We start from the raw sequence: 53874 nt of genomic DNA, 5'->3' as shown, positions 1-53874 counted from the left end.
CTCCATTTTACCAAAGGATGGTTTCTTTGTTTTTTACAACTTTTAAAACAATGAAGGGGCTGCCCCTAAGTCTTTATGACTTTTGGGACAGCCCCATTTTTTTATAGAGTAATTATATGCCGACAATATTTCTTAAGCAATCGCAAACATCAGACCAAAGTAGCCGAACACAGCGGTCAATATACCCATGATAAAGGCTGGGATCAGACGGTTGGAGCGGTACATCCACAGCAAGCCTCCAGCCATTAGCAGCGCCGCAGCAAGCATTAGCACACTCTCCATATGTAAGGTGAATTGCAGAGTTATATCCGGGCTGAAGTCACCCTTATACAAGGATGTGAAAAGCGGTGACGGAGACACGGTTTGCAGCGTTTCCTGGACCGTATGCGGAGGCGTTTGCTGACCAAGCGCTCCGGTTGCAGCGAGCACCAGAAGGGCGATCACGCTCTCAGCTTGCAGCCACCGCTTCGGATTAAAGGATGGGTTATTCAGCACGGCCTTTTTATAGCCAAATCCGTTCGAGTAGGCAAATAGCAGCAGCGGGACAATTAGTAAATGCTTTATAACCAGCATTTGTCCGTATGGCAGCATCCATGCATTCACATACTCAGGCGTCGTAAAAGTCATAAGCACAAATCCTGCTAGCAGCGTAACGGAGACCGAGCTGATGGCGACTGGCGAAAACCAGCGGAGAAAGGCAGGCCAGTGGGCATTATCCTTTGCAAACCAGCTTATGATGAACAAAATGCCAATCCATACACTTACCGCAAGAAAGTGAGCGGAATGTGTGAGCATCCCTTTAAAACCATTCAAGGATGAAGCGTGGCCTGCATATCCAAGCCATATGACGAGCAGAAACGTTACAAACAAGGCTACCTTTGGCATATGCTTGTCATTGCGGAACGATTTAAGTCCAAGCAGAAAAGCGAGCCCTGCTGAACCAATCATTGTCCACAGCCATGCTTTACCGGTGTTGATATCGAGCAATATGCTTTTGAGAATCGTGCCGTATGTCATGTCGAAATCTTTGGCAAATACAAGAGCTAACTTATGAATAGGTACGTAAGACAAGATCGGTATCGCTATTGCGCATGCGAGGAGGAAGCCGTTCGGTACATGTACGGCAGGCCTTCTATCCTCCGGCACGAGCCGAAGCAATAAGGCTCCCGACAAAATAGCGAAGCAAACGTACAGAAGGCCTTCACTGACATATATCATTATTTACGCCTCCGTAAGAATAGTACGAGAGCAGCAGCCGCAATAATAGCGCCGATTATAAATGCGGGAGTATAGTTAGCATCTTCCTTATCAACGGCTACGGTTGTATTTTTCCCATTTTCATTAGTTGAATCATTCACATCGGCATCGGCACCCGCTTCCGGTGAATGAGAAGGAGAAGGGGAAGGGGAATCAGTCGGCGCCGGCGCATTAACTGTAAACGTGTAATTGCCTTCGACGGAGTGGCCATCCGCACCGATGATCGTCCACTTTACCGTATATATACCATTCGGCAGTACAGAAGCGATAGCACCGCTCATAGTCTCGCCGTTAACTTCCGCCCTTTCCGTATCCATCACTTCTCCTGCTGCGTTTAGTACTTTGAAATTGCTCAGCTTCTCGATTTTGGTATTAAACGTCAGCTCTATACGCTCGGGCGAGGCGGCGATCGACACATCCTGCGAAGGTACCGCACTTTCTAATTTGGAGTGGGCCATAGCAATACCTGGTACGAGCCATAGAGCAGCGAGGCAGATCAGCAATATCCGTTTCATATGTAATCCTCCTGAAATTTCGTAAGCTGATTGAATTATAACAGATTACGTAAAGCGTTAGCTTAAATGAAGTGAGTAAATCGTAGCGGCTTTATGAACATTTATTGAATATCGCGAACCTGAACAGAACAAAAACTCGAATAAAACGCCAGTAAACCGCGTATAAAGGTTAACCTATGGCGAATACACATAACTACAGTCTTGAAAACGGCCAATCTAGCGACCGGACCGTTTTGACGCGGCGGCTTAGCTTCAAGGAGTGTCAACACACAATACACAAAGATCGCCGTATCTTTGTTCCAAAAGGAGGTGCACCTGCCATCGTTACCGGGCCCTTCAAATACGATTGGCAGGATATCGTTGAGTGACCCTTTACCGTTAGGCTTGTCATTGCCGCTTATTTTGTTTTTAGTGTTAATGAATGGCTTTTTTGTTGCCGCCGAGTTTGCCATGGTAAAAGTCCGGGGCAGCCGCATCGATACGCTTGCTTCTGAAGGACATTCACGGGCAAAACTCGCTTCACTTTTAACGGGCAACTTGGACGCTTATTTGTCGGCATGCCAGCTTGGCATTACGATTGCATCGCTCGGTCTTGGTTGGATCGGTGAACCGGCAGTCGCACGAGTGATCGAGCCATTGTTTATTATCTTCGGTTTTCATAACGAGGTGGTCATTCATACGGTTTCCTTCATCCTCGCATTCACCTTTATAACGGTGCTTCATATCGTTCTGGGAGAATTAGCGCCCAAAACAATTGCGATTCGCAAAGCGGAGACGATAACGCTGTTAACGGCTACGCCTCTCATATACTTTTACAAATTAATGTATCCATTCATTAGGGTGCTTAACGGTACGGCAAATCAGCTTCTCAAAATGACCGGCATTGAGCCGGCGTCCGAGAAGGACTCGGCACACACAGAGGACGAGATTCGGATTTTGATGAAGGAAAGCCACAAAAACGGACTAATAGATAATACGGAGCTCACGCTTGTAGATAATATTTTCGACTTTGCCGAAACGAATGCGCGCGAAATAATGATTCCCCGCACAGAAATGATTTGTTTAAATACAAACTTCTCGCTTGCGGATAACAAAAAAATTGCGTTGGAGCAAATGCTCACCCGCTATCCGGTATGCGAGAACGACAAGGATAATATTATTGGGTTCGTTCACATCAAAGATTTGCTCAAAGATACGAACCACAGCCTGAATGATATTAGACAGATTACGCGGCCAATTACGACAGTGCCCGAATCGATGCAAATCAGCACACTGCTTAAGCTGATGCAAAAGCGTAAATCACAAATCTCTATATTGATCGATGAATACGGAGGAACATCGGGTTTAGTGACGCTGGAGGACATCATGGAGGAGATCGTCGGTGAAATTCAAGATGAATTTGACGAGGAAAGGGAGCAGCTGGAAAAAAGGGACGATAACTCCTATTCGATTAGCGGGCTGATGCTCATCGAAGAAGTAAACAGCTTCTTCGGTTTCAATATTGAGACAGATGATTACGATACGATTGGCGGCTGGCTCTATTCAAGAATTGAAATTCCGCCAACCAATAATCAGCGTGTCAATTATCCCGGCGGATATGAGTTCGTTATTGAGGAAACGGATCATTTGCGCATTTCACGCATTATCGTTCGAAGAGTTGGTGATTCAGCAAAGAGGGAGGAAGATAAGTATATTGGCTAACGAGCAAGTTTGCTGTAAGAAATAAGGCTGTGCCAACTCGTCTTATTGACGCGTTAGCACAGCCTTATTAATTCTTATTAGGGTTGATGGGCCAAGAAAGCTTCCGCATCAATTTTTTGGACGGTTTCGATCGTTCCGCCGCCGAGACATACTTCGCCGTCGTAAAGGACGACCGCTTGTCCCGGAGTTATCGCCTTCTGGGGCTTATCAAATACGATAAGCGCAGTTCCATCTTCCTGCATCGTTACGGTAACGCCTTGATCCGGCTGGCGGTAACGGAATTTAGCCGTGCAGCGGAGCGGGTCAGAATAGGCAGCAGGCACAATCCAGTTCATGCCGCTGGCTGTTAAGCTCACTGAGTAAAGGCTCGGGTGCTGCTCGCCTTGTACAACATACAATATGTTGCGCTCTAAATCCTTGTCGGCAACGAACCATGGTTCTCCTGAGCCGGAGCCGCCAATTCCGAGACCTTGCCGCTGACCTAGCGTGTAATACATTAACCCGTCATGACGGCCTTTCTTCTCACCATTGCGGATATCGACCATATCGCCGGATTGAGCAGGCAAGTAGCCGCTTAGGAACGTCTTGAAATCCCGTTCCCCGATAAAGCAGACTCCGGTGCTGTCTTTCTTCTTAGCCGTATATAAATCGGCTTCCTCGGCTATCCGGCGTACTTCCGGCTTCGGCAAATGACCGATCGGGAACATCGCCTTCGCAAGCTGCCGCTGATTAAGGGCGCTTAAGAAATAGGTTTGGTCCTTGTTCGAATCGACGCCTCGAAGCAGCTTCGTCACGCCGTCCGCCGTGCGTTCAACGCGCGCGTAGTGACCGGTTGCCAAATAATCGGCTCCAAGCTCCGTCGCCCGCTGCAGGAAATCGCCAAACTTAATTTCGCGGTTGCACATGACGTCCGGGTTAGGCGTCCGCCCGCGTTTGTATTCATCCAGAAAATAGGTGAATACCTTGTCAAAATATTGCCGTTCAAAATTAACGGTATAATAGGGAATACCGATTTGTTCGCATACGCGGCGTACATCTTCAGAATCCTCTTCCGCCGTGCAGTGGCCGAATTCATCGGTATCGTCCCAGTTTTTCATAAAAATGCCGACGACGTCATATCCTTGCTGCTTCAGCAGCAGCGCGGTGACTGAAGAATCAACGCCGCCTGACATGCCGACGACGACTCTTGTCGAAGCTTTCGGTTTTTCCATTCTAAACACCACCTTGTTCAATCAAACACCTACATTGTAACATAGGCAGAAAACTTTTTCATGAAGATGTCAACCTTTTTGCACACGATGCATATTGGATATGTTAACATATAAGTGTTATGGGAATACAGTGATTTATAGAGCTATTTGGAACGGCAATATGACAACAACTAAATCCAAAAACAGTTAAAGAGGTGCCAGTTTGAAGATATCGACTAAAGGCCGTTACGGCTTAACGATAATGATGGAGCTTGCGGCTAAATTTGGTGAAGGCCCGACTTCGCTCAAGAGTATTGCTGAACGAAATCAGCTTTCCGAGCACTATTTGGAGCAATTAGTAGCACCGCTGCGTAATGCAGGCCTAGTGAAAAGTATTCGAGGCGCTTACGGCGGATACATTTTGTCCAAGGATCCCGAGGGTATTACTTCGGGAGACATTATCCGTATTCTTGAAGGGCCGATCTCCCCTGTTGACTTTACGGAGGAAGATGATCCGGCTAAACGTCAATTGTGGCTCAGAATTCGCGATAGCATCGCAGAGGTGCTCGATTCAACAACGCTCGCGGATTTGATCGCTTTTGAAGATGAAGGCAAACCAGACAGCTATATGTTCTATATTTAAAGGAAGCTGACCTATGAGAACATATTATTTTGATCATGCCGCAACTACGCCTATGCATCCTTCCGTCGCTCAAACGATGCTCGAACTGATGCAGGGGCCTGGCGGCAATTCATCCAGCATGCATGCTTTCGGGAGAGCTGCGAAGCAGCAGCTTAACCGGTCGCGTGACCGTATTGCGGCTGCCCTGGGCTGTAAGCCTGCGGAGCTGCTATTTACCTCCGGCGGAACAGAAAGCGATAACGCAGCATTGATCGGCGCAGCAAGAGCGCAGCGTAAACGCGGCAAAACGCATATTATAACTTCAGCGGGCGAGCATCACGCCGTTCTCCATACATGCGAATGGTTAAGCAAGGAAGAAGGCTTTACTTTAACCATGCTGCCTATAGACAGCACCGGAACCACAGCTCCCGAGCATATCGAGGCGGCGATAACTCCGGAAACAGCGCTTGTCAGCATTATGCACGGAAACAATGAGGTTGGCACGCTGCAGCCTATTGAAGCGATTGGACAAATCACGAAAAGAAACGGCGTGCTGTTTCATGTCGATGCGGTACAGACGCTGGGCTGGATGGACTATCGGCTGAACGAGCTGCCGGTTGATTTGATGAGCTTTTCTGCGCATAAAATAAATGGTCCTCAAGGCGTTGGCGCTCTATATGTGGCAAACGGCACGCCATTCGAAGCAATCCAGCACGGAGGCTTGCAGGAAAGAAAGCGGCGCGCGGGAACGGAAAACGTAGCAGGCATAACCGGTTTTGCAGCAGCTGTTGACATTTGTGTGAACGAACGAGAAAAGAAGCAACTTTTTATGGACAAGCTTCGTAAGAGATGGATAGAGCTGCTGCACTCAAATGTAGAGGTGCCGATTATGATCAACGGCAATGAACAGCACCATTTGCCCCATATCGTTAACGTCAGCTTTATCGGTGTTGATACGGAGACGATGCTTATGAATCTTGATATGGATGGGATTGCGGCTGCAAGCGGATCGGCCTGTACTTCAGGCGCATTAGAAAGATCGCATGTCCTGCGCGCAATGCATTTACCTGAAGAGCAAATACAATCGGCTGTAAGATTTAGCTTTGGTTTGGGGAATACTTTGGAGGAATTAGAAGAAGCCGCACATAAAGTTGGAACGATCGTGAGGCGTATTCGTAATAACTACTAGGAGGCCGCCGCCTAAGCGTGATTAAACTTCAACAGCTTATTGGACTTCCCGTAATCGTTATCCACTCCGGCAAGCTGGTCGGAACCGTAAAGGATGCTTGGTTTGATGAGCATTGGCAGCTGAAGGGTCTAATCCTCGACAGCGCCAAATGGTTCGCGTCATCTGTGAAAATAGTGGCGTGGGAGAATGTATTAACCTGCGGAGAGGATACCGTCATCATATCCAGCGAAGACGTTATAATCCGGATGAAGCCGAAGCAATTGCTTCGTTCTTTTTACACAGGTGTTGTAAAATTAAAAGATTTGCCTGTAATGACTGTCCAGGGTTTACAACTGGGAAGGGTATCGGATGTTTATTTTTACCCATTTCAGGGTACACAAATAGTAGGCTACGAGCTTACGGACGGTTTTGTTTCGGATCTGATGGAAGGGCGCAAATGGCTGAAGGCGCCGAGTGATCCGGATACCGTGTTACTCGGGGAAGACGCGATTATTGTTCCTGCTGTCAGTGAAGCGGAATTGGAGCCTGTCGCAGCTTCCAATTCAAAGGATAGGGAGAAATGAAAGATGATGAGATGTCCGAACTGTAATTCGAAAGATATCGGAAAAATAGGTTCCCATCAGTTTTATTGCTGGGGCTGCTTCATTGAACTGACGGTTAACGGCGACAAAATGTCGGTTTACCAAGTGGAAGAGGACGGCACGTTAAGCTCGCTCGACGACTTGTTCTTTGAAGATGAAATACCGCAAGTACACGTCAACTGATGTGTTTTTGAGCACGAATATGGAAAGACGGTCTTTGACCGTCTTTTTTTTGTTGTCTAAGGATGATTCGCTCTGCTTGTACATATACTGAATCAGATTCGGTTATACCGGTCGGAATGAAGGGAAACAATAGTACGGGGGTGAGGACGGTGGAGCGATTTACTAAGAACCGTCTGTTTGTTTGGTTGGTTTACATCATATTAGGACTGCTGGCCATTTATCTTATGCTGCTTCTAAAGCCGCTAATCTTAAATGTATATGTCTTCTTGAGGGCCGTGCTCGCACCCTTTATTATCGCGATGATTATTTCATATGTTCTTAATCCGGTTGTAACTTTGCTGCATGAACGAAAGGTGCCCAGAACGATTGCGGTGCTGCTGATCTATGCCGTTTTTTGCACTGCCATTACAGTTCTGCTGGTGAATCTTATTCCGATGTTCATTAATCAGGTGCAGGAGCTGAACCGGCATGTTCCGGAGCTTTCCATGCGTGCTGCAGATATTGTCACCGATATTAACAACACATCTTTTTTACCGGAAAGCATTCGAACCGGCTTAAACAAATCGCTGGTTCATATGGAGAAAAAGCTTTCTGAAACCTTATTCAACTTTGTGAATAATATCGGATCCATGCTCAATGCTGTGTTTATCGCGTTCATTATTCCGTTTCTTTCCTTTTATATATTAAAGGATTTCGACGTCTTTGAACGTACGGTCATTACCTATGTGCCTAAATCGCATCGTAAAAATACAGTAAGGCTGATGAAGGATATCGATACGGCGCTCGGCAGCTACATTCGCGGTCAGTTTCTTGTTTGCTTCATTGTTGGCCTATTAGCATATTGCGGTTATTTTTTTATTGGAATGCCATATGCGCTTCTGCTTGCCGGTATTGTCGCGATAACGAACGTTATTCCATATTTAGGACCGTTTTTCGGAGCTGCGCCGGCACTTCTGATGGCATCTACTATATCGGTTAAAATGGTCATTCTCGTAGCTATCATTAATACCGCATGTCAAATTCTCGAGGGAAACGTCATTTCTCCGCAGGTCGTCGGACGAACGCTGCACCTGCATCCTTTGTCCATCATTTTCGCTTTGCTGGTAGGCGGTGAAATTGCGGGTATCGTCGGCATGATTTTGGCGGTGCCGATATTTGCCGCATGTAAAGTTATTGTCCAGCATATGTTCGCCTATTACGTGCGGCGAAAGATTATTTGACAGGTGTAATAGCTGTAGCTATAATTTATAAAAAATGGTTAAAACGTTGACGAATTGAAGTAAGCCATTGCCCGTTAGCCAGAGAGAAAGCTTCTTCGCTCCTGCTCCTTACGAAAGCAGCAAGCGTCGGTTGAGAAAGCTTTCATGACGAAGGGTGGCCGAAAGCTCTTTTCGGAGTGTGAACAAACTTCACCGGCTGGACCCGTTATCGTCCAATGAAGGCGATTGCGCATGCTCATACAAGGGCGCAATAACCAGGGTGGTACCGCGAATTGATTCGTCCCTGTCTATGACAGGGGCGTTTTTGTGTTTATTGGACTTACGATACTTCGTAAAACTTTTTAGGAGGCTCATACAAATGAAGGCTAGTGAAATTCGTGCGAAATGGCTTGCTTTTTTTGAAAGCAAAGGCCATAAAATTGAACCAAGCGCATCGCTCGTACCGCATAACGATCCGTCCTTGCTGTGGATTAACGCGGGAATGGCACCTCTGAAGGCTTATTTCGACGGCCGTGTTATTCCGGACAACCCGCGCATTACGAACTCGCAAAAATGTATTCGAACGAACGATATCGAGAACGTCGGCAAGACGCGCCGGCACCATACGTTTTTTGAGATGCTCGGCAACTTCTCGATTGGTGATTACTTTAAAGAAGAAGCCATTACGTGGGCATGGGAGTTTTTGACCGGGCCGCAATGGATCGGCTTCGATCCTAACCGCCTGTCGGTGACGGTATATCCGGAAGATGAGGAAGCCTTCAGCTTCTGGAATAATAAAATCGGTATTCCCGCAGAGCGAATTTATAAGCTGGATGAAAACTTCTGGGATATCGGTGAAGGACCTTGCGGACCTTGTACGGAGATTTTCTACGACCGTGGCGACAAGTATGGCGATTTGTCCGATCCCGAGTGCTGGCCTGGAGGAGAAAACGAGCGTTTCCTCGAAGTTTGGAACCTCGTGTTCTCGCAATTCAACCATAACAAAGACGGCAGCTACACGCCGCTTCCTAACAAAAACATCGATACGGGCGCAGGACTTGAGCGGTTTGCATCGATTTTGCAGGATGTAGATTCTAACTTTGATACAGACTTGTTCCGACCGATAATTGACCGTACTTGTGCGATTGCGAAAGTCAGCTACAAAACAAACGAAGAGCATGACATTGCCCTTAAAGTCATCGCTGACCATATTCGTACAGTCGCATTTGCAGTTGGCGATGGCGTAATGCCGTCCAATGAAGGCCGCGGCTATATTATTCGCAGACTTTTGCGCCGGGCGGTCCGTTACGGGAAAACGATCGGTATCGACCGTCCATTCCTGCATGAACTGACGGCTGTTGTAGGTGAGGTTATGGGCGTCTATTACCCTGAGGTCGTAGATAAACGTGAATTTATTGAGCGAGTTATCCGTACAGAGGAAGAGCGGTTCCATGAGACGCTGTCCGATGGCCTAACCATGTTATCCGAGCTTGTAGCGGCTGCCGGCAAAGCGGGCAATAAGGAAATTAGCGGCGATGACGCATTCCGTTTATATGATACTTACGGATTCCCGTTTGACTTGACGGAGGACTTTGCTTCGGAGAATGGAATGACAGTAGACCGCTCCGGCTTTGATGCCGCTATGGAAGCGCAGCGGGAACGTGCGCGGGCAGCGCGCCAGGATACGGGCAGCATGAAGGTACAGGGCGGTCCGCTCGCTGAATTTACGATTAAAAGTGATTTTGTTGGCTATAATAATTTGGTAACACAATCCAAAATCACTGCTCTCTTGCAAAACGATTCATTGGTCGATTCGGCTGGCGAAGGCAGCAAGGTAGCGGTGTTGCTTGATATTACTCCCTTCTACGCCGAGAGCGGCGGTCAGATTGGGGACCGCGGTACCATTACAGGCAATGGGTTTGCCTTACAGGTCGAAGACGTCACCAAGGCTCCGCATGGACAAAGCGTTCATTATGCTACCGTAATTTCAGGTACCGTTCGAGCGGGCGAGGTTGCTAAAGCATCTGTAGCAAGACCGGTTCGTGATGATATCATAAAAAATCATACGGCCACGCATTTGCTTCATAAAGCGCTTAAGGAAGTGCTTGGCGAACATGTTAACCAAGCAGGCTCTCTTGTCGAAGCAGAACGCTTAAGGTTTGACTTCTCCCATTTTGGCAGCATTACGGCCGAAGAACTCGTCGAAATCGAACGTCGCGTTAATGAACAAATCTGGATTGGTACACCGGTAACGATCGATAATAAGACATTAACCGAGGCGAAAGAAATGGGGGCTATGGCTTTATTCGGCGAGAAATATGGCGATGTGGTACGCGTTGTACAGGTTGGAAACTACAGCTTGGAGCTGTGCGGAGGCTGTCATGTCGGCAACACATCGCAAATCGGTCTGTTTAAGCTGCTGAGCGAAAGCGGAATCGGATCCGGCGTGCGAAGAATTGAAGCCGTAACTGGTAAACATGCATACAGCTATATGGAAAGCCAGCTTGACCTGCTTAAGCTGTCGGCATCCCTGTTGAAATCAAATACGGCTGACGTGCCTAGAAGAATCGAAGCTTTGTTTGGCCAAGTCAAAGAACTTTCGCGCGATAACGAGTCTCTTCAAGCGAAGCTGAGCAGGATTGAAGCAGGCTCACTTGAATCAAATGCGAAAACAGTTGGTGACATTACAGTACTCTGCGCTAAAGTAAATGCGCCTTCAATGGATGCGCTACGCGGAATAGTAGATGAATTAAAGCTGAAGCTGGAATCAAGCGTTATCGTGCTGGGCGCGATTCAGGACGATAAGGTCAATTTGGCTGCGGCTGTTTCGGCGGATTTGGTTAAAAAGGGCTTCCATGCAGGGAAAATTGTCAAAGAAGCGGCAGTACATTGCGGCGGAAGCGGCGGCGGACGACCAGATATGGCACAAGCAGGCGGTAAAGATATCTCCAAGCTTGATGAAGCTTTGAAACTTGCGGAAGAACTAGTTCTTAACCAAACAAATGTGATATGATAGGAATGAAAAGCGGATTTGAAAGCGAGGTGCTGGCGATGAGTTCCATGGACCAAACAATGAAGTTTAACGTGAAGGCGGAAGGGGTGGAATCTTCTCAAGACATTCTGCTGACTGTGCATGAAGCGCTTCTAGAGAAAGATTATAACCCGATTAACCAGATCGTTGGGTATTTGCTGTCCGGAGATCCCGCGTATATACCGCGGCATAACAACGCCAGAAGTTTAATTCGCAAGAAGGAACGAGACGAATTAATCGAAGAGCTTGTCCGGTTCTATTTAAACCACAAGAAACAATAACAAACGGGCAGGAGCCGGACAAGAGATGAGATTAATGGGATTGGATTACGGCGACCGTAATATTGGAGTCGCCGTCAGCGATGCGTTTCGCTGGACCGCGCAAGGAACCGGAGTCATTGAACGCAGACGTGACGGCAGTGAATTTGATCGTATTGCCGAGCTGGCCAAAGAGCATGAGGTCAGTGAAATTGTCGTCGGTCTGCCGAAAAACATGAATGGAACGATTGGTCCGCGTGGCGAAATTTGTATTGAATTTGCAGAACAAATTAAGCAGAAACTAAACATACCTGTTCACCTTTGGGATGAAAGGCTGACGACGGTAGCTGCCGAACGCACTCTTATTGAAGCGGACGTCAGCCGAAAGAAGCGAAAGCTAGTCGTAGACAAAATGGCGGCAACACTCATTTTGCAAAATTATCTCGATTCTATAGCGAAAAGGTGATGGTAAAGATGACTAATGAAGATCTGGAGTTTGAAGAGCCGGAAATTATTTATATTCCGGATGAAGAAGGCAACGAAGAGGAATTCGAGGTCATCATGAAGTTTGAAGTTGACGGTTCTGATCAGAAATATATGATGGTTGTTCCGCTCGCCAGCGAAAATGACGAGGAAGATGAAGTATATGCTTTCCGTTATGAAGAAGAAGGCGATGATTTGAAGCTGTACACGATTGAAGATGAAGAAGAATGGAACATGGTCGAGGAGACATTCAATACGCTTCTCGGCGAGCTGGAGGAGCAAAACTAATGTCGGGCACTGAGCATGCATCGCCTAAGACGCTGAACAGCTTAAAAAATGCGTTCGGCAACGACATTGAGCTGGTTGCAGATGACGGCGGTGTTGAAGTTTACTTCATAAAAGCCGAGTTTCAGCTTGGCGACCGCGTGTATGCTGCTCTTCAATCGGAAGCGATGCGAAGCGAGGATGAAGTAGAGCTGTTCCGCGTTATTCAAGCCGACGGCGAGCCGCAGCTGGAAACGATTGAAGATGATGAAGAATGGGAAGCGGCGTCTGAAGCATACGACGATTTGTTATTTGCGGATGATGAAAGGCCGTAAGAGGCTACAAAAGCATACGCAATAGACAAAAGAGCGGTTTCTAAACCGCTCTTTTGTTCGAATATAAGAAAGTTGCAGCTTCAGAAATGTAAATAAGGGGGTTTAAGGTTGGACAAATCATTACAGCAGCTGGAGCATCGGGACCATCAATCGACCTCTGGACCGAAGCGAAGCCGCATAACGATGTGGGTTATACTGAGTTTGCTCGGCATCATGATTATAGGGGCAGGGAGCATAGCTCTATATGTGTGGAGCAGCTTGCAGCCAACCGCGGCAGGCGATGCACAAAAGATTGAAATTCCGAAAGGTACGTCCGCAAACGAGGTAGCCGATATTTTGGAGAAGCAAGGGATAATTAAGAACTCATTTATTTTTAAATATTATTTGAAATTGAATGGTCAAGGTGCGCGCTTCCAAGCGGGCTTGTATGAGCTTAATCCCGGAATGGATAACGATGCGATCATCGCTAAGCTGAACGCTGGAGAAACGGTGGCAGCTGAAACGATTCGCTTTACGATACCAGAAGGCTTTACCGTACTGCAAATTGCCGATAAGCTAGCGGCTGAGAAGCTGATTGACAAAGCAAAGTTTGTTGAATTGATTGCATCACAAGCAGCTTGGGGCGATGCCGAAGCTGTTCGCTCGATACCTGAGAACGACGATTTACATCAAAGGCTGGAAGGTTATCTTTTCCCGGAAACGTATGAAATGGAAAAGAAAAGCACGGAAGAGGATATTATTAAACGAATGGTCTCTGAACTGGACCGTAAGCTGGCTGAGCTCCCGGAGGATTGGCAGGATGTGTTAGAGCAAAAGAAAATGACGGTTCATGACCTGCTTACTATAGCTTCGCTTGTTGAACGAGAGGTTGTCGTTGATGAGGAAAGGGCGCTCGTAGCAGGTGTCATTTATAATCGCATTGCCGATAACATGATGCTGCAAATTGACGCTACCGTTCAATATTCACTCGATAAGCCAAAGGAAAGACTATATGAGAAGGATTTGCTTATCGATAGTCCCTACAATACCTATAAAGTAAACGGCTTGCCGCCGGGACCGATTGCAAGCCCTAGTCTTGCTTCGATAAAAGCAGCTTTATATCCGGAGGAAACCGATTATTTCTTTTATGTAACTAAAAAAGATGGAACACAGTCGCATTTATTCGCGAAAACTTATAAAGAACATTTAAGAAACATCGAAAAGAGCAACCAGACAGCAGGGTAAGCTTATGCTTACGAAGTAAGTTTTACTTCGTAAAACTTTTTAGGAGGATAAACCTATGGCGTACAAGCCGGAATTGTTAGCTACCGCCGCTTCAATGGAAGAGCTGGAGCGGCTCATTGCAGCGGGGGCAGATGCTTTTGTTATCGGCGAAGCACGTTATGGCATGCGGTTAGCAGGGGAATTTAGCATAGAGATGATTAAGGAGGCCGTCAAGCTTTCAAAGCCTCATGGCGTTCGGGTTTATGCGGCTCTAAACAACTTAATGGACAACGAAACCGTTGAAACGCTGCCTTCCTATGTAGCTTCGCTTGCTGCAGCTGGTGTAGATGCGGTTGTATTCGGCGACCCTGCTGTTCTTATGGCTGCGCGGTTGCATGCACCAGGAATGCCATTACACTGGAATGCAGAGATGACATCAACAAATTATGTAACTGCTGCCTATTGGGGTCGTCGGGGTGCGACTCGATTCGTACTTGCTCGTGAGCTGAATATGGAGCAGGTTGTTGAAATTATGGCGAACACTGAGCTTGAGGTTCAGGTACAGGTGCACGGCATGACGAATATTTATCATTCCAAGCGGTCGTTAGTGGACAGTTATATGGAGCATCAGTCGGAAGCGGAACGTTTGCCTGAAAAAGATAAGGACCGAGGGCTTTATGTTATGGAAGCGGAACGGCAGGATGAGCGGTATCCAGTCTATGAGGATGCCAACGGTACACATATTATGAGCTCGGATGATATTTGCATGGTTGAGAACCTGCATGAATTAATGGACGCCAAAGTAAACAGCCTGAAGGTTGAAGGCATTATGAAGTCCATTGCTTATAACGAAATTGTCGTTCGAGCATATCGTCAGGCGATTGACGCATACCTGGAAAATCCCGAAGGCTATGCGTTTAACGAGGAATGGCTCGAATCGATTCAAGCGGTGCAGGATCCGAATCGTGAGCTAAGCTTTGGTTTCTTTTTTAAAGAGCAAGTGTACTGATAAGCAGGAGGTGTGACTTTAAATGACGACGACAGTGAAGACAACCCCGCGATACCAAGGAAAACGGCACCGGCTTGACAAACCGGAGCTGCTTGCTCCTGCAGGCAATCTGGAAAAGCTGAAATTTGCGATACATTACGGTGCCGACGCGGTCTATATCGGAGGCCAGAAATACGGCTTGCGTTCCAATGCGGATAACTTTAGCTTCGAGGAAATGAAGGAAGGTGTTGAATTCGCCAACCGTTACGGTGCTAAGGTGTTTGTTGCTACAAACATTTATGCACATAACGAGGATGTGGACGGCCTTGAGGATTATTTGCGCGGACTGGAAGAAGCGGGCATCGCTGCTATTATTGCGGCTGACCCGGCTATTATCGAGACGGCGCAGCGTGTGGCTCCTAAGCTGGAGGTGCATTTGAGCACGCAGCAATCGACGCTCAATTGGCAGGCGGTTCAATTTTGGAAGGAAGAGGGCTTGCCGCGCGTTGTGCTTGCCCGTGAAACGAGCTTTAAAGACATTGCTGAAATAAAACAGCATGTTGATATTGAAATCGAAGCATTCATTCACGGTGCAATGTGCTCCTCATTCTCGGGCCGCTGCGTGCTGTCGAACCATTTTACAGATAGAGATTCTAATCGCGGCGGCTGCTCGCAGTCATGCCGGTGGAAGTATGATCTGTTTGTTGATGATATGCCGCTGTACCCTGAGGATGAAGATAAGTTTACAATGGGCTCCAAGGATTTGTGCATGATTGAATATTTGCCCGAGCTGATCGAAGTCGGAGTAGACAGCTTCAAAATTGAAGGCAGAATGAAGAGCATTCACTACGTTGCTACTGTCGTCAATGTCTATCGCCAGGCGATTGACGCGTATTTTGCCGATCCGGAGCATTTTGAGCTGAAGCGCGAGTGGGTAGAGGAAATTAATAAGGCAGCTAATCGGCCGCTTAATACCGGCTTTTTCCTAGATACGCCGGGAGCAGAGGATCATATCTACGAGCCGGAAGAAAAAGCGGCGCCATACGATTTTGCCGGAGTCGTCCTTGCCTATGATGATAAAACGGGATTTGCTACTGTACAACAGCGCAACCACTTTAAGCTGGGTCAGGAGGTCGAGTTTGTTGGACCGAAAGGCACATTCTTCAAGCAAACCGTAACGGAAATTACGGATGCGGAAGGCCAAAAGCTCGATTCAGCCCGGCATCCGCTTCAGCATATCCGGATTCGCACTTTAAAACCGGTAAAACCGATGGATATGATGCGCAAAAAGGTAGGAAAAAAGTGATTCCAATTTAATCATGCTTGAGTCTTATTTTTCCAAAAAAATAAGGCTCTTTTTTTTGGATTCTATTAAAAATTTACATATACGTGCCGATATTAAATAATAGACGGTACATACATATTTCGGTAAGATTCGCTAGAAGCTTTCGAACTACTTTAGACTCACAATTTTAAAGGCGGTGTCTTTCCTTATGAAAAATCCAGAGGATCAGCAAGTACTAAAATCGAAAAAGCAAAAGAAGCAAAGCCAGCAGGATGGGGCAAACAGCGGTAAATCAGAACTGTCTTTGAAAGCGCAAACAGGACTAAAGGTACTGTCCAAAGCAGCGAGAACGGCGACGGAATCCATGAAGGAAACGAAGCTGTCAAACCCCGTAAAATCGGTCGGCATGAAGCTGTTTACAATCATTTTTTGCAGTATCATTGCATGCGTGTTAACGGTAGGACTCATGTCTTATTCGAAAGCAAAATCCATTATTGAAAATAAGGTTTCAAATGCAAGCTTTCAAACGGTTAATCAAGTAGCTAATAACATGGACGTTATTTATAAGACCTATGAGGATTTATCGCTGCAAATATTAATCGATAAAGATTTTCACGGTATCGTTCGTACCATGTTAGACAGCAACGACGATTACGCTAAATTTGAAGCATCGCGCAAATTAAGCGATAAAATGCAAAATTACGTGATGGGAAATAATACGATAAGCGGAATGATATTGCTGCCCATCAATCCGAAGCTGGCTGTGGTTACTTCAGGTGCAGCTTCAGCGAGCAGCGCGGAAAAATTAATGAAAACTGATTGGTTTAAGCAAACGGTCGAGCTGGCAGGCAAAACGAACTGGATTCCGCCGCAACCGGAAGGGTTGGCCGGTTCAGCTGACATTTCAACGATTGGTTTAAGCCGTGTTATCAAGGACAGCACATCTAATGAATCTTCCTATGTGCTATTGATGGAAATTCAACTAAAAACGCTTTCGGAGAGATACAGCGATGTTGTGCTTGGAGAGGACAGCGAAATATCGATTATTGATCCGAGCGGGAATTATATTGCCTCCGCTGATCCTGCAAAGATCGGTAAACCGGCTAACCTTGCTTTGCCTGCGGATGGAGATAAAGCGCTACAGGGTTCCGTTAAGGTAACGAATGCTAACGGAAAAGAGGTACTTGTGGCTTACAAAACCTTTGCAACGATGAATTGGAAGATGGTTGGCAAAGTACCGGTGAAAGAGCTCGTTAAAGATGCAAAGGCTATTCAAAATATGACATGGATTATGGTGTTCATAGCAGCGTTACTTGCGGTTTCGATCGGCATACTCGTTATACAGACGATAGCTAAACCGCTCGTTAAACTGCGGAATTTGATGAATGAGGGCGCAAGCGGCAATTTGACCGTACGTTCCGTGATGAAGAAGCGTCAGGATGAAATCGGTGAGCTGGGCGTTAGCTTCAACCAAATGATGACGCAAATTTCGGCGTTGGCCGTACAAACGACCCGTTCCGCCGAGGATGTACTTGCTACAGCAACGGATTTGAGTGAGGCATCGAAGAAAACAGCCCTCTCTGCTAAAGAGATCGCGGTTGCTACCGAAGAGATTGCAGGCGGGGCAACCAGCCTTGCGGTTGAAGCAGAGAGAGGCGCCGATTTAACAGGAAATATTGATGTGATGATGAAAAAAGTGATTGAAGCCAATCAACAAATGGTACGGTCCGCAACAGAGGTCGAGAAGGCAAGTGAGCAGGGAACAACGTATATGGGTGTTTTAATTCAGAAGACGGGCATGACCGAAGAAATGACGCGTTCCATGGTAGAAAAAGTGGATGCTCTGAAGGAAAGCACGGGCTCGATCGTTAAGATTTTGGATGTGCTTAACAACTTGACGAAGCAAACGAACATTCTCTCCTTGAACGCGACAATCGAAGCTGCACGAGCTGGCGCTGCGGGCAAAGGCTTTATGGTTGTAGCGGATGAAATTCGTAAGCTAGCCGATCAATCTCGTCAATCTATTGATGTAGTTGGACAAATTACAGAAAAAATAAGACGTGAGATTGATGAAACCGTACGCGTCTTATCGGATGCCTACCCATTATTCCAAGAGCAGATCGGTTTGGTTAAAGAAGCGAATCAAATTTTCTTGACGGTTCAAGGTCAAATGGGACAATTTGCTGAGACGCTTGATCTCGTAACGGACTCTATCGGTCAGCTTGATCAATCGCAAGCTGTACTGGCAGAAGCGATGACGAATGTCAGTGCTGTTGCAGAGGAATCGTCCGCAACGTCGGAGGAAGTAGCGTCGCTCAGCTCCGAGCAGCTTAGCATAAGCGATGGCATGGTGCGGTTATCCGAGAAGCTGGATACCGTATCGCGCGAGTTGAAAAATTCATTGTCGCAGTTCAAGATTGATTAGTGGTGAAATAATAATATATAGAGAGCCGTTCAGCCATTGTGCTGAACGGCTCTTTTTCTGTACGGATTAAGAGGCACGTTTGAACAGCAGGCCGTACAGGAAATAATAAAGATAAAAATAATCGTTAAGCACGGTGCAAAGAGCAGGCGAGCGTATTAAAGGAGAACGGTCATCATGGTGAAATCGTATGTTTAGACGTATTTGGATTGCCGCGTTGCTTATTAGTTTAGTAATGATGCTTTATATAGGACGTCTCGCTTGGCTGCAGCTAATGCCCGGCAGCTCTTCAGCAGCTGTTTATTCAAGCCAAACTAACCGCGGAGGCTGGCAGCGTCTAGCGGTTGTGCAGCGTCAACGTAATTTGGTGCTGGATACGGGCCGAGGCGACTTTTACGATCGAAATGGACTGGCCATTACGGGTGAAACCTATTCAGGAGTTGCTCTTTTTCCGGTACGGAAGGATTCTCGCGGCTCGGAAGAAGCATTGGCTGAGCTTGGTGAGCTGCTGGGCGTGACAACAGATCACCTCATTAAAAAATGGGACGAGGTGCGTGAGCCGGTCTTTTGGAAGACTGAAGGGGAAGAGCAGCCGATGCGGTTAACCGACGAGCAGGCAATGCGAATTGAGAAGCTTAGGTTAAACGGAATTCGGGTTCTGCCTTATCGTAACCGCTATCTGCCGCAGTTTGAGCCAAAGCATGTCATTGGTTTTACGAGCCAGCATCCAGAATGGCTGCAAGCTGTTCATCCGGCTGAGCTTGCGAGCGGAAAGCGGAAGCTAACGGAGCAGGTCGGCGGCGCGGGACTCGAGAAGTCTCTGGATAAGCTGCTCCGCGGCGTGGGTACGACGTCAGTTTCTTATTTTATCGATGGGCGTAATGCGCCGCTTCACGGGCTTGATCTTCGCATTACACAACCGGGAAACCGGTATTATCCTTTGAAGGCGATAACGACGCTGGATTTGAAGCTGCAAAATGAAATAGAAGCGTACGCGGATGCGCAAGGTCTGAAAGAAGGGGCAATCGTCGTTCTCGATGCGGATAATGCGGATATTATCGCTATGGTGTCCCGACCGAAGCTGAAGCCTGGGCAGTTCCTTTCCGCTGACGGGACGGAATGGGCTAATCATGCTATTAAAGCTGTAGCTCCAGGCTCGGTGTTCAAGCTCGTCACGGAGGCTGCGGCATTGGAAGCGGGAGTCGTTCATATGCGCGAGAAGTTTTTTTGCAACGGGGAATACGGGAAATATGGCTTGTCCTGCTGGAAGGAGGGCGGTCACGGCTTGCTTACGCTGCAGGAGGGTCTGGCGCAGTCGTGTAATATTGCGTTTGCAACGATAGCCGAGCGACTAAAGGCGGCGGAGCTTCAGCGCACCGCAGACGCATTAGGCATAGGGCGAAAGGCGGGCTGGCACCGGGAAAGTTCCTTCGGCCCATTCGCAGCACCGCTGCGCCTGCTGGAGGAAGAGGAGGCTGGACAGCTGTTCGCATCTGTTAACACAGCTGAGAACGGAGCGAGAGGCAAGCGTGGAGAGAAGACTGTGGTCGATGGCGGGGTGCTCGCGCAGAGCGGCATTGGGCAGCGTGATGTAAGGATGACGCCGCTTCAGGCGGCAAATTTGATTGTCACGCTGCTGAATGAGGGGCGCGTAATGGAGCCGCGCCTGGTCAGTGAGATCCGCTATGCCGGAGGCCAGCGGATGGTGAAGCTGCCCGCGCAGCGCGCGCAAAGAGGCAGTGGCCGGATCAAGCCGGCCACTGCTCATGCGCTGCTGCGCGGCATGCAGGCGGTCGTCGACCATGGTACCGGTCGATCGATCCGCCAAGGGCTGTGGGCGGTGGCCGGGAAATCCGGCACCGCTGAAACGAAGCGGGCCGGAATCGCCCGCAACCACCAGTGGTTTGCGGGCTACGGCCCGGTCAAGAAGCCGCGCTACGCTGTTGCCGTGCTCGTTGAAAACAAGCCGCCTGGCAGCGCGAACCAGGCGACCAAGCTATTCCGCGGCGTCATGGATATTGCCGCACGTTTAACGCAGGAGTAGCCGGTTTCAGCGGCTGTTTTCGTCCCTGAAATGTAGAATTACGAGTCTTTGAAGGAATTCCCGTCTCTATGCGGTTAGTGGAAGCACGCACGCCGTTTAATTGGATTTCATACAATCAAACCGCTAGGAATGGGCGTTATCGTAGTTTGAGGTGATTTTATACAGTCAAATGGACGGGATAGGTCTCGTGTAGGCTAGATTTCCAGTTTTTGAAGGCATGTTTTCCACTCAAACGCCGCTTTAGCGGCGGAAAGTAGCGCGTAGACTGAATGATATACACGCAAAAAAACGTTGCTCAAGTAAGAGAGGGAACGCTAACCCCTTATATGCTTTTTTACAATTGGAACGTCCTTTCACGCATCTATTTCTAAAAAAACATAAAAAGGCCGTGTCATCCTACTGCGAAAATAGATTTCGCTGTAGGGCGGCACGGCCCTTTTTTCACTTTATTTGTCCTCATCCTGCTTCATAAGGCTTTGCACATAGGACTCTCCCGACGCAGGAACGTCGAATTCACCTTGCGGCGTACGTATCCAGCGGTGGAAGTAGCCTTGATCGTAAAGCGCCTTAATCAAAATCATTAATATGGGCGATAAAATGACACCGGCGACGCCGAATAGCGACAACGAAACAATCATGAAGGCGAGCATCGTGAACGCGGATACACCGAGCGAGTCTCCCGTTATTTTCGGCTCAAGAATTTGGCGCGTAAGCACGACGACGAGAAACAGGGCAGACAGCCAGATGGCGAGCGAGATTTTACCTACGATGATCAAGTAAATAATCCATGGGATGAAGACGGTGCCTACGCCGAGCAGCGGTAAAATGTCGAAAATAGCAGCTACGACTGCAATGACGAATGCATTCTTCACTCCGAGCAGGATTAATGCGATCAAAATAACAATAAAGGTGATGCTGATCATTTTAGCCTGCGCTTTTATGTAGAGGGCAATGCCTTTAAATACGTTGTTACGCAGGAAAAAGAATACTGTTTTGAACGTTTTCGGCGTTTTGTCCTCTGCGGTTTGTTTCCAAGTCGTAATTTCAATGCTTAAGAAATAAGCTAATATAATACCGACCACAAAGTTAAAGACGAAGGTGGAGAAGGAAGAAACATAACCTACGATATTAGAGAGGACGGTCATGGCTAACGTTTGAAGATAAGCTAACGCTCCTTGAATCAATTCTTTAGAACGCTCGACAAGATCGAGGTCAGGCGGCAGCGCATTAAACCTTTGTTCGATCTGCGCCGTTAAATTTGCGATTTGTTCCGCGAGCATTTCTTGGTATTGGGGAAAGTTTGCAACCAGCTCCGAGCCCTGCTTCGTCACAAGATAGGCCATGCCGGAAAAGGCTCCAAGAATGATGATCGAAAATACAAGAACGGATATGCCGGATGCTATCGATTTTTTTATACCAAGCTTATTCAAGCGCCGAGCTAACGGTTCAATGCACAAAAAAATGAGAAAGGAAAAGAAAATAGGCGTTGCGATTCGGTACAAGTAGCTGAAGGAATACATAATTAAATATACAGTGAGCGCGATAAGAGCAATGTCAAAGGCGGTTCGCCAATACTTTTTGTAAAATGGCAGCATCGTTCTTCTCCTTCTTTTTGGGTTATCATATTTCCATTAAGATTGTACTATAGTTTTTAAAAAGATGCCTATTTTTTATTGCGATATGCTACAATTAGAACTATTGTTGTTGTTTTGTACCGCTATTCATTCGTCGACTAAATCATATAACGGTGGGGAAAACAAAATGGAAAATTTGCTGCTGTGGGGATTGTACGTCGTGTCTTTTTACGCTTTCCTCCCGGGTTTTATTAGCCGGACCTTCGGCTTCCGCGTATTTAATAAAGGTAGGGTGGAGAAGGAAATTTCCCTTACATTCGATGACGGACCCGATCCGCACTATACGCCGCAGCTGCTTGATTTGCTCGCCCGCTATCATGCGAAGGCGACCTTTTTTGTCGTGGGTTCTCATGCGGAGACGCAAACGGAGCTGCTGCAAAGGATGAAGGCTGAAGGTCATATTATCGGTATTCATAATTATGTTCACAAATCGAACTGGGTCATGAGGCCCCGCACGGTTAAGCGCCAGATCGAGCGCACCGCCGAAATTATCGAGAAAGCAACAGGAATTCGTTCGGCTTATTATCGTCCGCCATGGGGAATCGTAAACGTATTCGACTATGCGAATTTAGGTTATTTGCAAATTATATTGTGGTCAGCCATGTTCGGCGATTGGCGAATTCGGCTGGGAGCGGAACGGCTGAAGAAGCGGATGCTGAAGAAGCTGCGACCAGGAGAAGTCATACTGCTGCACGATTGCGGCATGACGCTCGGAGCCGACAAGGATGCGCCAAGAAATATGCTTACAGCGCTTGAAGCCTATTTAGAAGAAGGAACGAAGCGGGGCTACCGTTTTGTCGGCATCGACGAAATGATTAAGGTGACCGAAGCCGCGCGGGAATTTCGCTCGTCGATTTGGAAAAGAGCGATCATTTCTCTTTGGCTGCTTTGGGAGAAAGCATTCCACGTTGCCTTCCGTTTAAAAACGGTTGGCGAAACGAACGATCCGGCTTTTCATTACCGGGTTACTACGTACAACGGTGAAGCTGTCGATTTTGCAGAAGGCGGCCATGTTGCGAAGGGTGATCGCGTCGTGGAATTGCATTTTGATAACAAGAAGCTGTCCTCCATCGCTGCTACCTCCAAATCACCTGTCGCTACAGGGATCCGCATGCTCCGGGAGGTAGAGCAGGCGCTTCCTCTGCTGGCGAATCAGCTCGCGGGTGATTCGGATGCGAAGGATATTAAAGCCGTGTATGGCGTTACGATGATTCATCGCGGAGCTGACCGGTTAGGCTTCGAAATTTTTCAACTGCCGGAGGGCTTGTTTGCGAAATCTACCCGCGTTTATCTGCGAATTCTTATACGGGTCTTGACGAAACCGCAGCCATCTGCCAAAGGCAAGAAGCGGAGAGAGACGATTTCACCGCGCATGCTGCTCATGCCGGTTGCAACAATAAGACGTTATGCTACCATTCAGCTGAACAAAATGCATGAGGAAGCCGAGCGTATAAGCGATGTTGTGGAACGGTCAATAAGCGCAGCAGCCGACGAAGCTGCGCAATTGGGTACGAAAACAACAGCTATATAAACTTAATGTCAACTATAACGTAAGAGCCAATAAAAAAATGGAGTGTGGACTTTTAAAAGGTCCGCACTCCATTTTTGAATTTATGCCTGGAATCTAATTACATTTTCATAACGCCGCCAGTGCTGGCGGATGTTACAAGGTGTGCATAGCGGGCGAGGTAGCCGCGTTTGATTTTAAGCTCGAAGCCTTTCCATTCGGAGCGGCGTTTCTCAAACTCTTCATCGCTAATCAGCAGATCCATCGTACGGTTGTTCATATCGATCTCAACGATATCGCCATCTTGAACGAAAGCGATCGGACCGCCTTCAGCAGCTTCCGGCGATGCGTGACCGATGCTTATGCCGCGCGATGCGCCGGAGAAGCGTCCGTCAGTAATGAGAGCAACCTTCGCGCCGAGACCCATACCAACGATTTGCGAGGTAGGTGCAAGCATTTCCGGCATTCCTGGGCCGCCGCGAGGTCCTTCATATCGGATGATAACGACGTGGCCTTCTTTGATCTTGCCGTTTGCGATACCCGCAAGCGCATCGTCCTGTGAATCGAAGCAAATGGCAGGCCCTTTGTGATAGCCGCCAACCGACTTGTCTACTGCACCGGTTTTGATAATAGCGCCGTTAGGAGCCAGGTTACCGAATAGGACAGCCAAGCCGCCGCGCTCAGTATGTGGATTATCAATGGTACGAATAACATCCGTATCCTGAATTTCGCAGCCAATGACGTTTTCACGAAGCGTTTTGCCGGTAACGGTCAAGCAATCGCCCTGAATTGCGCCTTCTTTCTTGAACAGCTCGTTCAGAACGGCGCTAACGCCGCCTGCATTATGCACATCCTCGATATGATAATCGGAAGCTGGTGCAATTTTTGCCAGATGGGGAACGCGCTCAGCAACTTCGTTAATGCGTTCGATCGGATATTCGATACCTGCTTCATGAGCAATAGCAAGCGTGTGAAGAACTGTATTTGTCGAACCGCCCATCGCCATATCAAGTGCGAATGCGTTGTCGATCGCATCCTTCGTAACGATATCGCGAGGCTTAATGCCAAGGTCAATGATTTTCATAAGCTGGCGTGCAGCTTCTTTAACGAACTCTTTGCGCTCAGGGGAAACAGCAAGAATGGTGCCGTTGCCTGGCAACGCAAGACCAAGACCTTCAGCCAGGCAGTTCATCGAGTTAGCCGTAAACATACCGGAGCATGATCCGCAAGTCGGGCAGCCGAATTGTTCAAGCTCCATCAGCTGATCGTCATTGATTTTGCCGGCTTGGTGTGCGCCTACGCCTTCAAATACGCTGGAGAGCGAGATCGAACGGCCATCGGACGTTTTGCCTGCTTTCATAGGTCCGCCGCTGACAAGCATCGTCGGGATGTTGACGCGAAGCGCACCCATAATCATGCCGGGCGTAATTTTGTCGCAGTTCGGAATACATACCATGCCGTCGAACCAGTGAGCGTTAACGACTGTCTCGATGGAGTCGGCAATAATCTCGCGGCTCGCGAGCGAGTAGCGCATGCCGATGTGGCCCATTGCGATACCGTCATCGACGCCGATCGTATTAAATTCGAAAGGAACGCCGCCCGCCTCGCGGATTGCTTCCTTAACAAGCTTACCGAACTCCTGCAAGTGGACGTGACCTGGAATAATATCAATATACGAGTTACAAACCGCGATAAACGGCTTGCCGAAATCTTCTTCTTTAACGCCTGCGGCACGCAGCAAGCTGCGATGCGGTGCGCGGTCGAAACCTTTTTTGATCATGTCTGATCGCATTCTCTTGGTCGCCATGAAAAAAGTGCCCCCTATTAGCTTAATAAAATATCGATACTCAAGTTTATCACATTGGACAAGCGTTGGCTACAAGACGGGATAGACAAGCTTCTGCCATTTATGTTCACAAAACATTAAGGAACACTTGCTTTACGGGAACAGGAATAAATGTATGAAATTACGTGTTCTGCATTGCGAACGACGAGTCATGCGGACAATGGATCCTCTATACGCCTTAGAATGCACTCAAAATTTTGCAGCAAATAAAGGATTCGGTGTCCGTAAGTACCTCAAAAGAGGGACGAAACGGATAAATAACGGATTCAATGTCCTTGTACGAAGTCATGAATCCATTTGGAGTGAACCAAGCGGAAAAATTGATTCTTTACAGTTGAACTTCTCCATTATTATAAATAGTGCAATTGCTGCTCTAAAATTCATTCACTTATGATGCCATTATTTAGCATCTACTATAATAAGAAAATGTGATCCATATTCTCACGTTGCATCATATGATATTACTCCTTTGTTATTGGAATTTTTCTGGAGATTCTTGATGTAGATTTTCCACCGATTTGTGGTATTACGCAACGGGGCATATAGCAATATTATTAGTGGTTGCAGCTCTATACTAAAATAAACATTAAATACTAAGCGCGATATAAAACTGTTTATTAAAGCAGTTTTGTGTCGCGTATTTTATTTTATGCAGCCATTGTTTAGGAACACAAAGCAATCGGGATCCTCTGTCGGAGGAGTTAAGAACTGCAGAAGACGGTTAATATTCATGTTAGTTTCATGTTAAATCTAGAATGAGTTAACGCCGTACATTCTGTTTTTTTATTTTTATGTCACGAAATCTAACGTCAACAGATTTACTTACCCTAAATTGCTGTCTATAATGAAGTTATTACTGGTAAAGAGGTGGAAACATGCAGTTGACCGAACGTGAAAAAGAAAAGCTGCTCATCACGATCGCAGCGGATTTGGCGAGACGCCGGATGAACCGCGGCGTGAAGCTTAATTATCCCGAAAGCGTCGCGCTCATCACCTCGGAAATTATGGAAGGTGCGCGGGACGGAATGACGGTTGCGCAATTAATGGAATACGGAACACAGGTGCTGAAGCGGGAGCAGGTTATGCCCGGCATTCCCGAAATGATCCATGAGGTCCAGGTGGAAGCGACTTTTCCCGACGGTACGAAGCTTGTCACGATCCATTATCCGATTACAGGCTAGATGAAGGAATAGATACATAAGAGGAGGCGTAGGGCAAGATGATACCAGGAGAATATCGAACGGCTGCGGGCGAGATTGAATTGAATGCCGGACGCCTGACGCAGCAGCTCATCGTAGTCAATACGGGCGATAGACCTGTCCAGGTCGGCTCTCATTTTCATTTTTTTGAAGTAAACCGTGCATTAAAATTTGACCGCGAGGCAGCTTTCGGCATGCGCCTGCACATCGCTGCGGGAACGGCGGTTCGTTTCGAGCCGGGTGAGGAAAAGCCGGTGACGGTAGTCGAGCTGGGCGGTTCGAAGCTTTCTTATGGGTTAAACGGTTTAAGCCAAGGTAAAGCGGAAGCTGGCAAGATTACTCTTGAGGTTCGGGAGCGGCTTGCTGCCTGGGAAGGGGATGGCGAATGAGCAGGATGGACAGGCGAAGCTACGCGGCTATGTTCGGGCCGACAACCGGGGATGCGGTAAGACTTGCGGATACCGGGCTCTGGGCGGAAATCGAACGCGATTATACCGTTTACGGCGACGAATGCAAATTCGGCGGCGGCAAGGTCATCCGCGACGGAATGGGGCAGTCAAGCGGCGCGCTGCGGGATGAAGGCGTGCTGGATACGCTTATTACAAACGCGGTCATTATCGATCATTGGGGAATTGTGAAAGCCGATATCGGGATAAAAGACGGGATGATAGCCGGCATCGGCAAAGCGGGCAATCCCGATATTATGGATGGCGTCCATCCGAATATGATTGTGGGTGCCAGCACCGAGGTCATTGCCGGCGAAGGCAAAATCGTGACGGCTGGCGGCATTGATTCGCATATTCATTTTATTTGTCCGCAGCAGATTGAGACGGCCTTGTCTTCCGGCGTGACGACGATGATCGGCGGTGGAACGGGTCCTGCAACGGGTACAAATGCGACAACGGTAACGCCGGGCGCCTGGCATATGCGGCGTATGCTCGAAGCGGCGGAGCATTTTCCGATGAATCTCGGTTTTACGGGCAAAGGCAATGCTTCATTCACTGCTCCGCTCATCGAGCAAATCGAAGCTGGAGCAATCGGGCTGAAGCTGCACGAGGATTGGGGTACGACACCGGCAGCAATAGATGCTTGCTTGCAAGCGGCGGACCAGTATGACGTGCAGGTTGCGATACATACCGATACGTTAAACGAAGCAGGCTTTGTTGAGGATACTCTTGCGGCTATCGGCGGCCGCACCATCCATACGTATCATACGGAAGGGGCGGGGGGCGGTCATGCGCCGGACATCATTGTTGCGGCAGGAGAGCTGAACGTGCTGCCTTCTTCAACGAACCCGACGCGACCTTTTACCATTAATACAATAGAAGAACATTTAGACATGCTGATGGTTTGCCATCATCTCGACAGCAGCATACCGGAGGATGTGGCGTTCGCCGATTCACGGATTAGGCCGGAAACGATCGCGGCTGAAGACATTTTGCACGATATGGGCGTATTCAGCATGATTAGCTCGGATTCGCAGGCGATGGGCCGGGTTGGCGAGGTGATTATTCGTACGTGGCAGACGGCTGACAAAATGAAGCAGCAGCGCGGTCCGCTGTCGCCAGACAACGAGCAGCACGACAATTACCGCATCAAGCGTTATATTGCGAAATATACGATCAATCCGGCAATTACGCATGGCATTTCGCATTTGGTAGGTTCGTTGGAAGCTGGCAAGTTCGCCGATCTCGTCATTTGGAGTCCGATGTTTTTTGGCGTGAAGCCGGATCTCGTGTTGAAGGGCGGCAGCATTGCCTATGCACAAATGGGCGATCCGAACGCTTCGATTCCGACACCGCAGCCTGTATTTGGCCGTCCCATGTTCGCGTCCTTTGGCAAAGCGGTATTCAGCAGCTCCATTACGTTTGTTTCGCAAGCGGCCTATGACCGGGGAGTAGCGAAGGAGCTGGGGCTGCAGAAGCGGATCGAGCCGGTTAAAGGCTGCCGGACGGTTACGAAGAAGGATATGATTCATAATGACGCCACACCGAAGCTGGAAGTGGATCCGGAAACGTATCACGTGACGGTGGATGGTGAGCATGTTACTTGCGAGCCGGCAGAGGTGCTGCCGATGGCACAGCGCTACTTCTTGTTTTAGAGGGTTATGGCTGATGGCCGGTACCGATGCGGACAGGAAGGGCGGACGGTAAATGAACGATAATGTCAGATGGCTTGCCATGCAGCAGCTTCTAGATTCGGCGCTGCCGATCGGCGGCTTCTCGCATTCATTTGGATTGGAAACGATGGTTCAGGACGGCAGGATGAATACTTCCGCCCAGCTGTACGCATATGCTTCGGCGATGCTGCTGCAAAGCTGGGCATGTTCGGACGCGATGGTAATTAAGGCGGTATATCGTGATGTGCCTTTAGAGGAATGGGATAGGCTGTGGTCGGTTGAGCGTCTTGTCCATGTTCAAAGAATCGCTTCGGAAACCCGCAGCGGGGTAGAGAAGATGGGGCGGCGCCTGCTGCAGCTTGCGGCTGCCGTTCATCCACAGCTTAATTGGACGCCATTGACGGAAGCCCTGCGCGCAGGCCGGTGCTTTGCATCACATCCCCTCGCGCATGGGTACGCCTGCTGGCTGCTCGGCGTTTCGGAAGAACGTGCGATTCAAGGCTACCTGTACACCTGTATCGTTACTTGCGTGAACAGCGCACTGCGTCTTATGTCGATGGGGCAAACGGAAGGGCAGTCGTTAATAGCGAGACTGATTCCGCACACGATGGAAGCGATGAACATTGCAAGAGCGCTTGAGCCGGAAGAAGCATACGCCAACATGCCAATGGCGGAGCTTGCGATGATGCGGCATGAGCGATTGTATTCGAGATTATTCATGTCTTAAACAATGAATTGGAGGAATGACAGATGTGCCAAGGACAAGGACATACGCATCAAGAATGGGAAAGCCCGGCTATTGATAGCTCACGCCCGATTCGCATCGGTATCGGAGGGCCGGTAGGATCAGGGAAAACGGCGCTAGTCGAGAGATTGACACGCGAGCTTCATACCCGCTATAACTTGGCAGTTATCACGAACGATATCTATACGAAGGAAGACGCGCGCATATTGTTCAACACGGGCGTGCTGCCTGAGGAACGGATTATCGGCGTGGAGACGGGCGGCTGCCCGCATACGGCAATACGCGAGGACGCATCGATGAATTTCGAAGCTATTGAAGAGCTGGAGCGGCGCTTTGAAAATTTGGATATGATTTTCATCGAGAGCGGCGGCGATAATCTGGCTGCTGCATTCAGTCCGGAGCTTGTCGACCGGTTTATTTATATTATCGACGTCGCGCAAGGGGAGAAAATTCCGCGCAAGGGCGGACCTGGCATTATGCGTTCCGATTTGCTCGTTATTAATAAAATCGATCTTGCGCCTTATGTAGGCGCAAGCCTTGAAGTAATGGAGGCTGACACGGTGAAGATGCGCGGCAGCCGTCCATTCGTATTTTCCAACCTTTTCGGCGGTGACGGTGTAGATGAGATTGTAAGCTGGCTTACGCATGAGGTTTCGCATGCTCGCGGTGTTGAACATACGCATACGATTCAGCTGTCCAGTACGCCGCCAAGCCATCGCCATTCCGCGTCTTAATGGATCGTTCTCTGCTTGTTGGGCCGGTCGGAGCCGATAGTCCAATTACACGAACGTCGGTGCTGCGAACCTCATTCGCCAGTCGCGGCGGACAAACGATAGTTAACCATAAATATCACACAGCACCGATCAAAATTGCCAAAGCATTTCCGCTTGACGGCCAGCTCGGCGTTATCGTAATGGATGTATCGCCGGGCTTGCTTGATGGCGACCGATACGAATTGGAATGGACATCGGACCGAGACTCGCATGTCATGATAACGAATCAATCGTATATGAAGGTGCATCCGAGCAGGCCGGGCGGCGGTTCGTCCATGTACCAGACTTTTTATTTGGAAGAGAACGCAGTCGTTGAACATATGCCTGAGCCGGTCATGCTGTATAAAAGTGCGGCATTTCAAAATGAAACGCATGTGCAGCTGCTAGCAGGAGCGGTTTGGATGCAGGCCGATGTGCTTTGTCCGGGAAGAACGCTCCGCGGTGAACGTTTCGATTACCGCTGCTACCGCAACGCGCTTTCGGTTCGTTACGGCGATGAGCTTATTTTCTCGCAGCAGCAGCGAATTGAACCGTCGCGACAATCCATTCATGCCCCGGGCTGCTGGGATGAGATGACGCACTGGGCGACGTTTTACGTTTTCTCTGACCGCGTAAACAGTATGCATCTAGAGCAGCTGCAGCAGACTCTGGACAGCTATGCCGCACCCGGCGGTCATCCCGTTGTTGCAGGCGCTTCGCTTACGCACCGGTTTGGCGTTGCCGTATCCGCCGCATCGACAGGCGCATGGCCGCTTCAGCAGCTTATGCGGGAGATTTGGCAGACAGCAAGAGCAGGAGTGCTCGGCAAGCCGCCGCTTCGTTTTTTGCAGGGATGATTTTTTTGTAAAAGCAACCTAATTAATTATGAGCATGAGCAAACTTATAAGCTGTCTCTAAGGCTATCTATCGCCTGGAGATGGCTTTTTTATTTGATCAGCTAACGGGACACAGCATGGCTGAAGACCGAGGTAGGGTAACGGTAAAAAAGGGCGTTATAGTGATAAAAATGTGAGATAGTAGGAAAATAACGGTCAATTTAGGCGTTACTTAAGCATTATACCGCTTTACCGCATTATGCTCGAAAAGATAGTTATAACGCCTACAATGATCGTTATTGCAGACAAATGGAGGAGTTTGAAGTAGATAACGTTTTTTTACCACTATTGCAGATAATAGATAAGTTTGAAGCAGGTACGTCCTTTTCGCCATTATTTTTAGAGTGAATCGGATTTTTTTGCAGTGTAGAAGCAATGATTGACGCAATCCGGATGAATAATTATAATACTTTAGTAGTAAGATATTTAGGAGTAAAGTATAAGGTGGTGCAAGAATGGACGAATTCAACGTAGAGAAGTTAGCCTTAATGAAGCGGTTGGACGAATCGTTCCGTCAGGTGCGGAGATTAATACATGCGGAATGGAACAACTATAATGTGCATGGACTTGGGATGACGCATGGGAGAATGCTCACTATATTAGCCCAATCAGGTGCGCAGAAGGCATCCGCACTTGCGGAGCAGCTCCACATTACGAGTGGCGGCGTGACCGGGATAGCAGACCGTTTAATCGAGCTTGGTTATATTAAACGCGAGCGCGGCGAACAGGATCGGCGGGTCGTCATGCTCGACATTACTGAAGAAGGGCTGAAGAGCGTCAACCTAATCGAGACAGTTAGAGAAAAGCTCATGCTTAAGCTGTTCGATGGGATGTCGGAGGAGGACATGGCACAAGGTCTGCGGCTGTTTGAGCAAATGAGAGGGAATATGGAAGCAGCCGGAGAGGATGAACGGTAATGGAGCACTTGGATAGCAGAAAAAAAACGACGATTATGATTGCTGTCATCGCTGCAATGTTATTTGCTGCATTAAACCAGACGATCGTCAGCACGGCGCTGCCGCGCATTATCGAGCGGCTCGGCGGTATGGAATATTACAGCTGGGTATTCACCGTTTACATGCTGACTTCAAGCATTACAACGATACTGGTCGGAAAGCTGTCTGACATCTATGGACGCAAGCCGTTTATTTTGACCGGCATCGGTCTCTTTCTGGTAGGCTCATTCTTGTGCGGCACTTCGCATGATATCGTACAGCTCATTATGTACCGCGGTATTCAAGGGCTTGGCGGCGGGATGATTATGTCGACCGCATTTTCAGCAGTCGGCGATTTGTTCTCACCCCGCGAGAGAGGACGCTGGACGGGAATTATGTCGGGGGCGTTCGGTCTATCAAGCTTATTTGGTCCTACCTTAGGCGGTTATATCGTCGATCATACGGAGTGGCATTGGGTGTTCTGGGTGTTCCTGCCGTTCGGCTTTATCGCGTTTTTTATGATTTTGTTTATGTTTCCGAAGACAGAACGGAAAACGGGCGAAACTGTCGACTATTTGGGCTCTTTGTTCCTCACGCTGACGATGGTGCCTATGCTGCTGGCGTTTAGCTGGGCCGGCTCGAAGTATGATTGGGGCTCCGGCACGATCCTGCTGCTATTTGGCGGCGCGATGGTTGCATTAATTTTGTTCATCTTTACTGAACTGAAAGTGAAGAGTCCGGTTCTTCCGATGCATTTATTCCGCAACAGTATTTTTACCGTATCTAATTTGGCTGGCTTCCTGCTGGGCGCAGGCATGTTCGGAGCGATCATGTATATGCCATGGTTTATTCAAGGAGTAATGGGCACTTCCGCTTCGCTGTCAGGCTTCATTACGATGCCGATGATGCTCAGTATGGTTGTAGCAAGCGCAGTCTGCGGTCAACTTACGACGAAAACGGGAAAATATAAAGGGTTTGCATTATTCGGCACGTTGACGATGGGGGCGGGTATGTATCTTCTATCCTTTATGAGTACCGACACAACAACGTTTACGGTTATTATCAATATGATCATTACTGGTCTTGGCCTCGGCATGGCGATGCCTGTATTTACATTAACGGTGCAAAACGCGGTCGATACGAAAATGCTGGGAGTTGCAACCTCGTCGTCGCAGCTGTTCCGTACTCTTGGCGGAACGATCGGCGTATCGGTTATGTCGACGATTTTGTCCCATACGCTTATATCTAAAATGACAGCGGACAAAAACGCAGCGGACGGGCTGCAGGTTATTCCTGCTGCTGACGCAACACTGCTGAAGGAGCTTAATGATCCGCAAATACTGCTTGATCCCGGAAAGCTGGAGCAGATGAGAAGCCGCTTGTCTGAAGGGGGGCAGCCGATGTTTGATCAGCTAGTAATGTTTATGCGCGAAGCGCTAAGCGGCGCGTTATCAAGCGTCTTCCTTACAGGAGCGGTTATATTAATCGCTGGTTTCATCTTAACGTGGTTTATAAAAGCAATTCCGCTCCGTACCTCGCAAAAGCGACCTGCAAGCACGGAACCGGATGAAAGTGGACCTAAGCGCTTAGCGCATGAATAACAGCATCAATAACAGCATCAATAACAGCATCAATAACAAGACAGCAATCCGACTGGGCAGTCCTTCGCGGATTGCTTTTTTGATGTACATGACTTTCTGCAATTCGTACCATCTAATAGGAATTCCGTCTTCGATGAGCGTCCTTCCGATTAGCAACCGTCACAATGTATAATCGAAACGGATCCATGGCAGGCCAACGCGGACATTGGGAACGTTATTTATCCGTTTTGCCCCTCTTTTGAGGTACTTGTGGACATTGAATCGGTTATTTGACGTAAACAGTTAATTTTAAGTGCATTTAAAGGCGTATAGCAGATCCTATGTCCGCACAGTTTGCATTTTAGGCCTCTTTCACACAAATAGCGAATCCTATGTCCGCACCCGCACCCGCACCCGCATCCGCACCCGCACCCACACCCGACCCGCACCCGACCCGCACCCGACCCGCACCCGCACCCGATAAGCTAGCTGAATCCTGAAACATAGATTCTCACATTTCCCAATTAATCTCGCGAATAGCATAAGTCAAGTCATGTAAAAGGATGTTACAAATTCGTGACTGTTTAAATAATGTATTATTAAAACGAATCGTTTTAGTGTAAAATTAACTAGAAATTTGTTGAATTTATTTAGGTTGACAAATTCCGATAAAATCACTAGGATAAGAAGGAATTAATACAATCAATTATATAGGGGAGATTTCGATGAAAAAGGCTATTGCTTTGGCAGTATCGTTGTTTTTAATGGTTGCGATTGTCGCGGCTTGCGGTTCCAACAACAAGAATGATGCCGGAAATACAGCGGGTAACAGCGCTGCAACAAATAATGCAGCGGGCGAGACAAAAGAAAAACAGAAAATCGCACTCGTTTTACCTGAAAAAATCGGCGTTAACAAGTTTTTCGTACTGATGGATGAAGGCTTCAAAAAAGCAGGCGCAGAGTTTGGCGCTGAAGTAAAAACGATTGAATCGACCGACCCTGCCGGTTTCGAACAGAACCTGCGCGCCACGGTTGCGGAAGATTACGACCTAATCATAACGGCTACCTTCCAAGCGGAAGATGCGCTCAAAAAAGTAGCTGCGGAAAATCCGGACAAGCCCTTCGCCATTATCGATACGGTCGTTGACTTGCCGAACGTTCGCAGCGTCGTGTTCCGTGAGCACGAAGCGGCTTACCTGATGGGCGCTTTAGCCGGTCTTGCTACCAAAACAAATATTGTCGGTGCTGTAGTTGCAATGGACGCACCGCTGCTTAAAAAATACACTTCTGGATTTGAGCAAGGCTTGAAAAGCACGAATCCTAACGCACAGTTCCTTGTTAACTACGTAGGCAGCTTCACGGATCCGGTAAAAGGGAAAGAGCTTGCGCTGCTACAGCATTCGAAAGGCGCAGACTATATCGCAGGTATGGCAGCGGTTGGCGATAACGGCGTATTCGAAGCCGCGAAGGAAAAAGGCTTCTACGCTTCCGGACAAGATACGGACCGTAATGAAGAAGATCCTGAGCATATCGTGCTCTCGCAATTGAAAGGTACTGACGCTGTTGCTTATGAAACCGTAAAAGCATTTGTTGAAGGAACGTTCGAATACGAAGCAGCAGACTACGGCTTGAAGGAAGACGGCGTTGGTCTCACATACGTAACGAGAGAAAGCAAAGCGCCGCTTAACGCATTCATTGGCCAAGAAAATGTCGACAAGGTTAAAGCTATCGCAGAAGACATTAAATCTGGTAAAATCGTTGTAGAAAACCCGTTAGCTCAATAAAAAATGATGCCGGCTGCTACCATGCAGCCGGTTTGCTCGTTGAATGGGCTTCCTTGGCAAATAGAGGGAGCGGTTCTTTTGTTTTGCGAATGCGAATGGGAGGGAGATGAACGTCTGTATGCTGCTGCAAATGAACAGCATTACAAAGTCATATGGAAGCGTGACCGCCAATAGCGGCGTTCATTTTACGCTGCGCAAAGGGGAAATTCATGCGCTCGTCGGCGAGAACGGAGCCGGCAAAACGACGCTGATGCGTATTTTGTACGGGATGGAAAGTCCGACAAGCGGCGAAATCAAGCTGGAGGGCAAGACGGTTTCTTTCGCCAGCCCTACCGATGCGATCCAGAACAAAATCGGGATGGTGCACCAGCATTTTATGCTGTTCCCTTCCTTTACGATTGCCGAGAATATTGTCATTGGCAGGGAGCCTTCCAAGGCGATCGGCTTCAATCGTAAGGCGGCAGCGGCGGAAGCCGAGCGGCTCGGCAAACAATACGGCATGCCGGTGGATCCTTGGCAAAAAATCGGGGAATGCTCACTCGGCGTTCAACAGCGGGTAGAGATCTTGAAGGTGCTTCATCAGGGAGCGGAAATCATTATATTGGACGAGCCTACGGGCGTATTGACGCCGCTTGAGGTGAAAGAGCTGCTTGTCGCGATTAAGGCGTTAGCGCGTCAAGGAAAAAGCTTTATTTTGATCAGTCATAAGCTGCAGGAAGTTATGGAAGTCGCGGATCGCATTACGGTGCTGCGCGACGGTAAGGTGACTGGTACGGTTGACGCTGCTGACACGGATGCGGAACATCTTTCAAGACTCATGGTGGGCCGGGACTTAATACATATAACCCGAAACGATACGGTTCCGGGCGAGCCCGTGCTGGAGGTTTCGAACGTCTCGATACGCGGCGATAAGACGAAGCCGCTGCTGGACGATGTCAGTCTGCGCGTGAACGAAGGGGAAATCGTCGGTATTGCCGGTATATCCGGAAATGGGCAATCGGAGCTTTTACAAGCTATTTCCGGATTAATGAAGCTGGATGGGGGAGCTGTGAAGCTGCGCGGCACAGACGTGACAGGCGCTCCCGTGCAAACGATCCGCGATCGCGGCTTGGCGCATATTCCGGAGGACCGTTATCAATGGGGCGTCGCGAAGGATGCGACGGTGACGGAGAACGGATTGATGGGACACGCAGGCAAGCATCAGAAGTATGGCATATTGCGCGGATCGAGTATCCGCGGCATGGTTGCCGAATGGGTGCATAGGTTCGGTATTAAAACGGGCTCCTTGGCAACGAAAGCGCAATATTTATCCGGCGGCAATCTGCAGAAGCTTATCGTTGCACGCGAGCTGGCGCAGAATACGCCGTTTCTTATCGCGGCTGAGCCGACGCGCGGTGTCGATGTCGGCGCTATGGAAATTATTCATGGCGAGCTGCTCAAGAAGCGCGAAGAACGCGGGGCGATTTTGCTCGTTTCATCAGAGCTGACGGAAATATTAAAGCTGTCGGACCGTATTTTGGTCATGTTCGAAGGGCGGATCGTCGGCGAGCTTGCAGCGAATGCGGCTACGGAGGAGCAAATTAGTTTGTTAATGGCAGGAGGAAAAGCGGTTGGATAAGCTGGTACAATACGGACGCTCGCTGCTGCAGCCGCTTTTGGCTGTAATCGTCGGTCTTGCAGCCGGCGCAATTGCGATCGCGATCGTCGGCGGCTCGGTAATAGAGACATACGCTGAAATGTGGAAAGGCGCATTCGGAAGCTTTTATTTTTTCACGAATACTTTAAGCAGGGCTACGCCAATCATCCTGATCGGACTAGGCGTCGCGCTTGCGTTTCGCGCCGGATTTTTCAACATGGGCTCGGAAGGACAGATGGTTCTCGGCGCATTAAGCGCTGCTTTAACAGCCATTTATTTACCGGGACCCGGCTGGTTTAAGCTGACGGCAGCTATTATCGCAGGAATTATTTCCGGGGGAATATGGTCGGCTTTAGCTGGCTGGCTGGACGCCAGATTCCGTATGAATTTGCTCATTACGACTTTGCTTCTTAATTATATCGCAACGTTATTTGCCGGTTACCTTGTTTCTTATCCGTTGATGGACCGGACAGGCTCGGCTGCTATGGCTCAGACGGTTATGATCGATCAGGCGGCATGGCTGCCTAAGCTATTCAAAGGAATGAGCCTGCATGGCGGATTTATTTTTGCAGCGGTTGGAGCGGTGCTGCTGTTCTTATTCATGAGATATACGGTCAAAGGCTATGAAATCCGGATGCTGGGCGGCAATCCGTTGTTTGCCGGTTATGGCGGCGTGCAGCGGGGGAAGCTGATGATGCTAAGCATGTTCGTGAGCGGCGGTTTTGCCGGTTTGGCAGGCTCCGTTGAGGTGTTGGGTACGCAGTATCGCTATTTGGACGGTGCTTTGACTACCCCTGGTTATGCATGGTCAGGAATTATGGCGACGCTGCTTGCAGGCTCGCATCCGCTCGGAACGGCGATAGCGGCTGTATTGCTGGCCGCGCTGCAAACCGGCGGGATGGGGATGGAACGGAATACGGATGTGCCGCTCGAGGTATCGAGCATTATACAAGCGGTGCTTATCTTATTCGTATCAGCAAAACTAACTTATTCTTTCATTAAACGCAAGAAAGCGAGGTCTTCTGATGGAGCAGCTATTTGATGTCTCGCTTTTCGCATCCACGCTTCGTATGGTTACGCCTATTTTGCTTGCGGCGCTTGGCGGCGCAATTTGTGCCCGCGTCGGTTTATTTAATGTCGGCTTGGAGGGTCTCGTATTGATCGGGGCATTCTCGGCTATCGTCGGCAATCATTTTACCGGCAATATTTTTGCTGCGGTGCTATTCGCGATTGTGTGCTCGCTGTTATTTTCTATTTTATTCGGTTATATGAGTATCCATTTGAAGGCGAACGTCATCGTAGTCGGCATTGCGCTTAACTTTCTCGCGCTTGGTCTGACAACGTTCTCGCTGCGTGCCATTTTCGATGTGAAGGGCGCTTACGATAACAAGGATATGGTAGGGCTCCCTAAATGGGATATACCGGTCATTAAGGACATTCCGTGGCTTGGAGACGTGTTGTCCGGCCACTCACCGCTCGTCTATTTATCTATGCTTCTCGTCATATTGCTGCAGTGGTTTTTGTTCAAAACGGTAACAGGCTTCCGCCTGCTTGCCGCGGGTGAAAACCCTACGGCTGCTAAGAGCCTTGGTATTCACGTATCCCGCATTCAATATGGCGCGGTTCTCATCTGCGGTGTATTTTGCGGTCTGGCAGGCGCGCAGCTTTCCCTTGGCAATGTGACGATGTTTACGGAAGGCATGACCTCCGGTAGAGGGTTTATCGCACTCGTCGCGACGATGTTAGGTCAGTCCAACCCGATCGGCGTTGCTGCTTCAAGCTTGCTGTTCGGATTTATGGACGCGCTCAGCATAAGGCTGCAGGGCTTTGCGATGCCGACTCATTTTACAATGATGCTGCCTTATATCGTAACGATCGCGGCTATGTTATTCTTCAAAGATAAAGGTTATATCCAGGAAGCTCGTAAATCGAACGAGAGCTCCAGATAAGTATAGATATAGGAGGTTAACACGATGCACAACAAAGCAGAGCGTCTGAGAAAAATAACATCGGTGAAAATAGCGGAGGTCGCGCCTGAGCTTGCGCATCGCGTGCCGCCGGGTCAGACGGTGACGGAACGATTTCCTATTTTGCATGAGGGGGAGGTTCCTCTCTACGATCTAAACAGCTGGTCGCTGCGCGTGTTCGGAGAGGTTGAGCAGGAGCGTACGTTCAGCTTCGAGGAGCTGATGGCGCTGCCGCAATCGAAGACCTTATGCGATATTCACTGCGTAACGCGTTGGTCGAAGCTGGGCACGGAGTGGGAAGGCGTAAAGTTTGCCGATCTGCTGCCATTGCTGGGTGCAAAACCGGAAGCGCGTTATGTGATGATTCATGCGGATGAGGATTACGAGACTAATTTGCCGCTAGAGGATTTACTTCACGAAGATGTGCTGCTTGCGCATCGCTTCGACGGAGAGCCATTGACGGATAAGCACGGATGGCCGCTTAGGCTGCTCGTTCCGCATCTTTATTTTTGGAAGAGCGCGAAGTGGATCAGAGGCATTGAATTTATGAAGGAAGACCGTCCCGGCTTCTGGGAGCGCAACGGGTTTCACAATTATGCGGATCCGTTCAAGGAAGAGCGCTTTAGCAGCGATGAGTTCTTAATGCCCGAGGATGAATGGATGAAGAAGGAGTTTGATTAATTAGATGCTGCCTATTTTGCAAGTTAATCCGGAAGATCTGCCGACATATGCAATCGTATGCGGCGATCCGCGGCGTGCAGAAGTCATTTCCCGTAAGCTGGCCAACGTGCGCGAGCTTGCCTTTGCCCGTGAATACCGGACATTTGTCGGAGAATATGATGGCGTGCAGCTGGCAGTAGTAAGCCATGGCGTTGGTTCCCCTGGTGCAGCGGTATGCTTCGAGGAACTTATTCGCGGCGGAGTGAAAACGCTGATTCGGGTCGGAACAGCCGGCTCTTATTCGGCAGATCACCCTGCGGGGAGCCTGGTCGTGAGTACTGCTGCTGTTCGCGCGGAGGGATTGACGCATCAGCTGGTGCCTGCCGGATTTCCGGCTGTCGCGGACTTTGAAATAACCGAGGCGCTTTATGTCGCGGCGCTTGAAAGCGAAGGCATCGTGAAGAAGGGAATTACCGTTTCGCTTGACGCCTTTTTCACCGGTGTCGTCGAAGTACCGCATCGTCAATTCAAGCAGGCCGGTGCGATTGCGGTGGAGATGGAAATTGCTGCACTGTTTATCATTGCATCGCTGCGCGGCGTGCGTGCAGGAGCTATCTTGGCTATCGACGGTTATGCGGATTCGGACCTTGCCGATGTCTATGATCCGCATACGGACGTCGTTGACCATGCAGTGGAACGGGAAATTAACACGGCCCTTCGCGCTGTGTTCAAGCTTGCATCTGTGTAATCTATGTTGTTGCTAAGCAGGGAGGAAACGAATGTGAGCGGAACGCTGTTTAAGCCGGAGTGGATGGCCGGAGATTTATATCCGCATGTATTTGCCTATTATTTTAAGCAGTGGGCGGATTATTCGATGAGCTTTCATACGCATGATTCAATTGAAATCATGTACGTTATTTCCGGTGGTTGCGGGATCGAGCTTCAGGATACGACGACTGACGCTGTACGGGCAATGACGCTGAAGAAGGGTGAATTTGTCATTCTGGATGCTAATGTGCCGCATCGGCTCATCGTCGACGAGCGCGGTCCCTGCCGCATGCTTAACGTTGAATTTGACTTCAGGGAGCGTATGACGGCGTTTCCTTCTATGCGGCAGCTTGCATTGGAGGACGATTTTGTGGCCAAATTGATCACAGAGCCGTCCTCCTATTTGTTTATGCGTGATCCAAGTGAGCTCTACCAGGTACTCAAAAGTCTTGTGATCGAGCTGGACAGCCGCGGAAAGAGCAACAATGTGAAAACCGAGCTGTTGTTTGCCCAGCTGATCGTAACGATCGCCCGCATATATAGTGACACGATGGCGAAGGGCGTAAATCCGGCAGACTTGTACGTAAAGCAATCGATCGAATACATGCATCATAATTACGATCAAGACATTCAGGTGAAGGATATTGCAGCTGCGGTCAGCCTGCATCCCGGCTATTTGCACCGTTTGTTCCGCGCGCAGCTTGGCAAATCGTTAACCGGTTATTTGACAGAGCTGCGGATGGAGAAAGCGAAAATGCTGCTGCGGGAAACGGATGTCGCCATTGCGGACATTTGTGATTATGTAGGCGTGGGAAGCCGTCAATATTTTCATGCGATGTTCAAAAAGTATACGAATCAGACGCCGATCGCTTACCGCAACTCGTTCAATACCAGCAGTTGGACAGCAGGGGGTTAAACGAGGAAAGTGGAAGTGACGATTTCTGACACTTCCGCGATCAGATAGTCACAATTTTGATAACGCTTCCGATTTATCGTTGCTACAATGTAGAGGAGAGTTAACAATCCTATCAAACGATAATCGGAGGTTGATTGACATGTCTTCTTTTAAAATTACATTTATCGGTGCAGGCTCGATTGGCTTTACACGAGGCTTGCTGCGCGACTTGCTTGCAGTGCCTGAATTCCAAAACATTGAAGTCGCGTTTACAGATATTAATGCTCATAATTTGGAGATGGTGACTGCGCTGTGCCAACGGGACATTCACGAGAACGGCTTGTCCATCGCTATCCAGTCGACAACGGATCGGCGGGAAGCATTGAAGGATGCGAAGTACGTCATTTGTACCATTCGCGTCGGCGGGCTTGAAGCGTTTGCGACCGATGTTGATATTCCGCTCAAATACGGCGTCGACCAGTGCGTAGGCGATACGCTCAGCGCTGGCGGAATTATGTATGGTCAACGAGGCATAGCGGAAATGATGAATATTTGCCGCGACATCCGCGAGGTTGCCGCAGCGGATGCGCTGCTTCTCAACTATGCGAATCCGATGGCGATGATGACTTGGGCGTGCAATAAGTACGGCGGCGTACGGACGATCGGGCTATGTCACGGGGTGCAGGGCGGACATTGGCAAATCGCTGAAGCTTTCGGGCTGAAGCAGGAAGAGGTCGATATTATTTGCGCGGGTATTAACCATCAAACATGGTATATCCAGATCAAGCATAACGGCGAGGACTTAACAGGCAAGCTGCTTGAAGCGTTCGAGAAGCATCCGGATTTCAGCCGCACCGAGAAGGTACGTATCGATATGCTGCGCCGCTTTGGCTACTACAGCACCGAGTCGAACGGACATTTGAGCGAGTATGTGCCTTGGTACCGCAAACGGCCTGAGGAAATTAACGATTGGATCGACTTAAGCTCGTGGATTAACGGAGAAACCGGCGGTTATTTGCGAGTGTGCACAGAGGGGCGCAATTGGTTCGAGACTGATTTTCCAAATTGGATGAAGGACCCGGCGAATGAATTCAAGAGCGAGCTTCGCAGCCATGAGCATGGCTCGTACATCATTGAAGGCTTGGAAACCGGACGCGTGTACCGCGGTCATTTCAATGTGGTGAATAAAGGGGTTATCGCGAATTTACCTGCAGATGCCATCATCGAAGCGCCGGGGTATGTCGATCGTAACGGCATATCGATGCCGACGGTCGGCGACCTGCCGCTCGGAGCAGCAGCCGTGTGCAATGTGAGTATTTCGGTGCAGCGTCTCGCTGTTGAAGCTGCGATCCACGGCGACGATAAGCTGCTGCGGCAAGCGTTCATGATGGATCCATTAGTAGGTGCTGTATGTAATCCCAACGAAATATGGCAAATGGTTGACGAAATGCTGGTGGCGCAGGAGCAGTGGCTGCCGCAATATGCGGATGCAATCACTGCAGCTAAGAAGCGTTTAACGGAAGGCCCGCTGCTCCCTACTCGTGATTATCAAGGCGCTGCCCGCCTGAAGGTGAAGACGGTTGAAGAGATGCAGCAGGACCGCGAGGCGGCTAATAAAAACGCTGGCGAATCGGATAAAGGCAAAGAGCGCGTCTAACGCGCATACTTAAGTTCAATGGCTTCGAGCCTCGCCCCGGGCGGGCTCCAAGCCGGAGGGCCGAATTTTTTCAGGTAAGCCAGCTTGTTCAAATGGTCGGTAACGGGCTGCTCCTCGTCCAATTTGCGGAAAAGCTCCCAGCAGGCGATGACGTCGTTCAAAGCGCGGTGCCCGCCTATGAGCGGGATATCGTATCTGTTGCACATATCCTTAAGCGTATGCGGATAAACATGCCTGGCACGGCTGAGCGTTAACGTGTCGATAAAGCTGTTTTGAAACGACCGGCCCGCGATTCTAAGCAGGGAATGATGCAGGAAGCTTAAATCAAACGAAGCATTGTGGGCAATAAGGATATGATCTCCGAGCATTCTGTTCAAAATGCGGAATGCGGTGTCCTCGTCCATGCCGCCTGCCGTCATGTCATCCGTTATTCCTGTCAGCTCGGTAATTTTCGGTGACAGCTTGCCATCGTAGCGAACTAACGTGCTAAATTCGCTCGCAATTTCTCCGTTGACGCAGCGGATTGCCGCCATTTCAATGACCCGGTCTTTTTTTGGATCGAGTCCGCTCGTTTCAAAATCGATTACCGTATAAGAATGGATATTCATTGTTGATTCACCACTTTTTCTAGTAATAAGAGGCAGTCTCTCATTGCTAGTTATTCTACAAAAATGGCGATAAACCTTTAATTGCGCATTGGAAACGACCCATTTCCGCTCCAGCAGGAGCCGGCTATGGGTCGTTTGCGCTTATATTGAATGGTTGAAACGGTTAGTGGTTGTTGCCGGATGCGTTGCCTTTCTTATCTGACTTTTTCGTTGTCGTATTTTTGGTCGCGTGACCTTGCTGCTTAGCCATGGATTATTCCCTCCTCTCGAAGCGATTGGTTTAGTTTGTGATTTTAAGGGAGCAGGATATACGTAAGTAAGAAAAAGACTTCGTTTCCAGTTTACAAGTCTAGTATAGGCGTCTAATCGAGCGAACAATGGACAAAAACAAAGAATACGATTCCTGGGCAGCTTCATATGCGAGGAGAGAGACATTTTTGAGGAAGAGAGCGCTTTCTTGAGCGGATGCCAATTCGTTTCCATATGATAAAATGAACAAAAAGACAACGTTATCAGTTGATGAACAGCGGGGGATGCTGCAAATGCGGACGGAGACGGGAACGAATTTTACGGCCAGATGGAACATGTTGAAAGGTGCGCCGCTTCCGCCTGAACGACGGCTCGGAAAGGACGCGGTAACCGCGTTAGTTATCCATTTCTGCTTTCAGTTTGGCGCCTCCATGTCGGGATTATTCCTAAACCTGTATTTATGGCGGCTGACAAAAGATTTAACCGTCAACGGCATATACAACATTGTCGTATTTGTACTGACCCCATTTGCTTTCGCAATCGGAGGCTGGATCTCGAAGCGGCGGGACCGGATGGTGACATACAGGCTCGGTATCGTCATGATCGCCATTTTTTACTTCATGGTCATCATCGCACAGGAACAAGTAGCGCAATATTACATATGGTTCGCTATATTCAACGGGATCGCAGCGGGGTTATACTGGACCGGCTACTTGGTTATTCAATATGATGTATCGACAGAAGCGAACCGCATCCGATTCTTGGCAATGAACATGATTGTATTCAATTCGGCGGGGCTCGCTGGGCCTGCGCTTGCAGGTTATATTATCCAGAGGAGCGAAGGGCTGCAGGGTTACATCTTTATTTTCATGCTGGCCTTCATAATGTTTCTCATCGCCGCTCTCATCAGTTTCCGGATTCCTAAAATTGAATCGCATCATAAAGCCTATTATTTGCGATTCATGGGACTCGTCATGCACAAAAACCGCCGCTGGCTGAAGGCGCTGTACAGCTTCTTCGTGTTAGGTTTGTTTCAAGGAATTATGCTGTTCCTTCCTAATATCATGCTGTTTCAAACCGTTGGACGCGAGGATTGGGTCGGTTACTTGGGCGTGTTCTTCTCCTCGCTAACCGTCGCGACAGGATATGTCATTTCGCGGAAGGCGCAGAAGGAGCATGTACGCAAATACGTATTCATGTCGACAACAGGCGTCGCGATTGGATCGGCAATGCTGCTTATTCAAGTGGAGTTTTGGTCCGTCGCCCTGTTTATGATATTATTCTCGATCTGCAATCCGCTTGCGGTGAATACGCTCACCTCTTATTATTACCGGTTAATCGGTACGCTGCCGCTCAAAGGCCAGCTGCGCGTAGAATCGGTCGTTATGCGGGAGCTGTTCCTGAACGCGGGAAGGGTGCTGTCGATTACGCTGCTTATCCTGCTCGCGAGAGATCTGCAATCCGCTTGGATGCCGCTCGTGTTGTTCATGATGGCTGCGCTGCAGTATTTGCTAGTGCTTCTAATTAAGGAGAAGCAATGCGCTGAGGAGGAATAACGAATAAAACTCAGGTTTAATAGGTTTGGTTTAAGGGACTGTCCAAGAAGGATCTGCAAAGATCTGAGGGGCAGCCCTTATTCGTTTGCGCAGGTCTGTCCAATCCATACAATGATTTCACGCATGGTTAGAATCAATCTTTTGGGATTGACGAGTGGAACAAATTCATTTAAAGTATCAATATACCTATAGGGGTATATGTATAAACATTATTGAGAGGGGATTATTATGAGCACTAATCCAGTTCAATTAAGAGGAATGACAGCAGCAGAGCTGACGAAGAAAATTTTCGCTAATGAGCCATTATTTATTTTGGATGTACGTAATGAGAAGGATTTTAACGATTGGAAAATTGAAGGCAATCAGATTCAGGCCATTAATATCCCTTATTTTGAGCTTCTTGACGGCGTGGATAGCGTTCTAGAAAAAATGCCGGGCAATCAGGAAGTATTGGTTGTTTGCTCCAAAGAAGGTTCCTCGAAATTTGTTGCCGAGCAATTGATTGAGCAGAAAAGGTCCGATGTTTCTTACCTTGTGGGAGGAATGAAATCCTGGAGCGAGCATTTGGAGCCTGTAAAAATCGGCGATTTAAAAGATGGAGGCTCCATTTATCAATTCGTGCGTATCGGCAAAGGCTGCCTTTCTTATATGGTGATTTCGGATGGAGAAGCGGCAATTATTGATACGCTTCGTATGACGGAAGTATTTGAGAACTTCGCCAAAGAGAACAATGCGGTTATTAAACATACCCTTGATACGCATCTTCACGCAGATCACATTTCGGGAGGCCGCAGATTAGCTGAGTTAACAGGGGCTTCTTATTGGCTGCCGCCAAAAGACGCGGATGAAGTCGTATTTGATTATCATAAGCTTGAGGAGAATGCGGATATTACCGTTGGCAACACGAAGATCAACATTCAGCCTGTTTATTCGCCGGGTCATACGATCGGCAGCACTTCGTTAATCGTTGACGATAAATATTTACTATCGGGGGATATCTTATTTATTCAATCGATTGGTCGTCCTGATTTGGCTGGAAAAGCCGAAGATTGGGTGGGTGATCTACGAAACACATTGTACAGCCGATATAAACAATTATCAGAGGATCTGATCGTACTTCCTGCACACTTTGGTAAATCGACCGAGTTAGGTGGAGGAGGAAAGGTAGCAGCACGTTTGGGTGACTTGTATCGCGAAAACTTTGGATTAAACATTCAAGATGATACAGAGTTTAGAAAAACAGTAACGGAGAATTTGCCGTCTCAACCCAATGCCTATCAAGAAATAAGACAAACCAATATGGGGAAAATCACCCCTTCGAATGAAGAACAACGTGAGATGGAGATTGGTCCTAATCGTTGTGCCGTTCACGATAATTAAATAACATTTTTAGGAGGAATGAATAAATGAGTGAGAGCAAGGAAAAATCAACGATCGTTTTATTTAGCGGTGATTTAGATAAAGCGATTGCTGCTTTTATTATTGCCAACGGTGCTGCGGCCTATGATCATGAAGTAACTATTTTCTTTACTTTTTGGGGTTTAAATACGCTGCGTAAAGATCAGGATGTTGCTAACGAAAAAGGTTGGTTAGAAAAGGCATTCGGGCGTATGATGCCCCGTGGCGCTGACAAGCTGGGCCTCTCCAGAATGAACTTTGGAGGCTTGGGTCCCAAAATGATAAAGCATGTAATGAAAAAGCATAATGCACTCTCATTACCACAGCTGATAGAATTGGCACGCGAGCAAGGCGTCAGAATGGTTGCCTGCACAATGACGATGGATCTGTTAGGGCTTCAGCAGGAAGAATTACTTGATGGTCTTGAATATGCCGGCGTCGCTGCCTATTTAGGGGATGCAGCAGATGCAAGGGTGAACTTGTTTATTTGACGGGTGATGGAGCAGTAATAAATAAAATTTTTTAGCCTTTTTATATACCCATACGGGTAATGGTAAATAAGTTTCGCTTGAAACGGACTTCAACTTAGAGAGGAGAAAGTCATGGATTATGGATGGATCATCCTGTTACTCGCTATTGGATTCGTTGGGTCATTAATCTCTGGTATGGTTGGTATTGGCGGCTCCATAATCAAATATCCTATGCTTCTATATATCCCGCCATTCTTGGGCTTCACCGCATTTACCGCTCAGGAGGTATCGGCGATCAGTGCGGTTCAAGTTTTTTTTGCGACACTTGCAGGTATGTTTGCCTTCCGTAAAGGAGGCTACATCAATAAATCTCTCGTTGTCATCATGGGGTCAACTATTGTATTAGGAAGCTTTATTGGGGGGTATGGCTCCAAATTTTTATCCGACTCCTTCATTAACACCACCTATGCAGTTCTGGCGCTTATCGCAGCGTTTATGATGTTTCTCCCGAAAAAAGGAAAGGAGGATATGGACTATGCCAAGCTGACGTTCAATAAACCGCTCGCCGCTTTCTTCGCGGCTATCATTGGGATCGTTTCGGGAATCGTCGGTGCAGCAGGCGCTTTTATTACAGTACCTGTTATGCTGGTTATTCTGAAAATACCGACACGTGTAGCCATAGCTTCTTCTTTAGCCGTTACATTTGTCTCCTCCATTGGCTCGACTGCAGGGAAGCTGATGGGAGGACATATGCTCCTTGTCCCGTCGATTGTTATGGTTATAGCAAGTACCATCGCTGCTCCCGTAGGGGCTAAAATCAGTAAGAATTTAAAGGCTAAGCTGCTGCAATGGATTTTAGCTGCTCTAATTGTATCCACCGTCGTCAAAATTTGGCTGGATATCTTGACTTAATAAGAAATGAGGAGGTTATGCGCTTTATGTCAACCGTAAAAGTCGATCGTTTCTTGGAATGCGAAGGACTGGCGTGTCCGCTGCCGGTAGTTCGCACCAAGAAGACCATGGACGAAATGAATGCAGGAGAGGTGCTGGAGATAAGCGCTACGGATAAAGGCTCCGTTGCCGACCTCCAAGGATGGGCTAAACGCACCGGTCATCAGTATGTTGGTTTGAGAGAAGTAAAGGGCGTGTATCGTCATTTCATCCGAAAAGCGGATGCGTCGGAAATAAAAAAAGAGATTCAATACCCGCATGCCATTACCAATGAGGAAATTCAAAGAAAGCTGGAGGCTGGAGAAAATCTCAACATTCTTGATGTCCGCGAACCGGCGGAATATGCTTTCGGACGAATTCCCGGCGCTATATCGATGCCTTTCGGGGAGCTGGAGGGACGGATTGGCGAGCTTTCGAAGGACCAAGAATATATTGTCGTTTGCCGAACGGGCAACCGGAGTGACATGGCATGCCAATTATTATCTGAAAAGGGATTCAAAAAAGTGAAAAATACGAAGCCGGGCATGTCTGAATGGTTGGGTTCCATTGAAAAAGAAGACTACTAGTTGATTAATAAAAAATGGAGGATGAGTATATAAAATGGCTGATCTTATTGTTGACGCAAAAGGACTTGCTTGTCCGATGCCGATTGTTAAAGCGAAGAAAGGAATGGATTCCTTACAAACGGGGCAGCTTATGAAGCTGCAAACAACAGACAAAGGCTCGATGAAGGATTTTCAAGCATGGGTGAATCAATCGAAGCATGAGCTTGTGGAATCTCATGAAGTGAATGGTGTGTTTACCTTTATCGTAAAAAAAGGTTGATTGATGATACGATGCCATTAAGAGAAGCTGTCACTAAAAGTGACAGCTTCTTTCAATAAAACTCTATCCGCATTGCCTCAATACTCGGCAGGGTATATAATTCATTTATACTCCACAGGGTATGCAGAACGTGGAAACTACAATATGAAATACCGAATGGAAAGGAAGCGTGTAAGGATGAAGTATGATGATGATGTTAAGAAACGTCTGAAACGGATTGAAGGACAAGCTCGTGGAGTTCTGAACATGATGGAAGAGGAGAAACATTGCAAGGATGTGGTGAGTCAGCTGTCCGCCATTCGTAGCGCAGCAGATAAGGCCATTGCTTATATTGTAGCGGTAAACTTGGAAAAGTGCATTCTAGAAGAAATAGAGGCGGGCAAAGATACCGGAAAAGTGGTCAAAGAAGCTATGGAATTATTAATAAAAAGCCGTTAATACGTAGGGAGCGAAAGTTTTTTCGATATTGTTGGATACGTTTACATTGAATTGGAGCGGGGTATGATGAAAAAGAGAATAGTCGTGACCGGCGGAAGCGGAAAAGCCGGCAAATGGATTGTGAAAGAGTTGGTCGAGCAAGGGTATGAGGTATTGAATTTGGATTGGAAGCTGCCAGAAGTACCCCTATGCCAGACACAGATTCTGGACTTGAACGATTTAGGTCAGATTCACAATGCCTTATCGCAATATAATGTTAGGGATAGGCAGCCTGTGGAAGCGGTAATTCACTTCGCCGCGATACCTCAAGCGTTTATTTATCCCAATGACGTGACGTTTCGCAATAATGTAATGAATACCTATAACATCTTGGAGGCTGCCGCTAATCTCGATATCCGCAAGGTGGTGCTCGCATCAAGCGAATCATCATACGGCATTGTGTTTGCAAGTCAGTTTTTCGCGCCGAATTTCCTGCCGATTGATGAAAGCCATCCACAATTGTCCGAGGATAGCTATGGATTATCCAAGATGGTTAATGAAATTACAGGGGAAGCTTTCCATCGAAGAACAGGTATGCAGGTCATTTCCTTCCGTTTGGCAAATATCCTGGAACCGGAAGATTATCCAAGAGTAAAACAGACCTTTGCTGATCCGGAAGAACGAATTCGCATTCTATGGAGCTATATCGATGTCAGGGATATGGCGGCTGCCTGCCGATTGGCTATGGAGAAAGATGGGCTCGGCGCACAATCGCTTATTTTGGCGGCCGACGATACTTCATCCGATCTTTCCAGTGAAGAGCTCATCCGAAGGTTTATGCCTGAGCTTGCTGAATACGCCCAACACTTGCCTGGACGAGCCAGCTTTCTGTCGAATATTAAGATCAAGGAAGTGCTCGGCTGGAAACAGCAGCATTACTTCATGGAACAATAAGGCGTATAAAATACGAATGTAATAAGCCAATTCAGATTAGCCTTCGGCGGTCTGATTGGCTTATTTTTATTCGATTTCGTCAAGCGCTCATGACCTCATTCTCTTCTCATCTCTTCTTTCTCTATGGTTAGAATCGTGCGTACGAGGTAGTTCCCGTATAATTTTCATCCTAGTGATTCATCCTAATCAAGTGAATTTTCAAAAATTTGGAGGATTCTTAGGATGAACATTATGAAGCTACTCGTTAAATACCTTTATGTTACCGGGATTTATATCTTGATGATATTGGTAGGTTGTACAAGCAACGAGCCGGTTAACTATCAACAGCTTATTGTGACACCGAATTGGACGAAAGAGCAGGATTTTCGCAAGGGTACTGAAAATGCAGGTTTGCGCACCTTGGTGTTGGATAACGATCATTTACCCAAGACGTTTGCGTTTCATCCGGAGATAGCGGAAAGCATATTAGCTCAGCATCCAGGAATCCAGTCCGCTTATGTATTATTGACCGAGGCAAACGGTTATCTGACTGTTATCCCAGATGGGCACAACCCCAATTCAAAAGCTTCGCAGGGGATACTGAATCATCGTGTAAATAAAAAAACCGCTGACAATTTTCTCGAGGAACCTGAAATGATTAACCAAGTTGATTGGATTAGTCAAAGCGGGAATTTACCTACAAGATCGCTTGAGGCGATCGGCCGGGATGCGGCAAAATATATGCCTGCTCATATTAAAAGGATCTATATTAGTGCAAATCCTAACTTTTTCAATTACCTGCGTTTTTATGCCAATGAAGAGCAGGTGCGTGGAGATTTAAGTATGTATTTGAATCAGTTCAATATGATTGTGGGCAGAGTGTTCCCTGGTTAAATCTGTTGAACACCTGCATCTACAGTTCATGACGTTTCCGGCTATGGAGTATGAACACTCTGGAGGGCCTGAGTTGGAGGTATGTCCCTTGGGGGATACAATGTCGCAAAGTGCGAGGTGAATAACTTCACATTGGTGGTAACATTACACGAACATTGATTCAGATTGCAGAGCAATCACTTGGCGCAGGAGCAAGAAGATTCTAAATAAGGATCTTGCCGCCGATTTCTTACGCTAAGGGATGCGCGGCAAAGTATCGGTAAAAAAAGGTTTCGTGGGAAAGATCCGCGGGACCTTTTTTTGTGTTCAGGTTTAAATCCAGAAAGCTATCATAGGGCTTGTTGCTTTTTTGGGGGTCCGAATGAAGCCTTGCGCTGATTTTGCGCCATATCGGATTATTAGGGGCGAGAATGCAAACTGGGTGAAGTTTCGTGATTAAAGACCTAACGGCAACCGCGAGTACTCTTCCGTTTAGTTGGGAACCCTACGGAAACAAACATTTTGCAACCCTCTAAGGGAGGTTTATTTGAATGAGAATATGGTTTGTTTTCATGTTTATCCTTGGATCAAGTATAGGCTATGCGTTCCTTGTTGAAAAAATATTAGGGCTTCGGCTTTCCAAAACGATAAAAAATTTGTATCCTCCTTTTACCATTACGACGAGTTCTGAGTATGTCACAATGGCTGTATTATTTTCATTTATGATAATCCCTCAGTTGTATTCTTTTATAAAAAAAACGATAAATAACCACAAAAAGCAGTAGCCCTCAACTTTTTTTGAACAATCGTTTCCGAATCAGATGAACGATCACCAGAAAGATAGGAAGATACATTCCATATATCGGGATTAGAATGCTAGTAATCACTTCTTTCCCCATTGCGAGGAATTGCGCCCAGTTGCTTGCTAACATAATCGAGGCTACAAGAATGGTAATTCCTACGGGCAAAGCCATCTTTCGTATCTCCATATGGAACATATCTGCAGCAACACTCATTGCAGCATACATATGAATCGCGCACTTAAAGAATGCGCCGATAATTAGAGCGAGAATAACGAAAGCATCCATCCGTTGCACAAAGTCAGCAATATTAACCCGCGTGATCATCAAAAACAGCGGGAACGTCGATCTCGCGTAAATATCGGGTCCGAGCACGCAAATCTCGATGGCATGGGAAAAGCTTAAGATGAGACCGCTTGCGATGAGCGCGAATATCCCTGTTTTTCTACCGGTAACAGATTTTTTCAAATAAGGCAGAATCGTTGCAATCGAAATGGTCTCACCGAAAGGGAACATCGTAATTCTAGGGAAAGCAGCTTGAAATACCGGTTTCCATCCTTTACTTAGCAGCGGAAATAAATTTTTTATTTCAATGATGTTCGAAAATAATATGAAAATAAAGCCTAATAAACCTAAAAACAAGAAGATCAAAAAGTATATTTCAGCTACTCTCGCAATGACTTCTACACCCTTGCTCAGTACATAAATAACGGCCACAATCATTAAGGCGCTAATGACGATCAGGGGGGTCATGTCATAGGAAGCAGTGACGAGCAGCTCAGAGGTTTCCCGTAAAACTCTCGCATCATTATGGATAAGGAACAGGAGAAGAGACAGATTCACGACCCAACCGATCGGCTTTCCAAGAATGGCTTTGATATAACCGCTAAGGGGTAAATTGGGATATTCACGGTACAAATAGTCGTAAATCAGATATAAACCGATGCCGAATACTAAAGCGATAAGAATGGCCATCCATACGGATTGTACGGAGGCAAACCCGACGGGCAGCACGATAGCTGTGCCGATTTCAAACAGAAAGATCATGGCAAATAATTGATTTGCATTAATTCTGGCTTTTTCCATTTGCGATGCACACCATCCTTTACTGTCGTTTCTCTTTTTGTTTTTGCTCTGACATATAAGGCTTCAGTCGCATGCCCGCGCGGCGTATGTACGCGTCTACCTTAACATCTACCTTACTTGTAGCGAATATCCCGCTCCAATCCGTTTTTATTTTCTCCCATAGCTTGGGGTCGGCCCGTTTCACAGCATCGCCAAAGCCCAAAAAATCGCTTTTCTCCTTTTGGGCTGCCTTTACAGCCGACATGACCTCACTCTTGGTCTTTATTTCCCAATCTTTCTCTAGATCGCCTATAACAGTCACATTACTTAGATCGATTGGACATTGAACCTCACTCAGATTTCCTTCCTCCTTTATATGGATATGGAAGAGCGGTTCCCC

Annotated in this window: 52 protein-coding genes (1 of these 52 running past the window's edge); 43 read left to right on the top strand and 9 right to left on the bottom strand. The window is 47.9% G+C overall.

Annotation, left to right across the window (positions count from 1 at the left end; all coding sequences use genetic code 11):
* Positions 1 to 132 precede the first annotated feature (132 nt).
* Positions 133 to 1218, bottom strand: a complete 1086-nt coding sequence (locus tag DFP97_RS23175) for a copper resistance D family protein (RefSeq protein WP_114382786.1) — start codon at positions 1216 to 1218, stop codon at positions 133 to 135.
* Positions 1218 to 1772, bottom strand: a complete 555-nt coding sequence (locus DFP97_RS23170) for a copper resistance CopC family protein (RefSeq protein ID WP_114382784.1) — start codon at positions 1770 to 1772, stop codon at positions 1218 to 1220. The genes DFP97_RS23175 and DFP97_RS23170 overlap by 1 nt, the downstream gene beginning before the upstream one ends.
* 360 nt (positions 1773 to 2132) lie before the next feature.
* Between DFP97_RS23170 and DFP97_RS23165 the strand changes: the two genes are divergently transcribed.
* Positions 2133 to 3473, top strand: coding sequence for a hemolysin family protein (locus DFP97_RS23165; RefSeq protein ID WP_114382808.1), 1341 nt, complete (start codon positions 2133 to 2135; stop codon positions 3471 to 3473).
* Between the two features lie 77 nt (positions 3474 to 3550).
* Here DFP97_RS23165 and mnmA read toward each other — a convergent pair whose 3' ends face one another.
* Positions 3551 to 4684 (bottom strand): tRNA 2-thiouridine(34) synthase MnmA, encoded by a 1134-nt coding sequence (gene mnmA, locus DFP97_RS23160; protein ID WP_114382782.1) that lies wholly within the window; start codon positions 4682 to 4684, stop codon positions 3551 to 3553.
* A 202-nt stretch (positions 4685 to 4886) separates the two neighbouring features.
* Between mnmA and cymR the strand changes: the two genes are divergently transcribed.
* From cymR to DFP97_RS23085, 15 genes are all read left to right on the top strand, one after another.
* Positions 4887 to 5306: a cysteine metabolism transcriptional regulator CymR gene (cymR, locus tag DFP97_RS23155; protein ID WP_114382780.1), complete on the top strand. Its 420-nt coding sequence runs from the start codon at positions 4887 to 4889 to the stop codon at positions 5304 to 5306.
* 13 nt (positions 5307 to 5319) lie between these two features.
* Complete coding sequence (locus DFP97_RS23150; protein ID WP_114382778.1) at positions 5320 to 6474, top strand: cysteine desulfurase family protein; 1155 nt, start codon at positions 5320 to 5322, stop codon at positions 6472 to 6474.
* A 17-nt stretch (positions 6475 to 6491) separates the two neighbouring features.
* On the top strand, positions 6492 to 7037 hold the full coding sequence (locus DFP97_RS23145; protein WP_114382776.1) for a PRC-barrel domain-containing protein: 546 nt from the start codon (positions 6492 to 6494) through the stop codon (positions 7035 to 7037).
* Between the two features lie 3 nt (positions 7038 to 7040).
* Positions 7041 to 7238 (top strand): hypothetical protein, encoded by a 198-nt coding sequence (locus DFP97_RS23140; protein ID WP_114382774.1) that lies wholly within the window; start codon positions 7041 to 7043, stop codon positions 7236 to 7238.
* A gap of 149 nt (positions 7239 to 7387) precedes the next feature.
* Positions 7388 to 8458, top strand: coding sequence for an AI-2E family transporter (locus tag DFP97_RS23135; protein WP_114382773.1), 1071 nt, complete (start codon positions 7388 to 7390; stop codon positions 8456 to 8458).
* A 358-nt stretch (positions 8459 to 8816) separates the two neighbouring features.
* The gene (gene alaS, locus DFP97_RS23130; RefSeq protein ID WP_114382771.1) at positions 8817 to 11450 is read left to right on the top strand and encodes an alanine--tRNA ligase; all 2634 of its coding nucleotides are present in this window, start codon (positions 8817 to 8819) and stop codon (positions 11448 to 11450) included.
* A gap of 38 nt (positions 11451 to 11488) precedes the next feature.
* Positions 11489 to 11749, top strand: coding sequence for an IreB family regulatory phosphoprotein (locus DFP97_RS23125; protein WP_114382806.1), 261 nt, complete (start codon positions 11489 to 11491; stop codon positions 11747 to 11749).
* Between the two features lie 25 nt (positions 11750 to 11774).
* Positions 11775 to 12191 carry a Holliday junction resolvase RuvX gene (ruvX, locus tag DFP97_RS23120; RefSeq protein WP_114382769.1) on the top strand — a complete coding sequence of 139 codons (417 nt, stop codon included), beginning with the start codon at positions 11775 to 11777 and terminating at the stop codon, positions 12189 to 12191.
* An 8-nt stretch (positions 12192 to 12199) separates the two neighbouring features.
* The gene (locus DFP97_RS23115; RefSeq protein WP_114382767.1) at positions 12200 to 12496 is read left to right on the top strand and encodes a DUF1292 domain-containing protein; all 297 of its coding nucleotides are present in this window, start codon (positions 12200 to 12202) and stop codon (positions 12494 to 12496) included.
* Positions 12496 to 12807: a DUF1292 domain-containing protein gene (locus DFP97_RS23110; protein ID WP_114382765.1), complete on the top strand. Its 312-nt coding sequence runs from the start codon at positions 12496 to 12498 to the stop codon at positions 12805 to 12807. The genes DFP97_RS23115 and DFP97_RS23110 overlap by 1 nt, the downstream gene beginning before the upstream one ends.
* Before the next feature lie 183 nt (positions 12808 to 12990).
* A complete protein-coding gene (gene mltG, locus DFP97_RS23105; protein WP_114382804.1) occupies positions 12991 to 14031 on the top strand; it encodes an endolytic transglycosylase MltG in 1041 nt (346 codons plus the stop codon).
* A gap of 55 nt (positions 14032 to 14086) precedes the next feature.
* Complete coding sequence (locus DFP97_RS23100) at positions 14087 to 15019, top strand: peptidase U32 family protein (protein ID WP_114382763.1); 933 nt, start codon at positions 14087 to 14089, stop codon at positions 15017 to 15019.
* Between the two features lie 22 nt (positions 15020 to 15041).
* Positions 15042 to 16304, top strand: a complete 1263-nt coding sequence (locus tag DFP97_RS23095) for a peptidase U32 family protein (RefSeq protein ID WP_114382761.1) — start codon at positions 15042 to 15044, stop codon at positions 16302 to 16304.
* 187 nt (positions 16305 to 16491) lie between these two features.
* Positions 16492 to 18708: a methyl-accepting chemotaxis protein gene (locus DFP97_RS23090; RefSeq protein WP_114382760.1), complete on the top strand. Its 2217-nt coding sequence runs from the start codon at positions 16492 to 16494 to the stop codon at positions 18706 to 18708.
* A 187-nt stretch (positions 18709 to 18895) separates the two neighbouring features.
* The gene (locus DFP97_RS23085; RefSeq protein WP_114382758.1) at positions 18896 to 20749 is read left to right on the top strand and encodes a peptidoglycan D,D-transpeptidase FtsI family protein; all 1854 of its coding nucleotides are present in this window, start codon (positions 18896 to 18898) and stop codon (positions 20747 to 20749) included.
* A gap of 446 nt (positions 20750 to 21195) precedes the next feature.
* On the opposite strand, the gene ytvI is transcribed toward DFP97_RS23085, so the two are convergent.
* Entirely contained in the window at positions 21196 to 22344 is a 1149-nt protein-coding gene (gene ytvI / locus DFP97_RS23080; protein ID WP_114382756.1) for a sporulation integral membrane protein YtvI, read from the bottom strand.
* A 166-nt stretch (positions 22345 to 22510) separates the two neighbouring features.
* On the opposite strand from ytvI, the gene DFP97_RS23075 reads away from it, so the two are divergent.
* Entirely contained in the window at positions 22511 to 23914 is a 1404-nt protein-coding gene (locus tag DFP97_RS23075) for a polysaccharide deacetylase family protein (protein ID WP_114382754.1), read from the top strand.
* Positions 23915 to 24011: 97 nt separating this feature from the next.
* Here DFP97_RS23075 and ilvD read toward each other — a convergent pair whose 3' ends face one another.
* Positions 24012 to 25697, bottom strand: coding sequence for a dihydroxy-acid dehydratase (gene ilvD, locus DFP97_RS23070; RefSeq protein WP_114382752.1), 1686 nt, complete (start codon positions 25695 to 25697; stop codon positions 24012 to 24014).
* Between the two features lie 914 nt (positions 25698 to 26611).
* Between ilvD and DFP97_RS23065 the strand changes: the two genes are divergently transcribed.
* The 8 genes from DFP97_RS23065 to DFP97_RS23030 all read left to right on the top strand — a co-directional run bounded on the left by DFP97_RS23065 (position 26612) and on the right by DFP97_RS23030 (position 33983).
* On the top strand, positions 26612 to 26917 hold the full coding sequence (locus DFP97_RS23065) for an urease subunit gamma (RefSeq protein ID WP_114382751.1): 306 nt from the start codon (positions 26612 to 26614) through the stop codon (positions 26915 to 26917).
* Positions 26918 to 26955: 38 nt separating this feature from the next.
* Complete coding sequence (locus DFP97_RS23060) at positions 26956 to 27324, top strand: urease subunit beta (RefSeq protein WP_114382749.1); 369 nt, start codon at positions 26956 to 26958, stop codon at positions 27322 to 27324.
* Positions 27321 to 29036 carry an urease subunit alpha gene (gene ureC, locus DFP97_RS23055; RefSeq protein WP_114382747.1) on the top strand — a complete coding sequence of 572 codons (1716 nt, stop codon included), beginning with the start codon at positions 27321 to 27323 and terminating at the stop codon, positions 29034 to 29036. Before DFP97_RS23060 ends, ureC begins: the two co-directional genes overlap by 4 nt.
* A 52-nt stretch (positions 29037 to 29088) precedes the next feature.
* Positions 29089 to 29781 (top strand): urease accessory protein UreF, encoded by a 693-nt coding sequence (locus DFP97_RS23050; RefSeq protein WP_245976556.1) that lies wholly within the window; start codon positions 29089 to 29091, stop codon positions 29779 to 29781.
* Between the two features lie 23 nt (positions 29782 to 29804).
* Positions 29805 to 30533 carry an urease accessory protein UreG gene (gene ureG, locus DFP97_RS23045; protein ID WP_114382745.1) on the top strand — a complete coding sequence of 243 codons (729 nt, stop codon included), beginning with the start codon at positions 29805 to 29807 and terminating at the stop codon, positions 30531 to 30533.
* Positions 30533 to 31408 (top strand): urease accessory protein UreD, encoded by an 876-nt coding sequence (locus DFP97_RS23040; RefSeq protein WP_114382743.1) that lies wholly within the window; start codon positions 30533 to 30535, stop codon positions 31406 to 31408. Before ureG ends, DFP97_RS23040 begins: the two co-directional genes overlap by 1 nt.
* A 494-nt stretch (positions 31409 to 31902) precedes the next feature.
* Complete coding sequence (locus DFP97_RS23035; RefSeq protein ID WP_245976555.1) at positions 31903 to 32364, top strand: MarR family winged helix-turn-helix transcriptional regulator; 462 nt, start codon at positions 31903 to 31905, stop codon at positions 32362 to 32364.
* Positions 32364 to 33983, top strand: a complete 1620-nt coding sequence (locus tag DFP97_RS23030; RefSeq protein WP_114382742.1) for an MDR family MFS transporter — start codon at positions 32364 to 32366, stop codon at positions 33981 to 33983. Before DFP97_RS23035 ends, DFP97_RS23030 begins: the two co-directional genes overlap by 1 nt.
* Before the next feature lie 340 nt (positions 33984 to 34323).
* On the opposite strand, the gene DFP97_RS30910 is transcribed toward DFP97_RS23030, so the two are convergent.
* Positions 34324 to 34467 carry a hypothetical protein gene (locus DFP97_RS30910; RefSeq protein ID WP_181873642.1) on the bottom strand — a complete coding sequence of 48 codons (144 nt, stop codon included), beginning with the start codon at positions 34465 to 34467 and terminating at the stop codon, positions 34324 to 34326.
* 220 nt (positions 34468 to 34687) lie between these two features.
* On the opposite strand from DFP97_RS30910, the gene DFP97_RS23020 reads away from it, so the two are divergent.
* From DFP97_RS23020 to melA, 8 genes are all read left to right on the top strand, one after another.
* A complete protein-coding gene (locus DFP97_RS23020) occupies positions 34688 to 35746 on the top strand; it encodes a BMP family lipoprotein (protein ID WP_114382739.1) in 1059 nt (352 codons plus the stop codon).
* Positions 35747 to 35864: 118 nt separating this feature from the next.
* Positions 35865 to 37364 carry an ABC transporter ATP-binding protein gene (locus DFP97_RS23015; protein WP_114382737.1) on the top strand — a complete coding sequence of 500 codons (1500 nt, stop codon included), beginning with the start codon at positions 35865 to 35867 and terminating at the stop codon, positions 37362 to 37364.
* The gene (locus DFP97_RS23010) at positions 37357 to 38424 is read left to right on the top strand and encodes an ABC transporter permease (protein WP_114382735.1); all 1068 of its coding nucleotides are present in this window, start codon (positions 37357 to 37359) and stop codon (positions 38422 to 38424) included. The genes DFP97_RS23015 and DFP97_RS23010 overlap by 8 nt, the downstream gene beginning before the upstream one ends.
* Positions 38408 to 39331, top strand: coding sequence for an ABC transporter permease (locus tag DFP97_RS23005; RefSeq protein WP_114382734.1), 924 nt, complete (start codon positions 38408 to 38410; stop codon positions 39329 to 39331). Before DFP97_RS23010 ends, DFP97_RS23005 begins: the two co-directional genes overlap by 17 nt.
* A gap of 24 nt (positions 39332 to 39355) precedes the next feature.
* Entirely contained in the window at positions 39356 to 40030 is a 675-nt protein-coding gene (locus DFP97_RS23000; RefSeq protein ID WP_114382732.1) for a sulfite oxidase-like oxidoreductase, read from the top strand.
* Between the two features lie 4 nt (positions 40031 to 40034).
* Complete coding sequence (locus DFP97_RS22995; protein WP_114382730.1) at positions 40035 to 40757, top strand: nucleoside phosphorylase; 723 nt, start codon at positions 40035 to 40037, stop codon at positions 40755 to 40757.
* A 33-nt stretch (positions 40758 to 40790) separates the two neighbouring features.
* Positions 40791 to 41693, top strand: a complete 903-nt coding sequence (locus DFP97_RS22990) for an AraC family transcriptional regulator (RefSeq protein ID WP_114382728.1) — start codon at positions 40791 to 40793, stop codon at positions 41691 to 41693.
* A 139-nt stretch (positions 41694 to 41832) separates the two neighbouring features.
* The gene (gene melA / locus DFP97_RS22985; protein ID WP_114382726.1) at positions 41833 to 43329 is read left to right on the top strand and encodes an alpha-glucosidase/alpha-galactosidase; all 1497 of its coding nucleotides are present in this window, start codon (positions 41833 to 41835) and stop codon (positions 43327 to 43329) included.
* Here the strand turns inward: melA and DFP97_RS22980 are convergent.
* The gene (locus DFP97_RS22980) at positions 43326 to 43937 is read right to left on the bottom strand and encodes a 3'-5' exonuclease (protein ID WP_114382724.1); all 612 of its coding nucleotides are present in this window, start codon (positions 43935 to 43937) and stop codon (positions 43326 to 43328) included. The two genes, melA and DFP97_RS22980, sit on opposite strands and share 4 nt — an antisense overlap.
* Positions 43938 to 44479: 542 nt before the next feature.
* Between DFP97_RS22980 and DFP97_RS22975 the strand changes: the two genes are divergently transcribed.
* The 10 genes from DFP97_RS22975 (at position 44480) to DFP97_RS32430 (ending at position 52394) form a co-directional block, all read left to right on the top strand.
* On the top strand, positions 44480 to 45742 hold the full coding sequence (locus DFP97_RS22975; RefSeq protein WP_245976554.1) for an MFS transporter: 1263 nt from the start codon (positions 44480 to 44482) through the stop codon (positions 45740 to 45742).
* Between the two features lie 228 nt (positions 45743 to 45970).
* Complete coding sequence (locus tag DFP97_RS22970) at positions 45971 to 47122, top strand: MBL fold metallo-hydrolase (RefSeq protein ID WP_114382722.1); 1152 nt, start codon at positions 45971 to 45973, stop codon at positions 47120 to 47122.
* Between the two features lie 26 nt (positions 47123 to 47148).
* The gene (locus DFP97_RS22965; RefSeq protein ID WP_114382720.1) at positions 47149 to 47631 is read left to right on the top strand and encodes a DsrE/DsrF/DrsH-like family protein; all 483 of its coding nucleotides are present in this window, start codon (positions 47149 to 47151) and stop codon (positions 47629 to 47631) included.
* A gap of 111 nt (positions 47632 to 47742) precedes the next feature.
* Positions 47743 to 48522, top strand: a complete 780-nt coding sequence (locus DFP97_RS22960; RefSeq protein WP_114382718.1) for a sulfite exporter TauE/SafE family protein — start codon at positions 47743 to 47745, stop codon at positions 48520 to 48522.
* Positions 48523 to 48539: 17 nt separating this feature from the next.
* Positions 48540 to 49127 (top strand): sulfurtransferase TusA family protein, encoded by a 588-nt coding sequence (locus DFP97_RS22955; protein ID WP_114382716.1) that lies wholly within the window; start codon positions 48540 to 48542, stop codon positions 49125 to 49127.
* A gap of 34 nt (positions 49128 to 49161) precedes the next feature.
* The gene (locus DFP97_RS22950) at positions 49162 to 49386 is read left to right on the top strand and encodes a sulfurtransferase TusA family protein (protein ID WP_114382714.1); all 225 of its coding nucleotides are present in this window, start codon (positions 49162 to 49164) and stop codon (positions 49384 to 49386) included.
* Between the two features lie 177 nt (positions 49387 to 49563).
* Positions 49564 to 49824 (top strand): metal-sensitive transcriptional regulator, encoded by a 261-nt coding sequence (locus tag DFP97_RS22945; RefSeq protein WP_114382713.1) that lies wholly within the window; start codon positions 49564 to 49566, stop codon positions 49822 to 49824.
* Positions 49825 to 49887: 63 nt separating this feature from the next.
* Positions 49888 to 50757, top strand: coding sequence for an NAD-dependent epimerase/dehydratase family protein (locus DFP97_RS22940; protein ID WP_245976552.1), 870 nt, complete (start codon positions 49888 to 49890; stop codon positions 50755 to 50757).
* Positions 50758 to 50979: 222 nt separating this feature from the next.
* Complete coding sequence (locus DFP97_RS22935) at positions 50980 to 51630, top strand: hypothetical protein (protein ID WP_114382709.1); 651 nt, start codon at positions 50980 to 50982, stop codon at positions 51628 to 51630.
* 530 nt (positions 51631 to 52160) lie between these two features.
* The gene (locus DFP97_RS32430) at positions 52161 to 52394 is read left to right on the top strand and encodes a YczF family membrane protein (protein WP_114382707.1); all 234 of its coding nucleotides are present in this window, start codon (positions 52161 to 52163) and stop codon (positions 52392 to 52394) included.
* A 3-nt stretch (positions 52395 to 52397) separates the two neighbouring features.
* Here DFP97_RS32430 and DFP97_RS22925 read toward each other — a convergent pair whose 3' ends face one another.
* Together DFP97_RS22925 and DFP97_RS22920 are read right to left on the bottom strand one after the other, a co-directional pair.
* Positions 52398 to 53495, bottom strand: coding sequence for a GerAB/ArcD/ProY family transporter (locus DFP97_RS22925; protein WP_114382705.1), 1098 nt, complete (start codon positions 53493 to 53495; stop codon positions 52398 to 52400).
* Positions 53496 to 53514: 19 nt separating this feature from the next.
* Positions 53515 to 53874: the end of a Ger(x)C family spore germination protein gene (locus DFP97_RS22920; protein ID WP_114382703.1), read on the bottom strand. The gene runs 867 nt beyond the window's last position; the window shows 360 of its 1227 coding nt (coding positions 868–1227); its start codon lies beyond the right edge, outside the window; the stop codon is at positions 53515 to 53517.

The organism is Paenibacillus prosopidis, from assembly GCF_003337375.1.
Classification (GTDB): domain Bacteria; phylum Bacillota; class Bacilli; order Paenibacillales; family Paenibacillaceae; genus Pristimantibacillus; species Pristimantibacillus prosopidis.
The sequence above is the reverse complement of the archived record's forward strand: the minus strand, read 5'-3'. Positions and strand labels throughout refer to the sequence as shown.

Excerpts from the sequence above, each read along its gene's own strand:
- DFP97_RS23175 (WP_114382786.1), bottom strand. The coding sequence starts at position 1,218 with ATGATATATGTCAGTGAAGGCCTTCTGTACGTTTGCTTCGCTATTTTG.
- DFP97_RS23170 (WP_114382784.1), bottom strand. The coding sequence starts at position 1,772 with ATGAAACGGATATTGCTGATCTGCCTCGCTGCTCTATGGCTCGTACCA.
- mnmA (WP_114382782.1), bottom strand. The coding sequence starts at position 4,684 with ATGGAAAAACCGAAAGCTTCGACAAGAGTCGTCGTCGGCATGTCAGGC.
- DFP97_RS23150 (WP_114382778.1), top strand. The coding sequence starts at position 5,320 with ATGAGAACATATTATTTTGATCATGCCGCAACTACGCCTATGCATCCT.
- DFP97_RS23140 (WP_114382774.1), top strand. The coding sequence starts at position 7,041 with ATGATGAGATGTCCGAACTGTAATTCGAAAGATATCGGAAAAATAGGT.
- alaS (WP_114382771.1), top strand. The coding sequence starts at position 8,817 with ATGAAGGCTAGTGAAATTCGTGCGAAATGGCTTGCTTTTTTTGAAAGC.
- DFP97_RS23125 (WP_114382806.1), top strand. The coding sequence starts at position 11,489 with ATGAGTTCCATGGACCAAACAATGAAGTTTAACGTGAAGGCGGAAGGG.
- ruvX (WP_114382769.1), top strand. The coding sequence starts at position 11,775 with ATGAGATTAATGGGATTGGATTACGGCGACCGTAATATTGGAGTCGCC.
- DFP97_RS23115 (WP_114382767.1), top strand. The coding sequence starts at position 12,200 with ATGACTAATGAAGATCTGGAGTTTGAAGAGCCGGAAATTATTTATATT.
- DFP97_RS23110 (WP_114382765.1), top strand. The coding sequence starts at position 12,496 with ATGTCGGGCACTGAGCATGCATCGCCTAAGACGCTGAACAGCTTAAAA.
- mltG (WP_114382804.1), top strand. The coding sequence starts at position 12,991 with ATGTGGGTTATACTGAGTTTGCTCGGCATCATGATTATAGGGGCAGGG.
- DFP97_RS23100 (WP_114382763.1), top strand. The coding sequence starts at position 14,087 with ATGGCGTACAAGCCGGAATTGTTAGCTACCGCCGCTTCAATGGAAGAG.
- DFP97_RS23095 (WP_114382761.1), top strand. The coding sequence starts at position 15,042 with ATGACGACGACAGTGAAGACAACCCCGCGATACCAAGGAAAACGGCAC.
- DFP97_RS23090 (WP_114382760.1), top strand. The coding sequence starts at position 16,492 with ATGAAAAATCCAGAGGATCAGCAAGTACTAAAATCGAAAAAGCAAAAG.
- DFP97_RS23085 (WP_114382758.1), top strand. The coding sequence starts at position 18,896 with ATGTTTAGACGTATTTGGATTGCCGCGTTGCTTATTAGTTTAGTAATG.
- ytvI (WP_114382756.1), bottom strand. The coding sequence starts at position 22,344 with ATGCTGCCATTTTACAAAAAGTATTGGCGAACCGCCTTTGACATTGCT.
- DFP97_RS23075 (WP_114382754.1), top strand. The coding sequence starts at position 22,511 with ATGGAAAATTTGCTGCTGTGGGGATTGTACGTCGTGTCTTTTTACGCT.
- ilvD (WP_114382752.1), bottom strand. The coding sequence starts at position 25,697 with ATGGCGACCAAGAGAATGCGATCAGACATGATCAAAAAAGGTTTCGAC.
- DFP97_RS23065 (WP_114382751.1), top strand. The coding sequence starts at position 26,612 with ATGCAGTTGACCGAACGTGAAAAAGAAAAGCTGCTCATCACGATCGCA.
- DFP97_RS23060 (WP_114382749.1), top strand. The coding sequence starts at position 26,956 with ATGATACCAGGAGAATATCGAACGGCTGCGGGCGAGATTGAATTGAAT.
- ureC (WP_114382747.1), top strand. The coding sequence starts at position 27,321 with ATGAGCAGGATGGACAGGCGAAGCTACGCGGCTATGTTCGGGCCGACA.
- DFP97_RS23050 (WP_245976556.1), top strand. The coding sequence starts at position 29,089 with ATGAACGATAATGTCAGATGGCTTGCCATGCAGCAGCTTCTAGATTCG.
- ureG (WP_114382745.1), top strand. The coding sequence starts at position 29,805 with ATGTGCCAAGGACAAGGACATACGCATCAAGAATGGGAAAGCCCGGCT.
- DFP97_RS23040 (WP_114382743.1), top strand. The coding sequence starts at position 30,533 with ATGGATCGTTCTCTGCTTGTTGGGCCGGTCGGAGCCGATAGTCCAATT.
- DFP97_RS23035 (WP_245976555.1), top strand. The coding sequence starts at position 31,903 with ATGGACGAATTCAACGTAGAGAAGTTAGCCTTAATGAAGCGGTTGGAC.
- DFP97_RS23030 (WP_114382742.1), top strand. The coding sequence starts at position 32,364 with ATGGAGCACTTGGATAGCAGAAAAAAAACGACGATTATGATTGCTGTC.
- DFP97_RS30910 (WP_181873642.1), bottom strand. The coding sequence starts at position 34,467 with ATGTTTCAGGATTCAGCTAGCTTATCGGGTGCGGGTGCGGGTCGGGTG.
- DFP97_RS23020 (WP_114382739.1), top strand. The coding sequence starts at position 34,688 with ATGAAAAAGGCTATTGCTTTGGCAGTATCGTTGTTTTTAATGGTTGCG.
- DFP97_RS23015 (WP_114382737.1), top strand. The coding sequence starts at position 35,865 with ATGCTGCTGCAAATGAACAGCATTACAAAGTCATATGGAAGCGTGACC.
- DFP97_RS23005 (WP_114382734.1), top strand. The coding sequence starts at position 38,408 with ATGGAGCAGCTATTTGATGTCTCGCTTTTCGCATCCACGCTTCGTATG.
- DFP97_RS23000 (WP_114382732.1), top strand. The coding sequence starts at position 39,356 with ATGCACAACAAAGCAGAGCGTCTGAGAAAAATAACATCGGTGAAAATA.
- DFP97_RS22995 (WP_114382730.1), top strand. The coding sequence starts at position 40,035 with ATGCTGCCTATTTTGCAAGTTAATCCGGAAGATCTGCCGACATATGCA.
- melA (WP_114382726.1), top strand. The coding sequence starts at position 41,833 with ATGTCTTCTTTTAAAATTACATTTATCGGTGCAGGCTCGATTGGCTTT.
- DFP97_RS22980 (WP_114382724.1), bottom strand. The coding sequence starts at position 43,937 with ATGAATATCCATTCTTATACGGTAATCGATTTTGAAACGAGCGGACTC.
- DFP97_RS22975 (WP_245976554.1), top strand. The coding sequence starts at position 44,480 with ATGCGGACGGAGACGGGAACGAATTTTACGGCCAGATGGAACATGTTG.
- DFP97_RS22970 (WP_114382722.1), top strand. The coding sequence starts at position 45,971 with ATGAGCACTAATCCAGTTCAATTAAGAGGAATGACAGCAGCAGAGCTG.
- DFP97_RS22965 (WP_114382720.1), top strand. The coding sequence starts at position 47,149 with ATGAGTGAGAGCAAGGAAAAATCAACGATCGTTTTATTTAGCGGTGAT.
- DFP97_RS22960 (WP_114382718.1), top strand. The coding sequence starts at position 47,743 with ATGGATTATGGATGGATCATCCTGTTACTCGCTATTGGATTCGTTGGG.
- DFP97_RS22955 (WP_114382716.1), top strand. The coding sequence starts at position 48,540 with ATGCGCTTTATGTCAACCGTAAAAGTCGATCGTTTCTTGGAATGCGAA.
- DFP97_RS22950 (WP_114382714.1), top strand. The coding sequence starts at position 49,162 with ATGGCTGATCTTATTGTTGACGCAAAAGGACTTGCTTGTCCGATGCCG.
- DFP97_RS22945 (WP_114382713.1), top strand. The coding sequence starts at position 49,564 with ATGAAGTATGATGATGATGTTAAGAAACGTCTGAAACGGATTGAAGGA.
- DFP97_RS22940 (WP_245976552.1), top strand. The coding sequence starts at position 49,888 with ATGATGAAAAAGAGAATAGTCGTGACCGGCGGAAGCGGAAAAGCCGGC.
- DFP97_RS22935 (WP_114382709.1), top strand. The coding sequence starts at position 50,980 with ATGAACATTATGAAGCTACTCGTTAAATACCTTTATGTTACCGGGATT.
- DFP97_RS32430 (WP_114382707.1), top strand. The coding sequence starts at position 52,161 with ATGAGAATATGGTTTGTTTTCATGTTTATCCTTGGATCAAGTATAGGC.
- DFP97_RS22925 (WP_114382705.1), bottom strand. The coding sequence starts at position 53,495 with ATGGAAAAAGCCAGAATTAATGCAAATCAATTATTTGCCATGATCTTT.